54 protein-coding genes, 2 tRNA genes and 1 pseudogene (1 of these 57 running past the window's edge) are annotated in these 56357 nt (G+C 63.0%); 15 read left to right on the top strand and 42 right to left on the bottom strand.

The features are described 5' to 3' along the window. On the top strand, positions 1-69 hold the final stretch of the coding sequence (locus tag OP497_RS07480) for a hypothetical protein (protein ID WP_280547580.1). The gene continues 546 nt to the left of window position 1, outside the view; 69 of the gene's 615 nt are visible here — the last part of the coding sequence; the start codon falls outside the window, past its left edge; the stop codon is at positions 67-69. Positions 70-87: 18 nt separating this feature from the next. Here OP497_RS07480 and OP497_RS07475 read toward each other — a convergent pair whose 3' ends face one another. The 3 genes from OP497_RS07475 to OP497_RS07465 form a co-directional block, all read right to left on the bottom strand. Continuing rightward, positions 88-1152, bottom strand: coding sequence for a potassium channel family protein (locus OP497_RS07475; RefSeq protein ID WP_280547579.1), 1065 nt, complete (start codon positions 1150-1152; stop codon positions 88-90). A gap of 108 nt (positions 1153-1260) precedes the next feature. After that, positions 1261-1503 (bottom strand): GlsB/YeaQ/YmgE family stress response membrane protein, encoded by a 243-nt coding sequence (locus tag OP497_RS07470; protein ID WP_106230171.1) that lies wholly within the window; start codon positions 1501-1503, stop codon positions 1261-1263. A gap of 87 nt (positions 1504-1590) precedes the next feature. After that, positions 1591-2139: a DUF924 family protein gene (locus OP497_RS07465; RefSeq protein ID WP_280547578.1), complete on the bottom strand. Its 549-nt coding sequence runs from the start codon at positions 2137-2139 to the stop codon at positions 1591-1593. Between the two features lie 85 nt (positions 2140-2224). On the opposite strand from OP497_RS07465, the gene OP497_RS07460 reads away from it, so the two are divergent. From OP497_RS07460 to OP497_RS07440, 5 genes are all read left to right on the top strand, one after another. Beyond that, the gene (locus OP497_RS07460; RefSeq protein WP_280547577.1) at positions 2225-2443 is read left to right on the top strand and encodes a hypothetical protein; all 219 of its coding nucleotides are present in this window, start codon (positions 2225-2227) and stop codon (positions 2441-2443) included. Between the two features lie 164 nt (positions 2444-2607). Then, positions 2608-4203, top strand: coding sequence for a solute:sodium symporter family transporter (locus OP497_RS07455; RefSeq protein ID WP_280547576.1), 1596 nt, complete (start codon positions 2608-2610; stop codon positions 4201-4203). Between the two features lie 126 nt (positions 4204-4329). After that, a complete protein-coding gene (locus OP497_RS07450; protein WP_280547575.1) occupies positions 4330-5724 on the top strand; it encodes a YcjX family protein in 1395 nt (464 codons plus the stop codon). Beyond that, a complete protein-coding gene (locus OP497_RS07445) occupies positions 5721-6791 on the top strand; it encodes a YcjF family protein (RefSeq protein WP_280547574.1) in 1071 nt (356 codons plus the stop codon). Before OP497_RS07450 ends, OP497_RS07445 begins: the two co-directional genes overlap by 4 nt. Before the next feature lie 77 nt (positions 6792-6868). Beyond that, a complete protein-coding gene (locus tag OP497_RS07440; protein WP_280547573.1) occupies positions 6869-7309 on the top strand; it encodes a universal stress protein in 441 nt (146 codons plus the stop codon). A gap of 15 nt (positions 7310-7324) precedes the next feature. On the opposite strand, the gene OP497_RS07435 is transcribed toward OP497_RS07440, so the two are convergent. The 7 genes from OP497_RS07435 to OP497_RS07405 all read right to left on the bottom strand — a co-directional run bounded on the left by OP497_RS07435 (position 7325) and on the right by OP497_RS07405 (position 14906). Then, positions 7325-8446 (bottom strand): ABC transporter ATP-binding protein, encoded by a 1122-nt coding sequence (locus OP497_RS07435; protein WP_280547572.1) that lies wholly within the window; start codon positions 8444-8446, stop codon positions 7325-7327. Positions 8447-8633: 187 nt separating this feature from the next. After that, positions 8634-9512: a carbohydrate ABC transporter permease gene (locus tag OP497_RS07430; RefSeq protein WP_280547571.1), complete on the bottom strand. Its 879-nt coding sequence runs from the start codon at positions 9510-9512 to the stop codon at positions 8634-8636. Further along, positions 9505-10434 carry a sugar ABC transporter permease gene (locus OP497_RS07425; protein WP_280547570.1) on the bottom strand — a complete coding sequence of 310 codons (930 nt, stop codon included), beginning with the start codon at positions 10432-10434 and terminating at the stop codon, positions 9505-9507. Before OP497_RS07425 ends, OP497_RS07430 begins: the two co-directional genes overlap by 8 nt. A gap of 61 nt (positions 10435-10495) precedes the next feature. Further along, positions 10496-11776 (bottom strand): ABC transporter substrate-binding protein, encoded by a 1281-nt coding sequence (locus OP497_RS07420; protein ID WP_280547569.1) that lies wholly within the window; start codon positions 11774-11776, stop codon positions 10496-10498. A 114-nt stretch (positions 11777-11890) separates the two neighbouring features. Next, positions 11891-13297 (bottom strand): ATP-binding protein, encoded by a 1407-nt coding sequence (locus OP497_RS07415; protein ID WP_280547663.1) that lies wholly within the window; start codon positions 13295-13297, stop codon positions 11891-11893. Between the two features lie 83 nt (positions 13298-13380). Beyond that, positions 13381-14106 (bottom strand): response regulator, encoded by a 726-nt coding sequence (locus tag OP497_RS07410; protein ID WP_280547568.1) that lies wholly within the window; start codon positions 14104-14106, stop codon positions 13381-13383. Beyond that, positions 14103-14906, bottom strand: a complete 804-nt coding sequence (locus OP497_RS07405; protein ID WP_280547567.1) for a Cof-type HAD-IIB family hydrolase — start codon at positions 14904-14906, stop codon at positions 14103-14105. The genes OP497_RS07410 and OP497_RS07405 overlap by 4 nt, the downstream gene beginning before the upstream one ends. Before the next feature lie 234 nt (positions 14907-15140). On the opposite strand from OP497_RS07405, the gene OP497_RS07400 reads away from it, so the two are divergent. The 3 genes from OP497_RS07400 to OP497_RS07390 all read left to right on the top strand — a co-directional run bounded on the left by OP497_RS07400 (position 15141) and on the right by OP497_RS07390 (position 19340). Then, complete coding sequence (locus OP497_RS07400) at positions 15141-17081, top strand: exoribonuclease II (RefSeq protein ID WP_280547566.1); 1941 nt, start codon at positions 15141-15143, stop codon at positions 17079-17081. A gap of 125 nt (positions 17082-17206) precedes the next feature. Beyond that, the gene (locus tag OP497_RS07395; protein ID WP_280547565.1) at positions 17207-18325 is read left to right on the top strand and encodes a glycosyltransferase family 1 protein; all 1119 of its coding nucleotides are present in this window, start codon (positions 17207-17209) and stop codon (positions 18323-18325) included. Next, a complete protein-coding gene (locus OP497_RS07390) occupies positions 18303-19340 on the top strand; it encodes a lysylphosphatidylglycerol synthase transmembrane domain-containing protein (protein WP_280547564.1) in 1038 nt (345 codons plus the stop codon). The genes OP497_RS07395 and OP497_RS07390 overlap by 23 nt, the downstream gene beginning before the upstream one ends. 111 nt (positions 19341-19451) lie before the next feature. Here OP497_RS07390 and sucD read toward each other — a convergent pair whose 3' ends face one another. The 9 genes from sucD to sdhC form a co-directional block, all read right to left on the bottom strand. Further along, positions 19452-20324 (bottom strand): succinate--CoA ligase subunit alpha, encoded by an 873-nt coding sequence (gene sucD / locus OP497_RS07385; protein ID WP_280547562.1) that lies wholly within the window; start codon positions 20322-20324, stop codon positions 19452-19454. After that, positions 20324-21490 (bottom strand): ADP-forming succinate--CoA ligase subunit beta, encoded by a 1167-nt coding sequence (sucC, locus tag OP497_RS07380; protein WP_280547560.1) that lies wholly within the window; start codon positions 21488-21490, stop codon positions 20324-20326. Before sucC ends, sucD begins: the two co-directional genes overlap by 1 nt. A 139-nt stretch (positions 21491-21629) precedes the next feature. Then, complete coding sequence (gene lpdA / locus OP497_RS07375; RefSeq protein ID WP_280547558.1) at positions 21630-23069, bottom strand: dihydrolipoyl dehydrogenase; 1440 nt, start codon at positions 23067-23069, stop codon at positions 21630-21632. Positions 23070-23118: 49 nt separating this feature from the next. After that, positions 23119-24702, bottom strand: coding sequence for a 2-oxoglutarate dehydrogenase complex dihydrolipoyllysine-residue succinyltransferase (odhB, locus tag OP497_RS07370; protein ID WP_280547557.1), 1584 nt, complete (start codon positions 24700-24702; stop codon positions 23119-23121). 41 nt (positions 24703-24743) lie between these two features. Next, on the bottom strand, positions 24744-27572 hold the full coding sequence (locus tag OP497_RS07365) for a 2-oxoglutarate dehydrogenase E1 component (protein WP_280547556.1): 2829 nt from the start codon (positions 27570-27572) through the stop codon (positions 24744-24746). A 222-nt stretch (positions 27573-27794) separates the two neighbouring features. Continuing rightward, positions 27795-28505: a succinate dehydrogenase iron-sulfur subunit gene (locus OP497_RS07360; protein ID WP_280547555.1), complete on the bottom strand. Its 711-nt coding sequence runs from the start codon at positions 28503-28505 to the stop codon at positions 27795-27797. 28 nt (positions 28506-28533) lie between these two features. Next, complete coding sequence (sdhA, locus tag OP497_RS07355) at positions 28534-30306, bottom strand: succinate dehydrogenase flavoprotein subunit (protein ID WP_280547554.1); 1773 nt, start codon at positions 30304-30306, stop codon at positions 28534-28536. Between the two features lie 3 nt (positions 30307-30309). Next, the gene (sdhD, locus tag OP497_RS07350; RefSeq protein ID WP_280547553.1) at positions 30310-30657 is read right to left on the bottom strand and encodes a succinate dehydrogenase, hydrophobic membrane anchor protein; all 348 of its coding nucleotides are present in this window, start codon (positions 30655-30657) and stop codon (positions 30310-30312) included. Then, entirely contained in the window at positions 30651-31028 is a 378-nt protein-coding gene (sdhC, locus tag OP497_RS07345) for a succinate dehydrogenase, cytochrome b556 subunit (RefSeq protein WP_280547552.1), read from the bottom strand. Before sdhC ends, sdhD begins: the two co-directional genes overlap by 7 nt. 445 nt (positions 31029-31473) lie before the next feature. Between sdhC and gltA the strand changes: the two genes are divergently transcribed. Continuing rightward, entirely contained in the window at positions 31474-32760 is a 1287-nt protein-coding gene (gene gltA, locus OP497_RS07340) for a citrate synthase (protein ID WP_280547550.1), read from the top strand. 516 nt (positions 32761-33276) lie between these two features. On the opposite strand, the gene OP497_RS07335 is transcribed toward gltA, so the two are convergent. The 3 genes from OP497_RS07335 to gltX all read right to left on the bottom strand — a co-directional run bounded on the left by OP497_RS07335 (position 33277) and on the right by gltX (position 35124). Next, positions 33277-33352: transfer RNA gene (locus OP497_RS07335), tRNA-Glu, on the bottom strand. Positions 33353-33376: 24 nt separating this feature from the next. Further along, positions 33377-33452: transfer RNA gene (locus tag OP497_RS07330), tRNA-Ala, on the bottom strand. 193 nt (positions 33453-33645) lie between these two features. After that, positions 33646-35124 carry a glutamate--tRNA ligase gene (gene gltX / locus OP497_RS07325; protein ID WP_280547547.1) on the bottom strand — a complete coding sequence of 493 codons (1479 nt, stop codon included), beginning with the start codon at positions 35122-35124 and terminating at the stop codon, positions 33646-33648. Positions 35125-35314: 190 nt separating this feature from the next. Between gltX and OP497_RS07320 the strand changes: the two genes are divergently transcribed. Next, positions 35315-35902, top strand: coding sequence for a helix-turn-helix transcriptional regulator (locus tag OP497_RS07320; RefSeq protein WP_280547543.1), 588 nt, complete (start codon positions 35315-35317; stop codon positions 35900-35902). 4 nt (positions 35903-35906) lie between these two features. Here OP497_RS07320 and OP497_RS07315 read toward each other — a convergent pair whose 3' ends face one another. From OP497_RS07315 to OP497_RS07305, 3 genes are all read right to left on the bottom strand, one after another. Next, positions 35907-36500 carry a hypothetical protein gene (locus OP497_RS07315; RefSeq protein WP_280547542.1) on the bottom strand — a complete coding sequence of 198 codons (594 nt, stop codon included), beginning with the start codon at positions 36498-36500 and terminating at the stop codon, positions 35907-35909. Between the two features lie 64 nt (positions 36501-36564). Beyond that, a complete protein-coding gene (locus tag OP497_RS07310) occupies positions 36565-36888 on the bottom strand; it encodes a TraR/DksA C4-type zinc finger protein (protein ID WP_280547541.1) in 324 nt (107 codons plus the stop codon). A 57-nt stretch (positions 36889-36945) separates the two neighbouring features. After that, the gene (locus tag OP497_RS07305; RefSeq protein WP_280547538.1) at positions 36946-37185 is read right to left on the bottom strand and encodes a hypothetical protein; all 240 of its coding nucleotides are present in this window, start codon (positions 37183-37185) and stop codon (positions 36946-36948) included. 290 nt (positions 37186-37475) lie between these two features. On the opposite strand from OP497_RS07305, the gene OP497_RS07300 reads away from it, so the two are divergent. The 3 genes from OP497_RS07300 (at position 37476) to OP497_RS07290 (ending at position 38683) form a co-directional block, all read left to right on the top strand. Further along, complete coding sequence (locus OP497_RS07300) at positions 37476-37679, top strand: cold-shock protein (protein WP_089714596.1); 204 nt, start codon at positions 37476-37478, stop codon at positions 37677-37679. 393 nt (positions 37680-38072) lie between these two features. Then, positions 38073-38330, top strand: a complete 258-nt coding sequence (locus OP497_RS07295) for a type II toxin-antitoxin system HicA family toxin (RefSeq protein ID WP_280547534.1) — start codon at positions 38073-38075, stop codon at positions 38328-38330. Next, positions 38327-38683 carry a type II toxin-antitoxin system HicB family antitoxin gene (locus OP497_RS07290; protein WP_280547532.1) on the top strand — a complete coding sequence of 119 codons (357 nt, stop codon included), beginning with the start codon at positions 38327-38329 and terminating at the stop codon, positions 38681-38683. Before OP497_RS07295 ends, OP497_RS07290 begins: the two co-directional genes overlap by 4 nt. A gap of 534 nt (positions 38684-39217) precedes the next feature. On the opposite strand, the gene OP497_RS07285 is transcribed toward OP497_RS07290, so the two are convergent. The 17 genes from OP497_RS07285 to OP497_RS07205 form a co-directional block, all read right to left on the bottom strand. After that, complete coding sequence (locus OP497_RS07285) at positions 39218-39745, bottom strand: hypothetical protein (RefSeq protein ID WP_280547530.1); 528 nt, start codon at positions 39743-39745, stop codon at positions 39218-39220. A 274-nt stretch (positions 39746-40019) separates the two neighbouring features. Beyond that, positions 40020-41522 (bottom strand): lipopolysaccharide kinase InaA family protein, encoded by a 1503-nt coding sequence (locus tag OP497_RS07280; protein WP_280547528.1) that lies wholly within the window; start codon positions 41520-41522, stop codon positions 40020-40022. Beyond that, on the bottom strand, positions 41515-43116 hold the full coding sequence (locus OP497_RS07275) for a protein phosphatase 2C domain-containing protein (RefSeq protein WP_280547526.1): 1602 nt from the start codon (positions 43114-43116) through the stop codon (positions 41515-41517). The genes OP497_RS07280 and OP497_RS07275 overlap by 8 nt, the downstream gene beginning before the upstream one ends. 77 nt (positions 43117-43193) lie before the next feature. Continuing rightward, a complete protein-coding gene (locus OP497_RS07270; protein ID WP_280547525.1) occupies positions 43194-44240 on the bottom strand; it encodes a TerY-C metal binding domain-containing protein in 1047 nt (348 codons plus the stop codon). A 12-nt stretch (positions 44241-44252) separates the two neighbouring features. After that, positions 44253-44897 carry a VWA domain-containing protein gene (locus OP497_RS07265; protein WP_280547524.1) on the bottom strand — a complete coding sequence of 215 codons (645 nt, stop codon included), beginning with the start codon at positions 44895-44897 and terminating at the stop codon, positions 44253-44255. A 13-nt stretch (positions 44898-44910) separates the two neighbouring features. Then, positions 44911-45555, bottom strand: a complete 645-nt coding sequence (locus OP497_RS07260) for a VWA domain-containing protein (protein WP_280547523.1) — start codon at positions 45553-45555, stop codon at positions 44911-44913. Between the two features lie 143 nt (positions 45556-45698). Next, positions 45699-46877, bottom strand: coding sequence for a TerD family protein (locus tag OP497_RS07255; protein WP_280547521.1), 1179 nt, complete (start codon positions 46875-46877; stop codon positions 45699-45701). A gap of 472 nt (positions 46878-47349) precedes the next feature. Next, on the bottom strand, positions 47350-47928 hold the full coding sequence (locus tag OP497_RS07250; protein ID WP_280547519.1) for a TerD family protein: 579 nt from the start codon (positions 47926-47928) through the stop codon (positions 47350-47352). 73 nt (positions 47929-48001) lie between these two features. Then, positions 48002-48583, bottom strand: a complete 582-nt coding sequence (locus OP497_RS07245) for a TerD family protein (RefSeq protein ID WP_280547517.1) — start codon at positions 48581-48583, stop codon at positions 48002-48004. Between the two features lie 37 nt (positions 48584-48620). Beyond that, positions 48621-49598 (bottom strand): calcium/sodium antiporter, encoded by a 978-nt coding sequence (locus OP497_RS07240; protein WP_280547514.1) that lies wholly within the window; start codon positions 49596-49598, stop codon positions 48621-48623. 73 nt (positions 49599-49671) lie between these two features. Further along, positions 49672-50124, bottom strand: a complete 453-nt coding sequence (locus tag OP497_RS07235; protein WP_280547513.1) for a tellurite resistance TerB family protein — start codon at positions 50122-50124, stop codon at positions 49672-49674. A gap of 50 nt (positions 50125-50174) precedes the next feature. Then, positions 50175-50771, bottom strand: coding sequence for a TerD family protein (locus OP497_RS07230; RefSeq protein WP_280547511.1), 597 nt, complete (start codon positions 50769-50771; stop codon positions 50175-50177). Between the two features lie 125 nt (positions 50772-50896). Then, entirely contained in the window at positions 50897-51823 is a 927-nt protein-coding gene (locus tag OP497_RS07225) for an HpcH/HpaI aldolase/citrate lyase family protein (RefSeq protein ID WP_280547509.1), read from the bottom strand. Position 51824: 1 nt separating this feature from the next. Beyond that, positions 51825-52925, bottom strand: a complete 1101-nt coding sequence (locus OP497_RS07220) for a cysteine protease StiP domain-containing protein (protein WP_280547507.1) — start codon at positions 52923-52925, stop codon at positions 51825-51827. A gap of 2 nt (positions 52926-52927) precedes the next feature. Then, positions 52928-53698 (bottom strand): hypothetical protein, encoded by a 771-nt coding sequence (locus tag OP497_RS07215; protein WP_280547505.1) that lies wholly within the window; start codon positions 53696-53698, stop codon positions 52928-52930. Next, the gene (locus tag OP497_RS07210; RefSeq protein WP_280547503.1) at positions 53695-54981 is read right to left on the bottom strand and encodes a phosphoribosyltransferase domain-containing protein; all 1287 of its coding nucleotides are present in this window, start codon (positions 54979-54981) and stop codon (positions 53695-53697) included. Before OP497_RS07210 ends, OP497_RS07215 begins: the two co-directional genes overlap by 4 nt. After that, on the bottom strand, positions 54978-55664 hold the full coding sequence (locus OP497_RS07205; protein ID WP_280547501.1) for a DUF1523 family protein: 687 nt from the start codon (positions 55662-55664) through the stop codon (positions 54978-54980). The genes OP497_RS07210 and OP497_RS07205 overlap by 4 nt, the downstream gene beginning before the upstream one ends. A gap of 371 nt (positions 55665-56035) precedes the next feature. Between OP497_RS07205 and OP497_RS07200 the strand changes: the two are divergent. Further along, positions 56036-56311 (top strand): annotated as a pseudogene (locus OP497_RS07200) (IS3 family transposase); the annotation flags it as partial. Positions 56312-56357: the final 46 nt, after the last annotated feature.

Genomic DNA, 56357 nt, shown 5'->3' with positions numbered 1-56357 from the left:
CCGAACGGCGCCTGGCTGGACGGCTGCCTGGATCGCTACCGGCGCATCCTGCCGACCCCGGCCGGCTGAACCGCCAATGGCCGGACGCTAGTCGCCCTCCGCGGCCAGGTGGCGGACCATCTCGTCGGGCGGGATCCGACGCCCGGCGATGTAGAAGACCTCGTCACCCGCCGCCAGCAGCAGCTCGTCGTCAGGGTTGAGCACCGGGTGCGGTTGTGCGGCCTGCCGGATCGCGATCAGCGAGGCCCGGCACTGGCGGCGCAGGCGCCTCGACACCCGTTCGACGGTGAGCGGAAGCGACGGCCCCGCGAGGCGGGTCGAGTACTGGGTCTGCACCTGGTCGGCATCGACGAGCAGGCGCATGACCTCCTCGCTGCCGGGGTCGAGGGCGGCCTTGACCAGCATCTTCTGGTGCAGGGAGGGAATCACGTTCACCTTGGGACAGTGAGTCTCGAGCAGACGCCCCACCATCTGGTTCTTCACGTAGGCGGTGATCCGGCAGCGCTGATCGACGAGAGCGGAGAGGTGCATGCAAACCAGGTTGGTCTCGCTGTCGTCCTCGACGTCGACCACCACCAGGGAGGCGTACCTTGCCGAGGCGCGCTCGTAGAGCGTCTCGTCCGACAGGGAGGCGGCCCGGAAGTACTCCACCCCCTGTTCGAGGAAGGGGTTGCGCGTCGGGGCGTTCGCATCCACGCAGAGCGCCACCACTTGCCCGGGCCGCGCCTCCTCGCGGACCTGCCCGACCAGGGACTCGGTGTAGGCATTGAAGCCGACGATGACGATATGGTCCTTCTGCACGATCGATTGCTCCCCGTTGAGGCGCCGGGTGAACTGCGAGATCACCAGGGCGGAGGCCTTGCCCAGCAGGGTGGCGAACAGGCCGATGCCCACCGGAACGATAAAGAACACGACCATCAGCTGCCCGCCCCGCGTCACCGGGGAGTAATCCCCATAGCCGACGGTGGAGATGGTGACGATCATGTAGTAGAGAAAGGTGGTGGGCGAGTCGACCAGAGCCGTCTCGCCGGTCAGCGTCAGGCCGAGCCAGGCGAGCAGCAGGTAGGCGACCAGCAGCAGGCCAAGCACCCCCCAGCCCATGTCGGCCACACCGCGGACCAGCACCGCGCCGAGTCGTTTCAGTACATACATGGGTTTCCCTTGGTACGGCCTTGCCATTCCCGATGGCGAGGCGACAGGAAAATCGCCCTCGCCCCGGCCGCATGCCGGAGCGAGGGCGCTTCGCATCGTCGCGGCGCGTCAGGCCTTCTTGACCTTGGCGATCACCCACAGCAGCACCACGGCGCCGACGATGGCGGTGACCAGCGAGCCGATGAAGCCACCGGCCTGCAGGCCCAGCAGGCTGAACAGGCCCCCGCCGATCACGGCCCCCACCACGCCGACCCCGATGTTACCGAGGATGCCGAAGCCGCCGCCGCGCATGATATGGCCGGCGATCCAGCCGGCCAGGCCACCGATAATCAACCAGGCAATGATTCCCATGACAGACACTCCTTATATGTGCTTGGTGAAGAACGCAACTGATCAAGAGGGCTCGATGGTGCCTTGCCGGGCGCCGGGAGAAAAGCCTCAGAACGCGGAACCGGGCTGCTCGAGGAAGGCCAGCTCCTCGCGGGTGGAGTCCCTTCCCAGCACGGCATTGCGATGGGGGTAGCGACCGAAGCGCTCGATCACCTCGCGGTGGCGGTGCTCGTGACGCAGGTTCTCCTCCAGCCCCGGCTGGGCGAACAGGCGCATGGCCTCGTCATGGATCGTCAGCGACTCGCTGTGCATGTAGGGCATGAAGAGAAAGGCCCGCCAGGGCACGTCCAGCAGCCGGTCCGCGCGCTGGGCGACCGCCTCCTGGGACAGCACCAGGGCCACCGGATCCCAGGCGAAGGCACGAGACGCCCCCCGATGGATGTTGCGCGGGAACTGGTCAAGCACGATCACCTCGGCCAGACGGCCGCGGGCGGACGCCCGCCACTGCCAGAACTCGCCACGCCCCGCGGCCGCGAGCCAGTCACCGAAGCGCCGTGCGATCTCGGCATCCAGGGCCGAGTCCTTGCGAAACCACTGGGCGGGCGCGAGTTCCCTGAACCAGAAGTCGATCACCGCCTCGGGGCGACGCTCTTCCATGACGGCCTCCTCTTCGCCCCGGGGTGGAGCTGGTACCATCACAGGGTAGCCGCCCCACCCCCTGCCCACCACCGAAGGGAGCCCCATGACCACCTACGACCTGCTGCAGATGCTGGGTTACGTCTTCAACATCCTCGGCCTGCTGGTCTGCATCGGCGGCCTGACCCTGGCCCGCCGTCCCGACCACCGCGTGCTCGGCCGCAGCCTGGCGGTGTTGGGGTTCGTGATCGCCGCGGCCCCGGTGCTGGTGCAGCTCCTCGGCCTGGTCGAGCCCGTGCCGGTGAGTGCCCTGCCACCCCGCTAGGCGGGATGACAGCGCCCCCTAATGTCGGACAATTAGACGAAAGATGAATGGCGGTGCCGTGTCACGGGATTAGACTCGTCCACCAACGTAGTAAATTTACTGACATTCATGCCGCTGACCGCCCGGAAGCGGCCGAACTCACCCCTCACAAGGATGTTTCCGACATGCACGTCCTGACCCTGGCGTCCTTCCTCTTCTTCACGGGGCTGGTCGCCTTCATCACCTGGCGCATCACGCGCCGCGACGACCACTCGACCTCGAGCGGCTTCTTCCTGGCCGGGCGCAGCCTGACCTTCCCGTTGATCGCCGGCTCGCTGCTGATGACCAACCTCTCCACCGAGCAGATGGTGGGGCTCAACGGCGCAGCCTTCAGCGACGGCCTCTCCGTGATGGCCTGGGAGGTGGTGGCGGTCATCGCCCTGGTGGCGCTGGCGCTGTTCTTCCTGCCGCGCTTCCTGAAGAGCGGCATCGCCACCCTGCCCCAGCTGCTGGAGCTGCGTTTCGACAAGACCACCCAGCTGATCACCAACATCATCTTCCTGATCGCCTATGCGGTGATTCTGCTGCCGATCATCCTCTACTCCGGCGCCATGGGCCTGCAGGGCATGCTCGACCTGCAGGGGCTCACCGGCATCGAATCGCCCACCGTGCTGCTGTGGCTGACGGTCTGGCTGGTGGGGCTGATCGGCTCCGTCTACGCCCTGTTCGGCGGCCTGCGCACCGTCGCCGTCTCCGACACCCTTAATGGCGTGGGCCTGCTGATCGGCGGCTTCGTGATCGTCTACTTCGGCCTGCAGGCGGTGAGCAGCGACGGCGGCCTGCTGGAGGGCTGGGCGATCCTCAAGGAGAGCAATCCCGAGATGCTCAACTCGATCGGCTCCAGCGAGCAGCAGGTGCCCTTCGCGACCCTGTTCACCGGGGTCTTCCTGATCAACCTCTTCTACTGGACCACCAACCAGCAGATCATCCAGCGGACCTTTGCCGCCAAGACCCTCGCCGAGGGCCAGAAAGGCGTGTTGCTGACGGGTTTCTTCAAGCTGCTCGGCCCCCTCTATCTGGTGCTGCCCGGCATCATTGCCTACCACCTCTATGCCGACCAGGGCGTCGTCGCCGATGAGGCCTATGGCCACCTGGTGTTCAACGTGCTGCCCGCACCGCTTACGGGTTTCTTCGCCGCGGTGATGGTCGGCGCTATCCTGTCGTCGTTCAACTCGGCGCTCAACAGCACCACCACCCTGTTCAGCCTGGGCTTCTACAAGGTCGTGCTCAACAAGAATGCCAGCGAGGCGCAGGTGGTGCGCTCGAGCAAGGTCTTCGGCTGGGTCATGGCCGTCGCCGCCATGACCATCGCCCCGCTGCTGGCCGGTCAGGAGAGCCTGTTCGGTTACCTGCAGAAGATGAACGCCATCTACTTCATTCCTATCCTGGCCGTGGTGCTGGTAGGCCTGCTGACCCGTCGCGTGCCGCCACTGGCGGCCAAGGTGGCCCTGGTGGGCGGCTGCCTGCTGATCTTCGCCGGCTACTTCATCCCGCCCTTCGACAGGCTGCCGATGGTGATGCACGAGTTCCACTTCGTGGCCGGCGTCTTCGTGCTGCTGGTGGCGGTGATGCTGCTGATCGGCCGGCTGATGCCCCGCGAGACCCCCTGGGTCCACGAGGACAGCGGTGCCGTCGACCTGACCCCCTGGCGGGGCGCCATCCCTGCCGGCATCATGCTGGTGATCCTGGTGATGGCCATCTACGCGGCCTTCGCCGGCTGACGCCGCCCGGCCTGCCCGATGCTGCCCCGCCCCGCGCGGGGCAGTGTCGTTTCATGGCCCTACGCCTTGTCAGGCACGCGTCCGACCCGCACATTAGGTCAGCATACGACCCTGCCAGGATGCCCCATGCGCACCCCGCTTACCCGTGAACTCCATGACCTGCTCGAGCGCGGCCGCGACCGCCAGCTGCGCCTGGCGGTGACCGGCCTGTCGCGCTCGGGCAAGACGGCCTTCCTCACCTCGCTGGTCAACCAGCTGCGCCATGCCGGCCTCGAGGCGCGACTCGACCTGCTGCCGGCCGCCCGCGAGGGACGATTGCTCGGTGCCCGGCGGGTGCCACAGCAGGACCTCGCCGTGCCGCGCTTCCCCTACGACCAGGCGATGCAGGCGCTGGACGACCAGCCCCCACGCTGGCCCGAGCCGACCCGCGGCATCAGCGAGCTGCGCCTGGTGATCCGCTACCGGCCGGCCCGGCGCGGCCTGCTCGGCAGCGAGACACGCCAGCTGACCCTGGACCTCTTCGACTACCCCGGCGAGTGGCTGCTCGACCTGCCGCTGCTGGACCACGACTACCTGAGCTGGAGCCGGGCCCAGCGGCATGACGGCGGCAGCGAGCGCGCCGCCCTGTTCGCCGACTGGCACCGGGCGGTGGCCGGCCTCGACCCGGCCGAGGAGGTCGACGAGGCGCGCCTGGCCGAGATCGCCGAGCTGTATGCGCGGGGACTGCGGGCCGCGCGAGAGGCCGGCTTCGCCGACCTGCAGCCGGGGCGCTTCCTGCTGCCCGGGGAACTCGAGGGCGCCCCGGTGCTGCAGTTCTTCCCCCTGCCGGGCATCGCCGAGGCCGACCGCGACGCGCTCGCCGCGCTGCCGGCCGAGAGCCTCTACACCACCCTCGCCCGGCGCTTTCGCCACTACCAGCAGCATATCGTCAAGCCCTTCTATCGCGAGCATTTTCGCCGCTTCGATCGCCAGATCGTGCTGGTCGACGTGCTCGGGGCCCTGAACGCCGGGCCGGAGCGCTTCGAGGACCTTTCCCGCGCCCTGTCGAACCTGATGCAGAGCTTCGACTACGGCCGACGCAGCCTGATGACGCGGCTGTTCGCCCCGCGCATCGACCGCCTGGCCATCGCCGCCACCAAGGCCGACCATGTCACCCCCGAGCAGCACGGCCGCCTGGTCGCGCTGCTCGAGGCGCTGCTCGCCGACCCGCTGAAGGACCTGCGCTTCGCCGACGTACCGGTCCGGGCCCTGTCGCTGGCGGCGATCCGCGCCACCCAGGGCCGCGAAGTGAACCAGCAGGGGCGACGCACCCCGGTCCTGCGCGGCACCACGCTGGCCGGCGAGTCGCTGCTGGTGTTTCCCGGCGAGGTCCCCGACCGGCTGCCGGCGGCGGATTTCTGGGCCCGCCAGGGCTTCGATTTCACGGCCTTTCGCCCCCTGCCCCGCGACAAGGGCGCACCGCTGCCGCACATTCGCATGGACGCCGCCCTGGACTGGCTGATCGGAGACAAGTTGACATGACCCCTTCCCGCGATCAGGACCCACGCCCGGGCGTGCGCTTCACCCCCAATGACGCCCCCGACCGGGACACCGACGCTCTGGATCCCCGGCCCGGGCGGCACTTCGATGCCGGGCTGCCGAGCCAGCCCCTGGCCGCCCCCCAGGCCGATGCGGCCCCCGGCGAACGGGCGCTGGGCGATGGTCTGATGCGCCCGCGCAAGCGGCGCTGGGGGCTGCTCGCGCTGCTCGGCGGCAGCCTGGGCCTGGGCGCGGTGGAGGCCGGCCGGACCCTGCAGGCCGCCAGCCTCGGCGGCGACTGGCTGGCCGGCGGCTGGAGCCTGCTGCTGCTGCTGGCCCTGGGGCTCGGTGGCTCGGCGCTGCTGCGTGAACTGTGGCGCCTGCGCCGCCTGTCCCGCCACGCCCGGCTGCGCGAGCGCCTCGCCGCCCTGCCCGAGGCCACCCCGGCCCAAGCGCAGTCGCTGGCTGGCCAGCTGCGCCGCGACCTCGACCTGGACGACGACCACCCCCACTGGCAGGCCTTCCTGGCCGCCCGCGAGCCCCACCATGACGGGCGCGACACCCGGGCACTGCTCACCCATCACCTGCTCGCCCCCCGCGACCGGGAGGCCCGCCGGCTGATCTCGCGGATGTCCGGCGAGACGGCGGTAATGGTGGCGGTGAGCCCATTGACCCTGGTCGACATGGCGCTGGTCGCCTGGCGCCACCTGGCGATGGTCGACCGCCTGTGCCGCCTCTACGGGCTGGAGCTGGGCTATGCGGCACGCCTGCGGCTGCTGCGCAGCGTGCTCTACCAGATGGCCTTCGCCGGGGCCAGCGAGATCGCCAGCGAGGCGAGCATGCAGATGCTGTCGATGGACCTGGCCGGCAAGCTCTCGACGCGTGCCGCCCAGGGCCTCGGCGTCGGGCTGCTGGGCGCACGCCTGGGACTGCGCACCCAGCGCCTGGCCCGGCCGCTGGATTTCGCCGCGGACGAGGCACCGCGCATGGCCGACCTGCGCCGCGACCTCTGGCAGCAGCTACGCCGCCTGGAAGCCGGCGAGGAAAAGGCCAAGGCACGCCATCCTTGATCCGGATCATGACAGTGCCCGTCCGGGTGACTAGGCTCGATAGATATCAACGCCCACCAACGAGAAGGACGTCCATCATGTTCCATTCCATCCTGGTGCCCGTCGATGGCTCCGAGCACGCCAAGAAGGCGCTGTCCGTGGCCTGCCAGCTGGCCCGACAGGACGGCGCCGCCCTGCACCTGCTGCACATTCCCGAGGAACTCGCCCACGAGACCACCCTGGTCTGGGGCATCGGCGCCATCGCCATCGAGGCCTCGCGGGAGGAACGCGAGGCCGTCGGCAAGCAGGTGGTGGACAGGGCCGCCGAGGCAGCCCGTGAACTCGGCGCCACCAACCTCGAGACGGTCATCGGCCAGGGCGACCCGGCCCGCACCATCATCAGCGAGGCGCGCCACCGCGACGTCGATGCCATCGTGATGGGCAGCCGGGGCCTGAGCGACCTCAAGGGGCTGGTGGTCGGCAGCGTCTCCCACAAGGTCAGCCACGCCGCCGATTGCACCGTGATCACGGTCCGCTGACCGCCCACTCGCGGGTCAGGCGAGCCGCCGCTGGCTCTCGCTGTCGAAGAGTACGGCGCGCCCCATGTCGACTCGCAGGGAAAGGCGCTCGCCCGGCGTCACCCGGCACTTGGGCCCCACTCGCGCGGTGACCTCGCCATCCCCCAGCGGCATATTCAGCAGGATATCCGCCCCGGTCGGTTCGACAACGCTGACCCGCGCCTCCAGCAGTGTGCCCTCCGCCTGCTCGGTCAGGCGCCGGTCTTCCTCGCTGAAATGCTCCGGTCGCAACCCGAGGATCACCGGCCGACCGACCTGCTCGGCCAGGGCCGGCGTCTCCCGCGATGCCGGCCAGGGCAGCACCAGCTCCTCCTCCCCCGCGGTGGCAATCCGCAACCGATAGTCGCCCGCCTGCCCCTCCAGGGTGGTGGTGATGAAATTCATGGAGGGCGAGCCCATGAAACCGGCGACGAAGATATCCACGGGGTCGTTGTAGACCTCGTCCGGCGTGCCCAGCTGCAGGATATGGCCATCACGCATCACCGCGATGCGATCGGCCAGGGTCATGGCCTCGATCTGGTCGTGGGTGACATAGACGATGGTGGTGCCGAGGCGCTGGTGGAGCTTCTTGATCTCGGTGCGCATGTCCACACGCAGCTTGGCGTCCAGGTTCGAGAGCGGCTCATCGAACAAATACACTGCAGGCTCGCGAGCCAGGGCGCGGCCCATGGCCACCCGCTGGCGCTGCCCCCCGGAGAGCTGCGCGGGCTTGCGATCCAGCAGGGCGGTGATCTGCAGCAGGTCCGCCACCCGATCCACCGCCGCCTCGCGCTCGGCCTTGGGGACCTTGCGCATTTCGAGGCCAAAGCTGATGTTCTGGCGCACCGTCATGCTCGGATAGAGCGCATAGGACTGGAAGACCATGGCGATGTCGCGCTCCGCCGGGGTCAGCCAGGTGACGTCGCGGTCGGCGATCCGAATCTCCCCGGCGGTGACCGGCTCCAGGCCGGCGATGGCGTTCATCAGGGTCGACTTGCCGCACCCCGAGGGGCCGACCAGGATCAGGAATTCGCCGGACTCGATGGCCAGGCTGACGTCCTTGAGGACGCGTTCGTTGCCGAAGTCCTTGCGGACCTCGTGGATCTCGAGAGCTGACATGGCGATTTATCTCTTCATGATTTTATTCATAGGGAACGCTGATTTATGTCGCGAGCGACGAGAGGCTGGCCGCCGCCGGAGCGCAGTAACCGGAGTTGACTGGCTGCTCAATGAGGATTGCGACGGCCCGACGCCTCGGCACCGCCGACGGCCAGGATATCGAGCGCAGCAATAAAGCAGTGTTTCCCTAGCCCTTGACGGACCCCGCGGTGAGCCCGCGCACGAAATACTTGCCGGCCAGCACGTAGACCACCAGGGTCGGCAGCGCCGCGATCATGGCGGCGGCCATGTCGACGTTGTACTCGCGCACCCCCGTCGAGGTGTTGACCAGGTTGTTCAGGGCCACCGTCACCGGCTGGGTGTCGTGTGCCGAGAAGGCCACCCCGAACAGGAAGTCGTTCCAGATCTGGGTGAACTGCCAGATCACCGAGACCACGATGATCGGCGCCGAGACCGGCAGCAGGATGCGCCAGAAGATGCGGAAGAAGCCCGCCCCATCCAGCTTGGCCGCCGACACCAGCTCGGTGGGGATCGCCACGTAGAAGTTGCGGAAGAACAGGGTGGTGAAGGCGATGCCGAAGATCACGTGGACCAGGATCAGCCCCGCCCGGGAGCTGGAGAGCCCCAGCCAGCCCAGGGTCTGGGCCATGGGCAGTAGCACCACCTGGAAGGGGATGAAGCAGCCGAACAGCATCAGCGCGAAGAGCAGCTCCGAGCCCTTGAAGCGCCACTTGGTCAGCGCATAGCCGTTGAGCGCCCCGACCACTGTGGAAATCGCCACCGCGGGGATGACGATGGCGAAGGAGTTCCAGAAGTAGCCGCCCACGCCCTCGCAGCGCATCCCGGTACAGGCCTCGCCCCAGGCCTTGACCCAGGGCGCCAGGGTCGGCGACTGGGGCAGTGCCAGCAGGCTACCGGCGCTGATCTCGTCCAGGGGCTTCACCGAGGTGATCAGCATCACCGCCAGCGGCAGCAGGTAGAAGAGCGCGGCCAGCAGCAGCGCGGCGTAGAGCGCCAGACGCGCCAGGCGTGCCCCGGGGGTCCGGCGTCGAATCACGTTATCCATGCTTGCGGCTCCTCAGCTCCGAGTAGAGGTAGGGAATCAGGATCGCCAGCACGCCGCCCAGCATCAGCATGGCACTGGCCGAGCCGAGGCCGACCTGCGCCCGGGTGAAGGCGTGGGTGTACATGAAGGTGGCCGGCAGGTCGGTGGCATAGCCCGGGCCGCCGCCGGTCAGGGCCACCACCAGGTCGAAGCTCTTGATGGCGATGTGGGCGAGGATCATCACCGCGCTGAACACCACCGGCCGCAGGCAGGGGATCACCACCCGCCAGTAGATGCGCGGCAGGCTGCCGCCGTCGAGCTGGGCGGCCTTGATGATGCTGTCGTCGATGCCGCGCAGTCCGGCCAGGAACAGCGCCATCACGAACCCCGAGGCCTGCCACACGGCAGCGATCACCAGGGTGTAGACCGCCATGTCGGGGTCGACCAGCCAGTCGAAGGTGAACGACTCGAAGCCCCAGCCACGCACCATGGCCTGGAGGCCGAGCCCGGGGTTGAGTAGCCACTTCCACACCACCCCGGTGACGATGAACGACAGCGCCATGGGGTAGAGGTAGACCGTGCGCAGGGCACCTTCGCGGCGGATGCGCTGGTCGAGCAGGATGGCCAGGAAGGCGCCGAGCACCAGGCAGATCCCCACGAAGAGGCCGCCGAAGATCACCAGGTTGGTGGAGGCGACCCACCAGCGCTCGTTGGCCATCAGCCGGCCGTACTGGGCGAAGCCGATGAAGTCGTAGCTCGGCAGCATGCGCGAGCTGGTCAGCGAAAGCACGAAGGTCCACAGCATGAAGCCGTAGACGAAGAACAGCGAGACGGCGACGGAGGGCGCCAGCACCAGTCGCGGCAGCCAGGCCTGTAGGTGTCCGGACGACGAGCGTCGGCCCAGCGCACGTCCGGCGTGGGAGAGAGAAGTCGAGCGTGTCATGGGAGGAGTCCTCGTGAATGAACACGGGCGCCGCCGTAACGGCGCCCCCGGCCAGCGCTAGCTAGAGTGCAGCCTGGGCCGTGTTGACCATGCGCCGGGCGGCCTCCTCGGCCTCCATGTCAGTGTCGTTGAAGTAGTTGGTCACGACATCGAAGATGGCGCCCTGGACGGCGGCACGAACCGCCATGCCGTGCGCCATGCTGGGCACCAGGCCGCCCTCCTCGGCGGTGCGCTGGAAGTCGGCCAGCGACTGCTGCGCGCAGCGGTCGAACTCGCTCATGTCCAGGTCGGGGCGGGCGGGAATCGAGCCCTTGGCGAGGTTGAAGGCCTCCTGGAAGGTGGGCTCCAGCACCAGCCGCGCCAGGTCCTGCTGGGCCTCGCGGTCGGCCTCGTCGCTGACCCGGAACATCGCCAGGCTGTCGATGTTGAAGGTGAAGGCCGAGGCCGTACCCGGCGCCGGGGCACACAGGTAGTCCTCGCCGGCGGTGAGGCCCGCGGCGGTGAACTCGCCCTTGGCCCAGTCGCCCATCAGCTGCATGGCGGCATCGCCTTCGATGACCATGGAGGTGGCGATGTTCCAGTCGCGCCCCGACATGTCGTCATCCATCAGCTCGCGCAGGCGCTTGAAGGTCGCGAGCGCCTCGACCATCTGCTCGCCGCCCAGGGCCTCGGGATCCAGCTCCACCAGGGCACGACGATAGAAGGCGCTGCCCCCCTCCGCCAGCACGATATCCTCGAAGAGGGTGGCGTCCTGCCAGGCCTGGCCGCCGTGGGCCAGCGGGATATAGCCCGCCGCGCGCAGCGGTTCCGCCGCGGCGAACAGCTCATCGAGGCTGGTAGGCATCTCGACACCCGCATCCTCGAGTACCTCGGGATTGGCCCACAGCCAGTTGACGCGATGGACATTGACCGGCACCGCCACGTAGTGGCCGTCATGGCGCATCACCTCGGCCACCGTCTCGGGCAGCAGTGCCTGCCAGTCCTGGGATTCGGCCACGGCGTCGAGATTGCCCAGCAGGCCGAGCTCGCCCCACTCCTGGATCTCGGGCCCCTTGATCTGGGCCGCGGAGGGCGGATTGCCGGACATGGCGCGGGACTTGAGCACCGTCATGGCGGTCTCGCCACCGCCGCCGGCCACCGCGAAGTCTTCCCAGTTGTGCCCCTCGGCCTCCATCAGCTCCTTGAGCACATTGGCCGCCCGGGCCTCGCCGCCGGAGGTCCACCAGTGCAGGACCTCGACATCGCCGGCCTGGGCAGCGGTCAGGGTCAGGGAGGCTGCCAGGCCGGTGGCCAGGGCGAGCGCGGTCTTGCGGGGTGAGTGACAGCGTGTTGAAACGTGCATGGCGTGGAGTCCTCGTATTGTCTTGTTATGGCCTCCCGGATCACCGGGATGCTGACACGCTACGCCAGTCGGCCGGCGAAGGGGCGTTACCGAGTCCTGCAAAGTGTTGGGACATTATTGCAGGTCGGTAACATTGGCCTGGCGGGGCAAGGTCAGGGTGACGACCAGCCCCCCCTCGGGGTGGTTGGCAAGCCCGATCTCCCCGCCATGGGCCCGCACGATGTGTCGCGCGATCCCCAGCCCCAGGCCGCTGCCGCCGGTATGCCGGCTGCGCGAAGGCTCGAGCCGCACGAAGGGAGAGAAGACCCGTTCGCGCTGGGCCTCGGCGATGCCGGGGCCCCGGTCGTGGATGGTGATGATCAGCCGGTCCGGGGCATCCTCGAGCCGCACCTCGGCGCGTCGCCCGTAGAACAGCGCATTCTCCAGCAGGTTGGCCAGGCAGCGCTTGAGGGCCAGCGGCTTGGCGGCGATGGGCGACGCGCTGCCTTCGATGACCACCTCGCCACCATGCAGGCGCAGCTCGGCCGCCAGGCCCTCCAGCAGGGCGGCGGGGGCGACCTCGACGATCCTTTCATGCAGGTCCAGCCCCTTCACCGAGGCCAACGCGCCCCGCACCAGGGCATCCAGCTCGTCGAGGGAGGCACAGAACCGCTCACGCTGCAGCGGGTCATCGAGCATTTCGGCGCGCAAGCGCAGCCGGGTGATCGGCGTCTTGAGGTCGTGGGAGATGGCCGAGAACAGCCGCTCGCGCTCCTCGACCTGCTCACGGATGCGCCCCTGCATGCGGTTGAAGGCCACGGCCGTCGCCACCACCTCACGCGGCCCGGTCTCGCGCAGCGGCGAGGCATCGAGATCATCACCCAGCTGGCGGGCGGCCCGCGAGAGCCGCGACAACGGCCGCGTCATGCTGCGGATCCCCAGCAGCGAGAGCCCCAGCACCGTCAGCAGCACCATCAGCCCGGCCAGCAGGCGCTCCCCCGACAGCCAGGCACGCGGCTCGAACAGCTCGGCGATGGGCAGCAGGGTGGCCACATAGAGCCAGGTCCCAGGTTCGAGCTGAAGCTGGACGACCAGGATCGGCGGCGATAGAGGCTCCATCAGCAGGCTGTGCTGCCCCCAGCGCGGGGGCAGGTCAGTCAACAGCACCTCGTTGTTGAAGACACGCAGGGTCTCGGGCCGCGAGAACTCCACCAGCACCTCGTCGATGTTGAGCTCATTGGTGAGAATGCGCTGGAAGTTGTCGACCACCAGGGTCTTCTCCGGCCCCTCGCCGATGTCCGCCACGCCGATGCGATGCTCGTTGACGCTGACGAAGAAACGGGTGCCGCCCATGTTGCGCAGCTGGTCGAGCACGATATGGCGGTACTCCCTCGGCAACGAGCGGAAGAACTGCATCGTGGAGGCCACGCTGTAGGCGACATTGCTCGACAGCTCATCGAGCTGGGCCATCCGGCTGGAGCGCACCTGGGAGGTCCAGATCGCATAGCTGGCCAGCTGGGCGGCCAGCACCCCCATTACCATGATCAGCACGAAGCGCCCCCGCAGCGTACCCGGCAGGCCACGGGAGAGCCGCCGGCGCAGCCGCCGCCAGCGGCTCTGCGTGGTCACGGCAGGGCCTCGACCCGGGCGGTGAGCACATAGCCCGCGCCGCGCACCGTGCGGATCAGCTGGGAGTGCTGGGCATCCTCGCCGAGGCGCTGGCGCAGGCGACACACATGCACATCGATGGAACGGTCCAGGGGAGGCGACGGACGCCCGCGGGTCAGCACGTAGAGGTCCTCCCGCGACAGCACCCGTTCGGGATGCGCGAGGAACACCTGCAACAGTTGGAAGTCCGCACCGGAGAGCGGGATCTGCTGGCCGTGGGTATCGATCAGCGCGCGGGTCAGGCGATCCAGCCGCCAGTCGCCGAACGCCACCACGCGGGCCTCGGCCGGGGCGGGCGGCCCCTGGCCGGCCCGGGCGCGACGCAGTACCGCCTTGATCCTCGCCAGCAGCTCGCGAGGGTTGAAGGGCTTGCCCAGGTAGTCGTCGGCACCCAGTTCGAGGCCCAGGATGCGGTCCGTCTCGTCGGCGCTGGCGGTCAGCATGATGATCGGCACGTCGCTGTCGCGACGCAGCTCCCGACAGAGGGTGAAGCCGTCGTCACCGGGCAGCATCAGGTCCACCACCAGCAGGTCCGGCGTCTCGTCAACCAGCAGCGCGCGCAGCGCCGGGGCGTCCTGGGCGGTCAGCGCGCGATAGCCGTGGCGCCCCAGGTAATCGGCCAGCAGCTCGCGGATCTCGGGGTCGTCGTCGACCACGATCAGGGTCACGGGCGTCGTGGTCATCCCCGGCCCCCGAAGCGCTCGAGCAGCCGCGCGGCCACGGCCTGGTCATCGTGATGGCCGATGCACTCGGCCCCGGGAACCCGGCCAGCCAGCTCGGGATGGGCGTTGGCCATGATATGGGCCTCGCCGGCCAGGGCGAGCATCTCGGTATCGTTGAGGTTGTCGCCGAAGGCCAGGCACGCCTCGGAGCCGAGTCCCAGGCGCTCGAGCAGCGCGGCGAGGGCGGTGCCCTTGTTCACGCCCTCGGCCATGATCTCCAGCGACGTGGCCATCGACCAGGTCAGGTGCAGCCGCTCGCCATGGCGGGCGCGGATCGTCGCCGCAAGCCGCCTGACCTCGCCCGGGTCGCCGATATACAGCACCTTGCCGACCCCCTCGCCGTCGAGCTCAGCGGGGTCGGCGACCCGGTAGCCGAAGCCGGTATGGGCATGCAGCGCCAGCAAGCCAGGCGCCTCGGCATCGATCAGCCACTCGTGCTCGTGGTAGAGGTTGAGGCGCACCTCGGGGGGGCGCGGCAAGGCAATCAGCGCCCGGGCCAGCGAGGCCTCCAGGTGGCGGGCACTGACTAGGCGATCCTCGCTGTCGTGGAGATAGGCGCCGTTGGTGCTGATCACATGCACCGGCACGCCCAGGCGCTCGCGGAAGCGCTGCATGTCCCGGAAGTGGCGGCCCGAGGCAAACGCCAGGTGGTGGCCCTGCCCGGCCAGGGCCCGCAGGGTGTCGACGGTCGTCGGGTGCAGGTCATGGTCGGCCCCGAGCAGGGTGCCGTCGAGGTCGGAGACGATCAGTCGTGGGGTCATGGAGCCTTCCGCATGTCGTGAAGCCTTCAAGGCTACCGAAGGCGCCCCCGCCTGTCTTCTCTGCCCGGTGCCGAGCGTACCTGCCCCGGGGTGCGTGCGGCGGGCGCCACCACCGCGCATCTGGCCGGGGCGCCATCGCAAGCGACTGATTCCGTTTGGTGCCCCGGTACGCCGTTTGGCGCTGGGGTCGCGAATCCGTATAGTAATCCCCCTACTCGCCAACCGATCGTGACCATGCTGCAGAACAACTCGGCTCTTGCCCAGCTCAAGCAAAAGATCCGCTCCAACACCCCTCGCGTCGAGGGCGTGATCAAGGCCTCCGACAGGGGCTTCGGTTTCCTCGAGACCGACGACGGCAACTCCTACTTCGTGCCGCCCCCCGCCATGAAGCTGGTGCTGCATGGCGACCGCGTCGGGGCCATCCTCCACGAGGAGGGTGACAAGACCTCGGTCGAGCCCGACACCCTGATCGAGACCGGCATGCAACGCTTCATCGCCCGGGTGCAGAAGCGCGACGGGCGCCTGGCGGTGATTCCCGATCACCCCTCGATGAAGACCGCCCTCAAGGCCCGCATCAAGCGCAGCCTCGATGAGGCGAGCATCGCCGACGGCGATTGGGTGGTGGCCCGCCTGGTGCGCCACCCCCTCAAGCCCGACGACCGCGCCTTCTTCACCCAGATCGACGAGCTGGTGGCCAAGACCGACGACCCGGCCGTGCCGTGGCGCGTGACCCTGGCCCGCCATGCCCTGGAGCAGGAGTGCCCGGACGCCGGCGATGACTGGCCGCTGCGCGACGAGGGCCTGGCGCGCGAGGACCTGACCGCCGAGCCCTTCTTCACCATCGACGGCGAGAAGACCCGCGACATGGATGATGCCCTGCGCATCCGCTCCCGCGAGGATGGCGGCTGGTCGCTGACGGTGGCCATCGCCGACCCCACCGCCTACGTGGAGGAAGGGCATGCCGCCGACCTGGAGGCTCGCATCCGGGCCTTCACCGTCTACCTGCCGGGCCAGAACGTCACCATGCTGCCCGAGCAGCTGGCCGATGACCTCTGCTCGCTGTGGGAGGACAAGGATCGCCCGGTGCTGGCCTGCACCCTGGAGATCGGCGCCGACGGCAGCCTCGGCGACTATCGCTTCTTCGCCGCCACCGCGCGCTCCCATGCCAAGCTCGCCTACGACTGGATCTCCGACTGGCTCGAGGGCCAGGGCGACTGGGCGCCGGTTGATGCGATCGGCGAACAGCTCAAGGCCCTGGCGGCCATGACCGAGGCGCGCAGTGCCTGGCGGGCGGCCCACGCCCTGGTGTTCAAGGACCGCCCCGACTTCGTCTTCGACCTGGACGAGGCCGGCAACGTGCTGGACATCCGCACCGAGCATCGGCGCATCGCCAACCGCATGATCGAGGAGTCGATGATCGCCGCCAACGCCTGCTGCGCGCACCTGCTCGCCGAGCATGTCGGCCACGGCATCTTCAACGTCCACCGCGCCTTCGAGCCGGAGAAGGCCGAGGCCGCCCAGGAGTTCCTGGCCAGCCAGGACATCCAGGTGGAGCGCGAGCAGCTCACCGAGCTGCCCCGCTACACCGAGCTCAAGCGCGAGCTCGAGGGCCGCGACGACGCCTGGCTGGATGCCCGCCTGCGCCGTTTCCAGGGCTTCACCAGCATGTCCGCTCAGCCCGGCCCGCACTTCGGCCTGGGGCTGGCCGCCTATGCCACCTGGACCTCGCCGATCCGCAAGTACGGCGACATGGTCAACCATCGCCTGATCAAGCGGGTCCTCAAGGGCGAGCAGGCCCCGGCCGAAGCCAGCCAGCAGCTCACCGAGCAGCTCACCGAGCGTCGCCGGCTGAACCGCATGGCCGAGCGCGACGTCAAGGACTGGCTCTACGTGCGCTACCTGACCCCCGCCGCCGAGGCCCAGCAGACCTTCGAGGCCGAAGTCATCGCCGTCAACCGCGGCGGCATGCGAGTACGCCTGACCGCCAACGGGGCCACCGCCTTCATCCCGGCCCCGCTGATGCATAGCGATCGCAACAAGGTGGCGATCGACGACAAGGAGGGGCGTATCCAGATCGAGGACGAAGAGCGCTTCAAGCTCGGCGACGTCATCCGCGTGATGCTGACCGAGGCCCGCGAGGAGACCCGCTCGCTGGTGGGTCGCCCCGCGGACTGACCGCTCGGCAACGACAGGCAGCACTGGACGGCGACCCTCGGGTCGCCGTCTCGCGTTGCGGCTGTCGCACAACTGTCGCATGGCCCCCCTAGGCTGGCAGGGCATATCCACGCCAGGAGGGCTCCTTGCATATCGTCGACGTCACCATGTTCCACGCGCCTGCCAGCGGCGGGGTACGGACCTACCTCGAGGCCAAGCATCGCGTGCTGGCCGCCCGGCCGGGCCTGCGCACCAGCCTGCTGGTGCCGGGCGCCGAGCGCGGCTCGCTCGGCGGGGTGCATACCCTCCCCGCCCCGCAGATTCCCCTTGGCCAGGGCTACCGCTTCCCGCTGCGCCGCCGCCCCTGGCGCGATGCCCTGATGACGATGGCCCCCGACCTGATCGAGGCCGGCGACCCCTATGTCACCGCCTGGGCCGCCGTGGACGCCGGCCAGGCCCTGGGGGTGCCCACGGTAGGCTTCTTCCACTCCGACCTGCCGAGGCTGATGGGCGATCGTTTCGGGGCCGGTGTCCGCCAGCGCCTGCAGCGCTACGTGGGCGACCTCTATGGCCACTTCGACAGCGTGCTGGCGCCCTGCACCGCCATGGCCGAGCGACTGGCCGACTGGGGCGTGGAACAGGTGCGAGTGCAGCCGCTGGGCGTCGACCTCGAGGCCTTCCACCCGCGGCACCGTGACCCGGGCCTGCGCCTGAAGCTCGGGCTGGGCGACCACCAGCGGCTGCTGGTCTTCGCCGGTCGTCGCTCGCCGGAGAAGCACATCGAGGTGCTGCTCGACGTGATGCAACGGCTGGGTGCCGATTACCACCTGCTGCTGATGGGGCCGGGGATGCCCAGTCGCGTCCCCGACAACGTCAGCGTCGTGTCCCGCTACTGCCCACCCAGCGAAGTCGCCACCGCCCTGGCCAGCGCCGATGCCATGCTGCATGCCGGCACCCGCGAGACCTTCGGCCTGGTGGCCCAGGAGGCCATGGCCTGCGGGCTACCGGTGGTAGCCGCGAGGGCTGGCGCCCTGAAGGAGTATGTGCCGCTGGGTGCCGGGGTCCTCTGCCGCCCACGTGATCCCGACGACATGGCCCGCGCCGTGCACGAACTCTTCCTCAATGACCCTGTCGCCATGGGCCGGCATGCCCGCCGACACGTCGAGCGCCACTTCGACTGGGAGCGGGTCATCGATGACCTGCTGGGACACTATCGGCAACTGCATCACGGCAGCGAGCGCCATGCCCTCCACCGAAACGGCTGATTCTCGCCGCTCCTTGCCGCGCTGGCGGCCACTGCATGGCCTGCTGATCGTATTGGCACTGATGGCGCCGCTCCTGGTTACCTCCGGGCTGGGTGGGCCCGGCACCCTGGAAGCAGTCGAGCGCTTCCCGCTGGGCGTACTCGCCCTGATGCTGCTGATGGCATTCGCCTGCTGGAACCTCAACGCCGCCCGGCTGCGCTTGATGCTGGCTGGCCGAGCCGGCCGGCTTGGGCAGCGTGGTGCGCTGGGCATCGAACTGGCGTCCAAGTTCGCACTGTGTGCCACGCCCGGGGGCAGCGGAGGCCCGGCCACCCTGCTGGTCCTGCTGGCCCAGCGCGGCCTACCGGCCTCCAAGGGGGCCGCCGTCTTCCTGCTCGACCAAGGCTGCGACCTGCTGTTCTTCCTCGGCATGCTGTCGGGGCTGGTGGCCTACTCCCTGCTGGGCGACACCCAGTGGCCCCATCAAACACTGATCCAGATAGCCCTGGCCGCATTGGCCCTGGTGGCCGTGGGCGTGGCGCTGGCGATGGGCTACTTGCCAGGACTACTACGCTATACCGCAGCACCGGGTGCACGCTGGCTGAGCAGCTCTCGGCGCCGCTGGCTGGTCCGCCGCCTACTGACATGTCGGCAGGCACTGCGGGCCACATTGCGACTCCCCGTCACGACGCTGCTGGCGATGCTGGTGCTCACCACGGCACATTGGCTGCTGCGTTACAGCCTGCTCTACCTGGCGGTGCTGGGCGCCGGAGGGCATGCCGACTGGTTATGGACCTTCCTGACCCAGATGCTGGCCATGGCCGCGAGCCAGTTCAGCTTTCTGCCCGGTGGCGCCGGGGCCGCCGAGCTAGGGGTCGGCGGGCTGCTGCTGCCGCTGATGGCGCGCGAACAGGCCGCCGCCGCGGTACTGGTCTGGCGCCTGGTCTCCTACCACCTTTATCTGGCTGCAGGGGCCCCGGCGTTTCTGTTCTGGGCCTATCGGCTGACGCGACGCACCTCGTCCGGACGAGCATGAGGGTCGTCTCAGTTGTTGATGGTCGGCTGAGCCGAGCTGTTGGCCAGCCACATACGCGAAAGGGCACCCGAAGGTGCCCTCTCGCATTGCCGCCTGCTGCCGGTGAACGGCTTACCAGCCGGTCGCTCCCTTCAGCGCGTCGCCAATCTCGGCCAGCGAGCGCACGGTCTTCACGCCTGCGGCTTCCAGGGCGGCGAACTTCTCGTCCGCGGTGCCCTTGCCACCGGCGATAATGGCGCCGGCGTGGCCCATCCGCTTGCCGGGAGGCGCGGTGACGCCGGCGATGTAGGAGACCACCGGCTTGGAGACGTTGGCCTTGATGTAGGCCGCCGCCTCTTCCTCGGCGGTGCCGCCGATCTCGCCGATCATCACGATCGCCTCGGTTGCCGGATCCTTCTCGAACTGCTCGAGGATGTCGATGAAGTTGGAGCCCGGGATCGGGTCGCCGCCGATGCCCACGCAGGTGGACTGGCCGAAGCCGTGGTCGGTGGTCTGCTTGACGGCTTCATAGGTCAGGGTGCCGGAACGCGACACGATGCCGACCTTGCCCGGCTGGTGGATGTGCCCCGGCATGATGCCGATCTTGCACTCGCCCGGGGTGATCACGCCGGGGCAGTTGGGGCCGATCAGGCGCACGCCCAGCTCGTCGCACTTCACCTTGACGCCGAGCATATCCAGGGTCGGGATGCCCTCGGTGATGCAGACGATCAGCTTGATGCCGGCATTGGCGGCCTCGAGGATGGAGTCCTTGCAGAACGGGGCCGGCACGTAGATCACGCTGGCCTCGGCACCGGTGGCAGCCACGGCTTCCTTGACGGTGTTGAACACCGGCAGGCCCAGGTGCTCCTGGCCACCCTTGCCCGGGGTCACGCCGCCGACCATCTGGGTGCCGTAGGCGATCGCCTGCTCGGAATGGAAGGTCCCCTGTCCGCCGGTGAAGCCCTGGCAGATGACCTTGGTGTTCTTGTCGATCAGGATGCTCATTACTTGCCCTCCGCTGCCTTGACGACCTGCTGAGCCGCATCGGTCAGGCTGGTAGCAGCGATGATGTTCAGACCGCTGGAAGCCAGTTTCTCGGCACCCAGCTCGGCGTTGTTACCTTCCAGACGCACCACCACCGGCACGTTGACACCGACCTGCTCGACGGCACCGATGATGCCCTCGGCGATCATGTCGCAACGCACGATGCCGCCGAAGATGTTGACCAGCACGGCCTTCACGGAATCGTCGGAGAGGATAAGCTTGAAGGCCTCGGCCACGCGCTCCTTGGTGGCACCGCCGCCCACGTCGAGGAAGTTGGCCGGCTGGCCGCCGTTGAGCTTGATGATGTCCATGGTGCCCATGGCCAGGCCGGCGCCGTTGACCATGCAGCCGATGTTGCCTTCCAGGGCCACGTAGTTCAGTTCCCAGGCGGCCGCTTCGGCTTCGCGCTCGTCTTCCTGAGACGGATCGCGCATCGCCTGCAGGTCCGGGTGGCGATAGAGGGCGTTGCCATCCAGGCCGATCTTGGCGTCGAGGCAGTGGAGGTTACCCTCGTCGGTGACCACCAGCGGGTTGATCTCGAGCAGTGCCAGGTCCTTGTCGTGGAACAGCTTGGACAGGCCCAGGAAGATCTTGGTGAACTGCTTGACCTGGTTGCCGGTGAGGCCCAGGGCGAAGGCCAGTTCACGCGCCTGGTACGGCTGCGCGCCGACCAGCGGGTCGATCTCGGCCTTGAGAATCTTCTCGGGCGTCTCTTCCGCGACCTTCTCGATCTCCACGCCGCCTTCGGTGGAGGCCATGAAGACCACGCGACGGGTGCCACGATCGACCACCGCGCCCAGGTAGAGCTCGTTGGCGATGTCGGTGCAGGTCTCGACCAGGATCTTGGCGACCGGCTGACCATGCTCGTCGGTCTGGAAGGTCACCAGGTTCTTGCCCAGCCAGGACTCGGCAAAGGCCTGGGCCTCCTCCGGACTCTTGATCAGCTTGACGCCACCGGCCTTGCCGCGGCCACCGGCGTGGACCTGGGCCTTGACCACCCACTTGTCGCCACCGATCTTCTTGCAGGCCTCCGCAGCCTCCTCGGGGGTGTCGACGGCGAAGCCTTTGGAGACCGGCAGGCCATAGTCAGCAAACAGCTGCTTGCTCTGATACTCGTGAAGGTTCATCGATTCATGCCATTGGTTGCATGTGACTCGAACGATGACGCGGCTCGCGGCCTCTGGGCAGCGGTCGCCGTGTCACCACCGTTCGCCTCCGATACTTGGCCGGAAGCGATGCGCCACCTGCCGGTGGCGCTTGTTGTCCTTACTTCTTCTTCTTGCGGTTGGCCATGTGGATGGCATGGCCCTCCACCGCCAGGGCGGCCTCGTGCACCGCCTCCGACATGGTCGGGTGGGCGTAGCAGGTCAACGCCAGGTCCTCGGCGCTGGCGCCGAACTCCAGGGCGATCACGCCCTGGGCGATCATCTCGCCGGCGTGCTGGCCGACGATATGCATGCCCAGCACGCGGTCGGTTTCGGCATCGGCGATGATCTTGGCCTGCCCCTCGGTGGCGTTGTTGGCCATCGCCCGGCCGCTGGCGGCGAACGGGAAGGCGCCCGTCTTGACCTCGATGCCCTTGGCCTTGGCCTCCTGCTCGGTGAGGCCCACCCAGGCCACTTCCGGAAAGGTGTAGATGACGTTGGGGATGGCGTCGTAGTTCATCTCGGCCTTGTGCCCGGCGATGATGTCGGCAACCATGATGCCTTCCTCGGAGGCCTTGTGGGCCAGCATCGGGCCGCGCACGCAGTCGCCGATGGCGTAGACGCTCGGCACGCTGGTGCGGCACTGGTCATCGACGTGGAGGAAGCCGCGCTCGTCGGTCTCGATGCCCACGCCGTCGGCGATCACGCCCTTGGTATAGGGCTTGCGGCCGACACAGACGATCAGCTTGTCGAAAGTCATCTCCTGCTCGCCTTCGGCGTCGGCGTACTTGACGACCACCTCCTCGCCCTTGACCTCGGAGCCGGTGACCCGCGCGCCCAGCTTGATGTCCAGGCCCTGCTTCTTGAGCAGCTTCTGGGTCTCCTTGGCGATGGCCCCATCGACCATCGGCAGGAAGTCATCCATGGCCTCGAGCACGGTGACTTCGCTGCCCAGGCGGTTCCACACGCTGCCGAGCTCCAGGCCGATGATGCCGGCGCCGATCACACCCAGGCGCTTGGGCGTCTCCTGGAATTCCAGGGCGCCGGTGGAATCGACCACCAGGCCTTCCTTCAGCGGGGTCGGCGGAATCTCCACCGGCACGGAGCCGGCCGCGACGACGATGTTGTCGGCGTCATAGGTGGTGGCCTTGCCATCCTGGTCGGTCACCTCGACCTGCTTGGAGGAGACCACCTTGCCAGTGCCCTCGATGGCCGTGACGCCGTTGGCCTTGAACAGACCGGAGATGCCGCCGGTCAGGTTCTTCACGATCTTGTCCTTGCGGGCCATCATCTTCTTGACGTCCATGTTGACGTCACCCGCCTCGATGCCCATGTCGGCGAAGTCGTGCTTGGCCTCGACGAACTTGTGGGAGGTCTCGAGCAGCGCCTTGGACGGGATGCAGCCCACGTTCAGGCAGGTGCCGCCGTGGACGACCTTGCCTTCCTTGCCGATCCACTTCTCGACACAGGCGACCTTCAGCCCCATCTGGGCGGCGCGGATGGCGGAGACGTAGCCGCCGGGGCCAGCACCGATCACGATCACATCAAACTTGTCAGCCATGTTGGCTCCTTCGTTGCTTGTCGCTGAAGAACGTAGTGGGTCCCGCGGCTCAGATGTCCAGCAGCAGGCGTGCCGGATCCTCGAGCAGCTCCTTGATGGTGACCAGGAACTGTACCGCATCCTTGCCGTCGATCATGCGGTGATCGTAGGACACGGCCAGGTACATCATCGGGCGGATCTCGACCTTGCCGTTTACCGCCATGGGACGCTCCTGGATCTTGTGCATGCCCAGGATCGCGGTCTGCGGCGGGTTGATGATCGGCGTGGACATCAGCGAGCCGAAGATGCCGCCGTTGGTGATGGTGAAGGTACCGCCCTGCATCTCGTCGATACCGAGCTTGCCGTCACGGGCCCGCTTGCCGAAGTCGACGATGCCCTTCTCGACGTCGGCGATCTTCATGCTGTCGGTGTCGCGCAGCACCGGAACCACCAGGCCACGCTCGGTGGAGACGGCGACGCCGATGTCCTGGTAGCCGTGGTAGACGATGTCGGTGCCGTCGATGGAGGCGTTGACGTCCGGGAAGCGCTTGAGGGCCTCACTGGCGGCCTTGACGAAGAAGCCCATGAAGCCGAGCTTGACGTCGTGGGACTTGAGGAAGGTGTCCTTGTACTGGGCCCGCAGGTCCATCACCGCGCCCATGTCCACCTCGTTGTAGGTGGTCAGCATGGCGGCGGTCTGCTGGGCCTGGACCAGGCGCTTGGCGATGGTCTGGCGCAGGCGGCTCATCGGCACGCGTTTCTCGGGGCGCTCGCCTTCCACTGCCGGAGCGGCCGCGGCGGCCGCAGCCTGGCCACCGCCGGCCGGCTTGGCCCCTTTCTTCGCGGCCCCTTTCTTCGCGGCGCCTGCCTTCACCGCCCGCTGCACGTCTTCCTTGAGGATGCGGCCGCCCTTGCCGGTGCCCTCGATGGCATTGACGTCGAGGTCATGCTCGGCGACCAGCTTGCGCGCCGCCGGGGCGAGGATCTTGTCGCCCACCTGCTCGTCGCTCGCGCCGTCGTCGGCGGAGGCCGCAGCCTTGCCTTCACCGGTCTCCGGGGCGGCATCACCGCCGGCGCCTTCGCTGAAGGTCGCCAGCACCTGCTCGGAGGTGACCTGGCTACCCTCCTCGGCCTTGATCTCGGTGAGCGCACCGTCGGCCGGGGCGACGACCTCGAGCACGACTTTGTCGGTCTCGATCTCGGCCAGCACCTCGTCGCGCTTGACCGCCTCACCGACCTGCTTGTTCCAGCTGGCCACGGTGCCTTCCTGGATCGACTCGGGGAAGGTCGGCGCCTTGACCTCGTGGGTCTTGCCGCCGGGGGCCGGCTTGGCCTCGGCGTCGTCCTTCTTCTCGGTCTTGACGTCGGCTTTGGCATCGGCCTTCTTGGCCTCAGGCTTGTCTCCGCCCTCGGCCTTGCCCTCGCCGATCCTGCCCAGCACCTGCTCGGACTCCACAGTGTCGCCCTCTTCCACCAGCGCCTCGCTGAGGGTACCGGCCTCAGGGGCCACGACCTCGAGCACTACCTTGTCGGTCTCGATCTCGACGATCAGCTCGTCACGCTCGACGCTGTCGCCGGGCTTCTTGTGCCAGGCCGCCACACTGCCCTCGGCGACGGATTCCGGAAAGGTGGGTGCCTTGATATCGGTAGCCATGTCGTATCCCTTGTCTGTTCTCTCTCGTCCCGGTGGGCGCCTCAGAGGTTGAAGGCGTCTTCCACCAGCTGGCGCTGCTGTTCGGTATGCACGGACATGTAGCCCGCCGCGGGTGCCGCGGATGCCGGGCGACCGGCGAACTTGAGCTTGCCGCCCAGGCCGTCACGCAGCATGTCGGCCACGGCCCGCATGTGGTGCTGGCTCGAATACCAGGCGCCCTGGTTGAGCGGCTCCTCCTGACACCACACCACGTCGGTCACATTGGTGTAGCCCTTGATGGCCTCCAGCAACTCCTCCTTGGGGAAGGGGTAGAGCTGCTCGATGCGCAGGATCGCCACATCGTCGCGGGCGTTCTCCTCGCGCCAGTTGGCCAGGTCGTAGTAGACCTTGCCGGCGCAGAGGATGATGCGCTCTACCTTCCCGGCCTCGAGGTTGCCCTGGTCGGGGAGCACCATCTGGAAGCTGCCATGGGCCAGCTCGTCGAGGGTCGAAGTCGCCGACTTGTGGCGCAGCAGGCTCTTGGGTGTCATCACCACCAGCGGCTTGCGCAGCGGGCGGATCACCTGGCGGCGCAGCAGGTGATAGATCTGCGCCGGGGTGGTCGGCACGCAGACCTGCATGTTGTGCTCGGCACACATCTGCAGGAAGCGCTCGAGACGCGCCGAGGAGTGCTCCGGGCCCTGCCCCTCGTAGCCGTGGGGCAGCAGCATGGTCAGGCCGCACAGCCGTTCCCACTTGGTCTCGCCGGAGGAGATGAACTGGTCGACCACCACTTGGGCGCCGTTGAAGAAGTCGCCGAACTGGGCTTCCCAGATCACCAGGTGATTGGGAGCGGTCGTCGCGTATCCGTACTCGAAAGCCAGCACCGCCTCTTCCGAGAGGAAGGAGTCGTGGATGGTGAAGCGCGGCTGGCCGTCGGCCATGTACTGCAGCGGCACATAGGCCTTGCCGTCCTTCTGGTTATGCACCACCGCATGGCGGTGGGAGAAGGTGCCGCGACCGACGTCCTGGCCGGTGAGGCGCACCGGGTGGCCATCGTCGAGCAGCGTGGCGTAGGCCAGGGTCTCGGCAAAGCCCCAATTGACCGCCAGGCCACCGGCCTGCATCTTGCGCCGGTCGTCGTAGATCTTGGCCACCTGGCGCTGCACCTCGACCCCGTCGGGGATCTCGCACATCTTGCCGGCGAGACGCTGCAGACGCTTCATGTCCACGGTGGTATCGGCATGGCCGGTCCACTCGTGGCCGAGATACGGCGTCCAGTCGACGAACAGCGACTTGTTGGGCTCCTGCACCAGGGCGTTGGCCACGTGGTTGCCGGCCATCAGGTCGTCGCGGTACTTCTCCATCATCGCCTTGGCGTCGTCGTCGCTGAGCAGCCCCTGGCTGACCAGCCGCTCGATGTAACGGGCCCGCGAGGACGGGTGATTCTTGATCTTGCTGTACATCATCGGCTGGGTGCCGGAGGGCTCGTCGGCCTCGTTGTGGCCGCGGCGGCGATAGCACACCAGATCAATGACCACGTCGTGATGGAACTGCTGGCGATAGTCCAGCGCCACCTGGGTGGCATGCAGCACGGCATCGGGGTCATCGCCGTTGACGTGGAAGATCGGCGCCTGGACCATCTTGGCGATGTCGGTGCAGTACTCGGTGGAGCGCGAGTCCAGGGGATGCGAGGTGGTGAAGCCCACCTGGTTGTTGATGACGATGTGCACCGTGCCGCCGGTCTTGAAGGCACGGGTCTGGGACATCTGGAAGGTCTCCATGACCACGCCCTGGCCGGCGAAGGCCGCGTCGCCATGGACGTTGATCGGCAGCACCTTGTTGCCGACCGGGTCGTCGCGACGGTCCTGCCGGGCGCGCACCGAGCCCTCGACCACCGGGGCAACGATCTCCAGGTGGGACGGATTGAACGACAGCGCCAGGTGCACCTCGCCGCCCGGCGTCATGACGTTGGAGCTGAAGCCCTGGTGGTACTTGACGTCACCCGAGCCGCGCTCGATGACCTTCTTGCCGTCGAACTCGTCGATCAGGTCCGAAGGGTTCTTGCCGAGAATGTTGACCAGCAGGTTGAGGCGGCCGCGGTGGGCCATGCCGATCACCACTTCCTTGGTGCCGTAGCCGCCGGCGCGCTGGATCAGCTCGTCCATCATCGGGATGAAGGCTTCGCCGCCCTCGAGGCCGAAGCGCTTGGTCCCCGGGAACTTGGAGGCCAGGTAGCTCTCCAGGCCCTCGGCGGCGGTCAGCCGCTCCAGCATGTGCTTGCGCACGTCCGGGCTGAACTTGGGTGCCGAGCGCACCGACTCGAAGCGCTGCTGCAGCCAACGCTTCTCCTCGGTGTCGACGATATGCATGATCTCGCAGCCGATGGAGCGGCAGTAGGTCAGCTCCAGGGCATTGACGATCTCCTTGAGCGGCGCCTTGTCCATGCCCAGGAAGAAGGAGCCGGTCTGGAACTCGGTATCCAGGTCGGCCTTCGAGAGCTGGTGGAAGGAGAGGTCGAGATCGGGAACAGGAGTGGGGCTGCGCAGGCCGAGCGGGTCGATGTCGGCTTTCTGGTGCCCACGGAAGCGATAGGCGTTGATCAGCTGGAGAACCTTGACCTGCTTCTTGTTCTCGCCACTGTCGGCAACGGCCTGGGTAGTACGCCGATGACGGCCCAGCTGGTAGAACTGCTCGCGGATCGGAGCAAGCGGGACATCGTGGCTGGCCCCGCCCTCGGGTCGCGGCAATTGGTCGAAGTACTGGCGCCATTCGTCGGGAACGGCGGAGGGATCATCGAGGTACTGTTCGTAGAGCGCTTCCACATAGTGGGCATTGCCACCACTCACGTGGGAGGAGCGCCACATCAACTCCATTATGCCTTGTTGCATCTCTTGGTCACCCTGCACTGATGGGGTGGTATCGGCGCCGACACGACTCGACCGCATCGACATCGGTGGTGCCCTACCGGAGGGAGGGCATCCTGAATTCCATGGTCAAGAGCCGGTGCCCAGGGCACCGGCTCCATGCATCACGCTCCGCACCGGGCTCGGCTGCGACTTCTCGCCGCAGCCCGAGAGCGGTGGACATGATAACAATCTGGACGCCACGATTTAAGTGGCATCGGCCAGCAGCATCTCACGGATCTTGCCGATCGCCCGCGTCGGGTTGAGCCCCTTGGGGCAGACCGCGACGCAGTTCATGATCCCACGGCAGCGGAACACGGAGAACGGGTCCTCGAGCTCTGCCAGGCGGTCATGGGTGGCGGTGTCACGGGAGTCGGCGAGGAACCGATAGGCCTGCAACAGGCCGGCCGGGCCAACGAACTTGTCCGGGTTCCACCAGAACGACGGGCAGGCGGTCGAGCAGCAGGCACACAGGATGCACTCGTAGAGGCCGTCGAGCTTGTCGCGCTCCTCCGGCGACTGCAGGCGCTCGATGGCCGGCGCCGGCTGGTCGTTCTGCAGGTACGGCTGGATGCGCTCGTACTGCTGGTAGAACAGCCCCATGTCGACCACCAGGTCACGGATGACCGGCAGGCCCGGCAGCGGACGCAGGGTCAGCTTGTTGCCCTTGACCACCTCGGAGAGCGGGGTGATGCAGGCCAGGCCGTTCTTGCCATTCATGTTCATGCCGTCGGAACCGCATACGCCCTCGCGGCAGCTGCGGCGAAAAGCCAGGCCATTGTCCTGCTCCTTGGTCAGGTGCAGGACGTCGAGCACCATCAGGTCGCGGCCCTGGGTGTCGACCTGAAACTCCTGCATGTAGGGTGCAGAGTCGGTTTCCGGGTTGTAGCGGTACAGGGATACCTGAAGCTTGGACATCGTGACTACCCCTTCAGTAGGTGCGGACTCAGTAGGTGCGGATTTTCGGCTCGAACATGTCGACGGTCTTGGGTGCGAAGTTCACATCGCGCTTGCCCAGTCGCTTCTCGGCCGGGAAGTAGAGCGAATGCTTCAGCCAGTTGACGTCGTCGCGGTCCGGGTAGTCGTAGCGGGAGTGGGCGCCGCGGCTCTCCTTGCGTTCCAGGGCCGCGATGGCGGTGGCCTCGGCCACTTCCATCAGGTTGTCCAGCTCCAGCGCCTCGACGCGCGCGGTGTTGAAGGTGGTGGACTTGTCCGGCAGGTAGGCGTTGGCGATGCGGCCGCGCAGCGCCTCAAGGCGCTTGACGCCCTCGACCATGTTCTTCTCCTCGCGGAACACGCCGAAGGAGGTCTGCATGATGTCCTGCAGCTCGCGCTTGAGCTCGGGGACGGTCTCGCCGCCCTCGGATGCGTTCCAGCGCGTGATGCGCTTCATGGCGGATTCGACATCGGACTCGGAGGCGTCGAGGTACTCGATGCCCTCGTTGAGGGCGCCCTCGATGAACATGCCGGCCGCACGGCCGAACACCACCAGGTCGAGCAGCGAGTTGCCGCCCAGACGGTTGGCGCCGTGGACCGACACACAGGCCGCCTCACCGCAGGCGAACAGGCCGCCCACGATCTGATCGTTGCCGTCGGCGTCCTGCATGATCGCCTGGCCGTGCACGTTGGTCGGGATCCCGCCCATCATGTAGTGGCAGGTGGGGACGACCGGGATCGGCTCCTTGGCCGGGTCCGCGTGGGCAAAGGTCTTGGAGAGCTCGACGATGCCGGGCAGGCGCTTGCCGAGGACGTCCTCGCCCAGGTGATCCAGCTTGAGGAAGACGTGGTCGCCCTTCTCGCCGCAGCCACGGCCCTCGAGGATCTCCATGACCATGGAGCGCGCAACCACGTCGCGACCGGCCAGGTCCTTGGCGTTCGGGGCGTAGCGCTCCATGAAGCGCTCGCCGTCCTTGTTGATCAGGTAGCCACCCTCGCCGCGGCAGCCCTCGGTCACCAGGGTGCCCGCACCGTAGATGCCGGTCGGATGGAACTGCCACATCTCCATGTCCTGCATCGGGAAGCCAGCGCGCAGCGCCATGCCGATGCCGTCACCGGTGTTGATCAGGGCATTGGTGGTGGAGGCGAAGATGCGCCCCGCCCCGCCGGTGGCCATGACGGTGGCCTTGGACTTCACGTGCACCACTTCGCCGCTCTCGATGTCCATGGCGATGCAGCCCACCACGTCGCCGTTGGCGTTCTTGACCAGGTCGACGGCGTACCACTCGTTGAGGAAGGTGGTGTTGTTCTTCAGGTTGTTCTGATAAAGCGTGTGCAGCAGGGCGTGGCCGGTACGATCGGCGGCGGCACAGGTCCGCGCCGCCTGGCCGCCCTTGCCGAAGTCCTTGGACTGGCCACCGAACGGGCGCTGGTAGATGCGGCCGTTGTCGAAGCGGGAGAACGGCAGGCCCATGTGCTCGAGCTCGAACACCGCCTTGGGGCCCTCGGAGCACATGTACTCGGAGGCGTCCTGGTCGGCGATGTAGTCACCGCCCTTGACGGTGTCGTACATGTGCCAGCGCCAGTCGTCGTCGGGATCCGCGGAGGCGATGGCACAGGTGATGCCGCCCTGGGCTGAGACGGTGTGCGAGCGGGTCGGGAAGACCTTGGAGAGTACCGCGGTCTTCTTGCCGGACTTGGCCAGCTCGAGGGCGGCGCGCAAGCCGGCGCCGCCCCCGCCGATGATGATGGCGTCGAAAGACAGGCTACGCATGGTGGACATGAATCAGGCTCCCCACAGAACGGTGATGCCCCAGACCAGGAACACGAAGATGGCCAGGATGATGATGAGCTGGACGGCGATACGCACGCCGGTCGACTTGAGATAGTCAGTGGTCACGGTCCACAGGCCGACCCAGGCGTGGGCACCCAGCGAGATGAAGGCCAGCAGCGAGAAGATGCGCATCCAGGTCTGGGTGAAGAGACCGCTCCAGGCCGCGTAGTCCAGGCCGGGGCTGAGCAGCAGGAAGCCGACGATAAAGAGGGTATAGAGCGCCAGGATGACGGCAGAAACGCGCTGGAGCAGCCAGTCGGAGAGACCGCTGCGCCCGAGATTCGTGATGTTGGTTACCATACCCAGACTCCAGCCAGAATGATCAGGACCACGCTTACCACCACGGTGATCTGCGCTTTCTTGACGCCCCCCTCGAGGGTCACGCCGATATCCATGTCCATCAGCAGGTGCTTGATGCCGGCCACGAAATGGATGGCCAGAGCGGACAGCAGTCCCCAGGCGATCAGCTTGGCCAGGAAGTTGTGGGCCAGGGTGTCACTCACGGCCGCGAAACCGGCCGGCGAGGAGAGCGACGTGTCGAGCGCCCAGAAGGCGAAGATCAGGCCGATGAAGAGGATGACGCCGGTGATGCGATGAGCGATCGACGTCAGGGCGGGAAGGGGAAACTGTATCGTGGACAGATCCAGATTTACGGGTCGTTTGCTATTCACGGCTCTACACACTCTCTTGGCCCGCTGTTCGGTCGTCGGACAAGGCCCGAGCGGGCGGTGGTTTCGGGAAGGGACACGATCGTGGCCGAGTTGGACACGATCACCGGTTCCTGCCAGTCGCGCGCTAAGATTATAGGGACATCCCCCTGCCATGACAAATGGACACAGAACGTACTCGACCATGGTGGAAGGCCGATTTCTCGGCGCTGGCGGCGTTTACCCAGGCACCTGGAGGCGTTGACCGGGGCCATGACGCGCCGCCATGGTGCAGAGCACCATTTTCTCTACAACAACCATCCATTTAACAGGCTAATGTACAACACTGACCGCACAATGGTGGAATTGACAATCGCTGGCACGCTTCTATAGTGGGCAAACCTTTTCGCCGGTACCATCAGCGAAATAACGACTTATCGTCCCACCATGAACTCGAGAGGAGGCCAGCATGGCTGACAGGAAAGCGACATTGACGGTAGACGGTCTAGAAACGCCGATCGATCTGCCGATCTACTCTGGCACCCTCGGCCCCGACGTCATCGACGTTCGTGGCCTCAGTGCCGAAGGCCTCTTCACCTATGACCCCGGCTTCATGGCAACCTCCTCCTGCCAGTCGGCGATCACCTTTATCGATGGCGGCAAGGGGGTGCTGCTGCACCGCGGCTACCCGATCGATCAGCTGGCCAAGGAATCCAACTTCGTCGAGCTGTGCTACCTGCTGATGTTCGGCGAGCTGCCCGACGACACTCAGTACGCCGACTTCAAGTCCCGCATCACCAACCACACCATGGTCCACGACCAGATCAACAACTTCTTCAAGGGCTTCCGCCGCGACGCCCACCCGATGTCGATCCTGTGCGGCGTGGTCGGTGGCCTGGCCGCCTTCTACCACGACCACCTCGACATCAACGTGCAGGAGGACCGCGAGATCAGCGCCATCCGCCTGATCGCCAAGATGCCGACCATCGCCGCGATGTCCTACAAGTACAACATCGGCCAGCCGTTCAACTACCCGCGCAATGACCTGAGCTATGCAGAGAATTTCCTCTACATGATGTTCAGCAATCCTTGTGAGCCGTACAAGATCAACCCGGTCTACGCCAAGGCCATGGACCGCATCTTCATGTTGCATGCGGACCACGAGCAGAACGCCTCCACCTCCACGGTGCGCCTGGCAGGCTCCACTGGCGCCAATCCCTTCGCCTGCATCAGCGCCGGTATCGCGGCCCTCTGGGGCCCAGCACACGGCGGCGCCAACGAGGCGGTGCTGAACATGCTCGACGAGATCGGCGACGACTCCGAGGAGAACATCCAGCGCTTCGTCGACAAGGCCAAGGACAAGGAAGACCCGTTCAAGCTGATGGGCTTCGGCCACCGCGTCTACCGCAACTTCGACCCGCGCGCCAAGGTGATGAAGGAGACCTGCGACGAGGTGCTGGCCGAGCTGGGCCTGGCCGACGACCCGCAGCTGAAGATCGCCAAGCGCCTGGAACAGATCGCCCTGGAAGACGAATACTTCATCGAGCGCAAGCTCTACCCGAACGTCGACTTCTACTCCGGCATCATCCTCAAGGCCATGGGCATCCCCAAGAACATGTTCACGGTGATCTTCGCCGTGTCCCGCACCATCGGCTGGATCTCCCACTGGCACGAGATGATCAGTGAGCCGTACAAGATCGGCCGCCCGCGTCAGCTCTACACCGGCCATGCCCAGCGCGACTACCCCACCCGCTAAGCGCCGACAGCAGCGCTCACGCCTGCTCCACCAGGAAGGCCGCCCGAGGGCGGCCTTCCGCGTTTTCGGGCCACGGCGGCCGCTCTTTGGCTTAGTACCGAAACACCAGAACCTTCATTTATTCAGGTTGACTTTATTACGGAATCGCCCTCTCCTCCGGCGCCGCCCGTTTTCCACACATTCTGTGGATAAGCCTGTTAAAAACCTCTCGAAAAGGTCGCAGAATCGCCATGAGAGGCGGGGCCGGCTTAGATTGATCAATTTTTGATCTATTGTAAACTATTGAAATAAAAGAATTAAATCGGGAGGCCAGTAACCATGCGGGTTCGCGGCGAGACTGTGCACAGGTCGACCCGAGGGGTACGGAAAAGTGGACAAGTCAAGGGGCATGTCAAGCCGATATCGACCTGATTGCCAAGGCCGCAGCGACGGGCCATCCGGACACGTCGAAACGCCAGGCGAACACGCAGGCCTGCTGATCAGGAAAAAGCATGAGAAAGGGTAACGCGGAGAAGGTGGCGTCCCATAGGGGGTTCGAACCCCTGTTACCGCCGTGAAAGGGCGGTGTCCTGGACCACTAGACGAATGGGACGCAGCATCCTCGATGGCGAGATAATGGTGGAGCCTAGCGGGATCGAACCGCTGACCTCGACACTGCCAGTGTCGCGCTCTCCCAGCTGAGCTAAGGCCCCGTATCTCTCGAAGACGGGGCGTAGGTTACTGATAAGCCCCGCCTTCGTCAACCCCCTCGTGCTTCGCACGAGAGTTTTAAGCTATAAGCCTGAAGCTGGAAGAAGGTCATCACCTATGTCGGTGCTCCTGCCAGGCCTCGGCAACGTCGCTACTGTCCTTGCCGAGGTTTTCTTAAAGCTTACAGCTTACGGCTTACAGCTCTCTGTATTCCTTCTCGAAGCGCTTCGCCTGCTTCTTCGAGACGCCGCCCAGCACCTCGATGGCATGGCGCAGGCGCGCCCGCGTCATGTCGGACCCCAGTATTGCCATGGCGTCCATCACCGAGGTGCTCGACGAGGAGCCGGTGATGGCGATGAACACCGGGGCCAGGAAGGCCTTCATCTTCAGCTCGAAGTGGCCGGCCAGCGCCTTGACCTCCTCCAGCAGCACCTCCTTGTGCCAGGCCGGGACGCCCTCGAAACGCCACACCAGGAACTGCAGCAGTTTGAGCAGTTCCTCGCGGGAGAGCTTGACCTCGTCGAAGCTCTCCTCCTCGATGGCCGGCAGGCCAGAAAAGAAGTGACCCGCCAACGGCACCACCTGGGAGAGCGTCTCAACCCGCGGGCGCACCTGGGGCAGGATCCGGCTGACGTACTCCTCGTTGAAGGCCCACTCCATCAGCGCCGCGAGGAAGGCCTTGTCGTCGAGCTCCTCGCGGATGTAGACGCCGTTGAGCCAAGTCAGCTTCTCCAGGTCGAACACCGGCCCGCCCAGTGACACGCGCTGGATATCGAAGTGGCTCATCATCTCGTCGAGGCTGAACTTCTCGCGCTCGTCGGGCATCGACCAACCCATGCGGCCCAGGTAGTTGATCACCGCCTGGGGCAGGAAGCCCATGCGCCGGTAGTAGTTGATGGAAGTCGGGTTCTTGCGCTTGGAGAGCTTGGACTTGTCGGGATTGCGCAGCAGCGGCATGTGGCAGAGCTGCGGCATCTCCCAGCCGAAGTACTCGTAGAGCAGCTGGTGCTTGGGCGCCGAGTTGATCCACTCCTCGCCGCGCAGCACGTGGGTGATGCCCATCAGGTGGTCATCTACCACGTTGGCCAGGTGGTAGGTGGGCATGCCGTCAGACTTGAGCAGGATCTGGGCATCCACCTGGGCCCAGTCGACCTCGATCACGCCACGCAGCATGTCATCGATCACGCAGCTGCCGGTGGCGGGCACCTTCATGCGCACCACGTAGGGCCAGCCCTCCTTCTCCCGGCGCCCCTGCTCCTCAGCGGGCAGGGCGAGATCGGAAGGCTTGAGGGCCAGGTGCATGCCGGCGGCCTTGCGGGTCTCGCGCAACTCGTCGAGTTCCTCGCTGGTGCGGTAGCACTTGAAGGCATGGCCGGCCTCGACCAGCTGACGAGCATATTCCCCATAGATGTCGCCGCGCTCGCTCTGGCGGTACGGGCCATGGGGGCCACCCACGTCGGGGCCCTCGTCCCACTCCAGCCCCAGCCAGCGCAGCGAGTCGAGGATCATCTGCTCGGATTCGGCGGTCGAGCGCACCCGGTCGGTGTCCTCGATGCGCAGGATGAACTGGCCGCCATGCTGGCGGGCGAAACAGAGGTTGAACAGGGCGATATAGGCGGTGCCCACATGGGGGTCGCCGGTGGGTGACGGCGCGATACGAGTTCGTACGGTCATGTCGTCCTTGGTCCTGTCGATGGTGTGGGGCTTGCCCTGCCGGGCGGGCGAATGCCCGCATTATACGCACCTGGCCGGCGCCGGGCAGCCGTGGCCGGGAATAGGGCAGAATTAACGTTGATGCGTGCCCTTGCACGCCAAGAACCGATCACAGATGATCAGCCAACTCATTTACCCACAGGATGCTGCAATGGATACACTCGGCCCGCGGATCAAGGAACTTCGGCTGGAGGCCAAGCTCAACAAGGCGGCCCTGGCACGCAGGGTCGGAGTGTCCGATGTGACCATCTCCTATTGGGAATCCGGCGCCATCCGGCAGATCGGCCACGAGCGGCTGGTGGCCCTGGCCCAGGCACTGAACTGCCCGCTGTCGCGGCTGCTCGAGGAAACGGGCGCTCAGGCCTCGCCGCTCTACCTGCGCAGCCGCCCGCCGCTGCCCTGGCAGGATGGCCGGCAAAAGGGCATCGACCTGCCGATCGAGATGGTGCCCGGCCAACGCTGGGACGGCGACTGCCACCTGGTCACCCCCGCCCCGGGCGAGCACTTCGACTTCCTCGCCGCGGGAGATCTGGTCGCCATCGCCCCCAGCGACATCTTCCGCCAGCCCGGTCTCTATCTCATCGACGATGACGGCACCCTGGCCATCCGCCGGGTCGACCAGGCCGCCACCGGCGAGCTGATGTTCCATCGCGAGAACAGTGACGAAGCCATGCCCTGGACCCCGGCCTGCCGCCTGGTCGGCAAGCTGGTGGCCCACTGGCGCGTCCAGCCGCTGTGAGGGATCACTCCACTTCCATCACTTCGACGTGATCGAGGGTGCGGCGCGTCTCGCTGCCTACCAGGAAGCGCTGGCTGTAGCTGGCCACCCGCCCCAGGCCATGACGTGACTGCTGCACCAGGGGCCCGCTGAGATGCTCATTCTGCGCGCCCAGGCGCTCACGCACCGACCGCGGCTGCACGCTTCCCTCCTGCACATCGACCGTGACGCGATAGCCGCCATCCGGTAACCCGCTGCCGGGCCCGAAGGGGCCGGCCACGAAGCCACCCTCCTCCACCGACACGCGTTCGCGCCAGCGCACCCCGCTGAGCTCGCGCTCCACGATGACCTGCAAGCGGGTCGTCTCGGGCAGATTGGTCTCACCCTCCACCGTCAGGCGCCGGTCGCTGCCCAGGCGAGACGAGATATCGATCATTACCGTCTGGTCGAAGGGCGGCACCTCGGGTGCCTCGGGCGTTGCCTCCGGCGGCGGCTCGCGGCTCTCGGCCGCGGTGCTCGTCTCGGCCGGCTCGGACGCGGCCTCCTCCTCGCCACCATTGCAACCGGCCAGCCACACCAGCAGCAGGCCTGCCCCCATTGCTCGATACCACGCTGTCATGCACGCCTCCCGCCCAGTCGATGAGAGGCCAGACTACCATCATTTTCGGCCACGACGCGTGCGCTCAGGGCCGCTCGGCACAGTCGTGACAGAGCGTGGTATAGGGCACCGCCGCCAGCCGGCGAGCATCGATGGGCTCGCCGCACTGCTCGCAGAGATCGCCCTCGCCGTCGTCGATGCGCTTGAGCGCATGCACTACCTGGCGCAGTTCGTCCTCGGCCTCCTGCTGCAGAGCCTCGATCACGTCATCGTTCTGCAGCTCGATGGACTGGTCCTCCATGTCCTTGTCCAGCGGACCGCCCCGCTGCTCCTTGTGGGCCTTGTAGCGGTCGAACCGATCGATCAGCTCGTCGCGCAACGTCTCCAGTTCCTGCTTCCGTTCTGCCATGACGTCGTCTCCTGTCATTGCCGGCAGTGCCGAAGGGGCACCGCCCTGCTCCCTCTCTCAAGCCATGCCCAAGGCGTCATAACCCTCCTGGGTAAGGCTGACGGACTCGGGTGCGTCGCTGCCCCGCGTCCGATCGACCGTGATCAGTCCCCTGGCTTCCAGGTCGTCGATGTCCTCCATTACCTCCTCCAGCAGGCTGTCCTCGCCCGGGTGACCGAAGGGGGCGGCCAGCGCCCCGCCGTGCTGCAGCACGCGGGCCAGCAGCTCCATCTGATGCTCGGTGAGATCGCCGCTCATGCTCTGCTCCTCCTGATGGTGATGTGAATATCGATCAGTATGGACGAAGGACGCCAGGTGCGGCCTCTGCCTCCTCCCCTGCCATGTCGGGATGGAGGAAACATCACACAAGGCATTGACGGCGGGCGCCAACCGTGACACTGTAGCGCCAGTTGGTTAGCAAGATGCATATTGTCAGTAGTAGTCGAATCCTTTCGGTTGTCTGGTTATATCCCCTTGTTTGACCCACTAGCACTCGGGGCATTACCCGGTAATTCGTAACAAGCGCATAGCGCGAAAGGAGACAGAATATGTCTACTGGCACAGTCAAGTGGTTCAACGACGCAAAAGGCTTCGGCTTCATCACCCCGACCGACGGTGGCGATGACCTCTTTGCCCACTTCTCCGAGATCAAGGCAGACGGCTTCAAGTCCCTCCAGGACGGCCAGCAGGTCTCCTTCGATGTGGTTCAGGGCAAGAAAGGCCTGCAGGCTTCGAACATCGAAGTCATCTGATCGGCCGATCAGACAGACCTATCGCGTCGCAAGACGCCGAGCACCAAGGCCCGCTGATGCGGGCCTTGGTGTTTCTGCATGTCGGGTTTCGTGCACCAGGCAAGGACCGCCAGGCTTGCGGGCATATCACCCTGCCAGCATTGGCCAGAAATTGACCAGTGCTGATAGAATACCCGCCTTCCCGACCGACACTCCCGTGATGCCGATGCTCCAGCTCGACCGCACCTTCTCCGTGGCCCCCATGATGGATTGGAACCCACGCCAGAAATAACGGGCATTACAGCCATCCTGTAGCAAATTCGCAGCAACGCGAAACAGTTTTCCCCTCTCTGAGCCATCGGCCGCGACGCCTGAGCGTTGCGCGCTGATATCATCCGGCGCTATCATTGTCGAATGAAAACCAAGCACCGGAAGACCCTGGCGGCCGTCTATCGTCATCCCACAGCCAGCGGGATCGTGTTCGCCGACATCGAGGCGCTTGTCGTTGCCCTGGGCGGCGAGGTGCGGGAAGGCGACGGGTCGCGCGCCGCCTTCGAGCTGGGCGACGGTGGCCGGCTCTACCTGCACCGCCCCCACCCCGGCAAGGAGGCCAAGAAGTATCAGGTCGAGGACGTGCGCGCCTGGCTGGACGAGAGAGGAATCAGACCATGACCAACGTGATCAAGTATCAGGGCTACACCGCCCGTATCGAGTTCGACGCCGAGGACGAGGTGTTCGTCGGCCACGTGCTCGGGATCGCCGACCGCATCAGCTTCCACGGCGAGAGCGTCGCCGAGCTGACCGACGCCTTCCATGTGGCCGTCGACCACTACCTTGAGGACTGCCGCGCCACCGGCCGCAAGCCGCTCAAGCCGGCATCCGGCCGGGTGCTGCTGCGCATCCCTCCCGAGGTGCACGCCGCTGCCAGCATCGCCGCGCAGGCCTCCGGCAAGAGCCTGAACCAGTGGGCCGCCGACGCCATCGCCCGTGCCGCCGGTGAAAACGGTTCGCACCCAGGACATTGAGCCCGGGATACCACCATGACCGCCGAAGATGGTCAGAAATGACCCCGTCTTGCTAGAATGCCGGTCCTTCCCCGCACATACCCCGTGATATCGAATGCCCCAGCTCGACCGTACCTTTTCCGTGGCACCCATGATGGATTGGACAACAAAGCCCACATGGCGCGGGTTTCAGGCGTGGGTGGTACAGCAGCGGTACACTAAAGCGGAATTAGGGCATTTGCCACGACGTGCATCTCTGCGGCGGTCCCTGCTAAACGAACGCCCTTTTTGGCCTTTTGGTGTATACGAAACTCTAGGCAACTCATCCCTTGGAAATCGCCCAGCCTTGAGCTTAAACCAGTGTCTTGATTTGAGGGTCCACTATACACTTAACCAAGTCGATATCCGCGTTAATAATAACATTTTAGTAGAGAGCGAAGGAGGTAAGTCCTTTGCAGTGCTGGGGTGTCTCTGAACGGTAACCACGACATAAAGGGCGGCTCACCCCCTTTAGGACGGCACCGTGGGACTCACATCTAATTTTACTCACCAGAGTTAGAACGCCGAGTTACTCATGCTCGATGGCTGAAAGTTGCCATTGGAGACACGCTTTAGAGTGTAGGTCATGTCGCTTGTGTAAACGTAATTACCCTGACGGGTGGTCTCATAAACTTCGTAATCAGGGTCCTTACTCGCTTGCATGTCTTGCAGAAAGCGTCCGCAGTCGTTGCTATAATTGCGACCGGTAGCATATTGGAACTGCAAGCTGCCGCTTGGCACCGAGGCACTCGCGGTAGCGCCGGCCCTCACGTACATAGCCAGTACCGTTTCCTGATTACGGTCCTTGAGCTTGACCACGGCATCGGTCCCGGGGGCGTTATGAATGGTTAACTTATGCTCACCACCACCGGTCGAGACGAGCATCTCGCCGTTCATTGGAACTGGCGAGGCCACAGTGCAACCTGTGTTGGCCAAGGCTTCCTGAGCCTCTACGGCTTCCGTCACGCGTCGATCCTGATCAACCATGTACCAGGCAAAGCCACCCAAGACAAAAACGAGGAGAAGTCGGAGTAGAATTGGCATCAGTCGTTACCATCAATTGTCTGTTGTGATGTCGTTAAGCATATAGGATAGCGCAGTTTTGGAGCTTGTCCTTAGCGACAGCCTGACAATTTTACCATGCGGCTGCTTTCGGTACTTGTCAACCTGATTCAGACAGATCGTTTGAAAATTAACGTCGGTATTGCTCGCCACCGAGCGTTGCAATCTGCCGGCTGACCGGAAGCCAAAACCATGAGCTTCGAGTTCCCGACGGCTAGGGCTACCTGGGCACCTGGGTGGCTAATCCGGCTTAGAGCTAGCCATGTCCTTCCACAATCTGTAAGTACAACAGTCGACTGCCCTGTTCCGAGCCGGTGAGCAGCTTCAAGCCATCGACAAGCTCCACTTTTGATAGGAGAGAAACAGCCTCTCCTGTCTCAGCGTTCTTGAGCTCGGGCATACGCTCGTTGACCAGGAACCAACGCCGCTGGTGCTGTACGAAGTATCCGACACGACTTCTATGCTCGGCCGGCAGACGCTCGTTGGGCGTGATCGTCCGATTGATGTGCCAAGGGAACAAACTTTGGTTGGAGTAAACCATCAGGCGATGGTTATCCGGCCGGTAGCGATCTCCACGCTTCGAGTATAGATTCATTACCGGCAGCTGACCCCGATAGGGGGTGCCACAGAAAGGACAGCGTGGCATCGTAGTATTGTCGAAGATGAACCAGCCTTGTTGGCAGTCGCTGTTCTGGCACGGCTGGACCAAGTCGACCGTCTTCACCAACGCTACCTCCCACTCATCGGCACTGGGCCGGCGGCGAGGATCATGCAGACCCTCAATGAAGGCACGGTCGAACATCTCCTTGAGATAAGGCCCGGTCACCGTGTAGGGAAGCTTGCTCGTATCCTTCCACGGCATTTCGGTCGGCTTGGCCTCAGCGAGATTGATCCGATTGCTGGTATCGCTCGGATGCTCGACGAAAAGCGCCTTCTCGCCCATAGTCAGGCGCTCGTCCTCTCCCGGCTCCTCGGCATGCACCTTTCGGCCCCGCAGTGGGTGCCGTAGCAACAGCAAGGTGTACACCATTACGGCGAGAGCGTGCCGATCGGTCAAGATGCTGGGTAAAGCCCGGTTCGGGTCAGTCTTCGACAAATGGCTAGTAACCACGCACTCCGGGGCAATGAAATCGGGAGTGCCCACTACCTCAGGCGGAAAGCGATCAGGCACCACGAGCCCGTCGACATCGATGATGCAAACGTGCCCTTTGGTCGGCGCCAGAAGGACATTCTTGTAGCTCAAGTCGCTATGCGCCAAGCCGGCCGCATGCAATCGCCGGATCGCGCGTGCCAGGCGGAGGCACAGCTGCAGATAGTTGAGCCAGTTGCCCCGCTCTCGCTCATCCAGGAACTTGAACTGGTTGTTGGGCGAAGCAAACCACTTGCCTTCCTTGTCCTTACCCTGGATCTTGAGCATGTCGTTGTTGAATGAACCATGCTCAAAAAAGAAGTGGTCCTGATAGAACGGCGCCACAACCCCGACCCGACCGTTATGTTCCACTGTGGAGGTGGGCCAGCAGAAAAGCTGGTCCCAGTAGGCACCCTGGGAATCATCGAAGATTCGCTGCCGATAAGTGCCCGTGATCATTTCCAAGCGCTGCCGCGCCGCATTATCAAGCTTGTTGCGGTAGAACGCCACTACATAGCGCTTATCGGGGCTGGCATAGACGTCCTTCATGCCCCCGGTGGCGATGATCCTGTCGCGAAACTGGACCTGCTCCCCGTTCGAGTCGATCAGAGTGACGATCGGTTCACTCATCTTTTTCACCTTTCTGCTCGAGCTTCGAAGTAGTGGAAGGCTCAGCGCTCTGCGTTGGCAGCTCAGAGGTTGCCTCAGGAGTGGCTGCGTCCACATCTGCGCTCGTCAAGACCAGCGAGGCAACGTCTGAGGCCGATTCCTGGCTTTCCCGATACAGCACCGCCACCGTGCGATCATCGTGGTGGCGCTCGATAAAGAAGTTGAGGTACTCGAGCAATGGATCCCGGGACTCCTCAGTGACCGGGGCACTGAGGGCTGGCGCCAATTCGTCGTAGAGCGCCCACCAACTAGCAGATTCCCGCATGTCATTTTCGGATTCGAACTTGGGATCTGTCACCCCATCAGTTGCCAAAATCAAGGCATCCAGCGAATCGAACACTCGGACCTTGACCCGTTGGTAGAGGCTCTGCCCTTCCTGGAACAGGGGCGCATCGAGAAAACGTGTCTGACCGACGTGCTGGCCCGAATCAGCATTGTTCATAAGCGTTGCCTGGCTACCATCCGTCAGCGCCGCGATTCCACCGTCGCCAATACCAAAGGTAATTACTACATGCCCCTGGAGGGTCTCCTTGTGCAGCGCCAGCAGTAGCGTTGTCGAAAAGGCCTTTAATGGGTGGCCGGAGGCCTTTGACTCGTTCCTGATCGCCAAATGTCCCTGATGCACGGACGTAATGACGGTGCTTTGGATAGTCATGACGAGCTCTTGAGGCATCAGGGAATGGTCACCACCTGTCCACCAGGCCAATACGGTTTCCTCGAGCTTGATCCCTGAATCGCCCTCAACGGCCTCAACCAAGGCGTCGCGTGCTTTCGTCGTCGCCAGCAGGCTGCCCTGTCGGGAGAAATCACAGGACCCAGCGCCATCCCCAACCAGTAACAGGTTCCAGCCAGATGCGGTGCGAGCGATCACTCCATGGTCATCGCGTTGCCCGCCACGATGGGCATGTGAGCGACCACGCTGCGACCCCATGGCCATGTGCCAACCCTCGCCGATGGCCAGCCGGTCGACCTCCACGTCAGGCTTGGCGTAGGGTGCATCGGGATCGGAGGAGAGATCTTTCCAGAGATCCCGAGAACTTGGAATCAGCGCCAGCTTAAGGGTGAGGTCCAAGACAGGCTCGCCCTGGCTATCGAGGCCGGACAACTGAATTTGTACCGATCCTGCCGCCGTTGGTGTGCCCTGCAATTGCCGCTCCTCAGACAACGTCATACCCGTACCACCATCGTCCTCAAGCACTAACTGAGGCGGCAGATCACCTATCACCTCACCGAGACTGATTTTATAGGCTTGCCCGGAGCGGCCGTTGGGTAAGTTCTCGGTGCGTCTCTGCACCGGGCACGGTGGCGGCTCTGTCAGCGGCGTTTGTGGAATTTCTCCCGGCTTTAGAGACGTAGAGTCCTGGTGATGGCCGTCGGAGTCATCGCTATTATGTTGATTCACTAATGTTTCCTCGCTAATAGCAATCCCCGGTGTAAAAGCCTCTTTGCTTTTTCCTGCAGTTGTGGCGTCATGCTCAGCCAGCTTTAAGTGAAGGTTTTCTCGCAAATCGTCGATCAACTCTGGCACGTCGGTTTCGTTCATCACGAGTGCCATATATTGATCCTTGAAGCGACCAAGCTCTCCGTGTAGCAGGCTGCATAAGACACGTGCGTAGTATTCTTGCGATCGTCTCACCCTTGCCCCCTGCCGATATCAAAGCTACTGCCGCCGCCCTTGCCAAACTCGATGGTGTCGGCACACCAGGGGCAGGTCTGTTCCCCGGGTCCGTTACAGCACATCAGCTTGCCGCAGCTACACATTGCAAACGAGGTGACCGCACCGCAATGCGGACACGGTGGTGCCCCCTCGAGCTGATCGCTGCTCACTGTGGAAGCGGCGCCGCCCTCGGAGGACCACTCGAAGTACTCTTCGCTCAACGGGTAGGCTCCCTCGAGCCCGTAGACCCCCTGGCCGGCCGGGGCGCCAAAATTACCCGGTACCGAAACTGCATTGTACTTGAGCAAGTACGGCTTCTTGTTGCGGTGGCAGCGACCTGTGAAAACTACGACTTGTTCATCGACCGGCGCAGAATCGCTGTCCTTGACCAAGCTAATGCCCGCTTCTCCGGCCTTTGCCAACGAGATGCCCGGAGCGCTTTTGCCCATATCGAGTGCCTGGCTCTGCGCGGCGACCGACGCCGAAACCCATTGGGCGAAACGACTCAGGTCATCACCACCGCCGGAATCCAAGGCCACAACATCATCGGTGAGTTGCTTGAGCACCCGTGTATCAGCACCACCTCCCAGAGTCACCGCAATCAGGTGAGCACGGCTGGCATACTGCTTGCGCCAGCGGCTTATTGCGGCATCAGTGCGATCAGTAGGACGGCCGTCGGTCAATAGGTAGATTACTGGCTCCCAGTCGCCACGCTGATCGGAGGTGGTCTTCTTGACCTCCACTTCGATGCGTGTCATAAGCTCATCTAGTGCCTCGCCAAGCGCCGTGCCGCCGCCCAGCGGTAAGCGCGGCGGGTAGAAGCTCATCAGCTCGACCAGCGGCACTACCATGCCAGCCTTCCCAGCGAAGGCGATCACTGAGATGTGCACGGTCTCCAAGGCATTGGGATCCTGGCGTAGCTGTTCGACAATCGACTCCATGGCTGATTGCAGCTGAGCTATCGGCTCGCCAGCCATGGATTCCGATACATCGAGCACGAAGAATATTGGTAGACGTCTCATCACAACCTCGCGTTAAAGGACGACCTGAACTTCGTCGGGTGGGGGCGGCAAGGTGATGTCTTCGCCGACGCCGTTCTGCTGGCCGCTGGCGTTGGCAGCGATAGAAGCCGATACCCATTGGAAATACGTGGCGAAGCTGGAGCTGTCCATGGTCTCGAGGCTCACCATCTTAGTCGCGAACTTTTGGAGATGGTCCTGCTTAGCCTTGGGGCCGGCGGCACAGGCGATTATTTCGGAGAATTTCATGCCCTTGATGCGCTGTACCGCCGCCTCGAATTCCATGAGATCCGACGGTGCGCCATCAGTCATGACGAATAGCATCGGCCGGAAATCACCCTTCTGATCGGCGGTCGAGGTAATAACGTCTCGCTCGACACAATCGCACACCTTGTTGAGGCCTTCACCCATGTGAGTCGCTCCTGAGCGGGGCAACTCGATGTCATTGACCTGAGCGCTTTCCAAGGACTGCAGGGGCAACAACTCCTTAACCTCGTTATCGAAGGTGATGAACGACAGGTACACGGTCTCAAGCGCGTAGGGGTCTTGACGCAGCGCGGTCAGCATTGCTGCTATGCCAACGTTGACCGACTGGATGGGTTCGCCGCGCATGGAGCCTGATGAGTCGATGAGTAGATAGATGGGTAGACGGCGATCCATGGTATCTCCTGATTCAGTCTTTGCTCAGATCGATGACGTTGATTTCCTTGGGCGGCGGTGGCAGCTCCGCATTACTATCGCCACCACCAGATTCAACCGACTGGCTCGTCATGCTGACACTCGATGAGACCCAGGCGAAGAAAGCGCGAATTGACTCAGCATCGTTGTTGTCCAGACGCATCACATCTGTCGCGAACCGCTTCAGGTCTGCGACTTCAGCCTCGGCGCCAGCGGCGCAGCCAACCAGTTTGGCCACGCTCACTCCCCTGATGGCCTGGATGCCGGCATCCAAGTCATCGTTGGCAACGCCGTCAGTGAACACGAAGACCAGCGGCCGCCAGTCACCCTTAGCATCGCTTGTCGAAGCCTGAACCTCCTGCTGAATCCGTTCGGCGGTGAGAGTCAGCGCAGCACCCAACGATGTCATGCCATCCGGCCTGAGGGTGGGCGGCTGGAACGTCATCAGATCGGAAAGCGGCACGGTGTGCTCAGCCTTCGAACTGAACTCGATGACCGATAGATACACCGTCTCCAGGGCGAAAGGGTCCTGGCGCAGCATGTCGACCAAGGCTTGCAGGCCCTGATTGACGGCCTCGATAGGCTCACCGGCCATTGAGTAGGACTTGTCGAGGACAAGGTATACGGGCAGTCTTCTCATGGTTTCCTCGTAGCTGTTTTTAGCTGCAAAACTGTGCTCGTGGTTCAGCGTAGTCACGTTACCAATCAGTCAAACTGTAGAAGCCGTCAGACCATTCACTGGAATTCTGGGCAAGTGAATTTGCCTTTTTAAATCAACTCACATTATTTTCGACCAACCTTCCACTTAAAACCGAAGCCATATTGTTCGTCAGCTACTTGATGCCCAGCGAAGTAGTTAACCTCTTTGGCGATGTTCAGCGATCCGTTACGGTTCTCCAACATCGCGATAACGCAGAAATTCTGATCACTCCCAGTGGCGTCCATACGAATCTCGATTTCCGGTTGTTCGGGCGTGCTGATCACGACTCTTCCATCCGTCTGCGCCCAGTTGGGCACCCCTTCGTAGATGAAAGCGAAGATCATTACACGCTTGATATCGTTCCAGTGTTTGCCATTAATATAGAGACTCTCGCCAGTATTCACCGCGCCGGTGCGATCGTCACCATCGAGGAACATGTAAGGGGCGCTATCGAGGCTACCGAAGTTATTCCCCAAAGCTTGAACGATGCCCTTGGAACCGTCCCGAAACTCATACATGCAGCCCAGATCGAGATCGATGCCGCCCTTGTTGCCACTCATGAGCGAGCCGAGCAGTCCTTTTTTGACAGCGCCGCTGCCCTGATTCCAGTTCAGGTTGACATGGATCTTACCGAACGAGTTCGACTTTTTTTCGAGTGAGACCGTGTCCCCTTTCTTCTCCAAGGTAATCTTGCTGAGGCTGATCGGTCTCTTCTCCACGGGCTTGGGCGGAGGTGATGGTGTCCGCGCGCCCTGGCCAGCACTAGCGTCGACCTCAACGCCGAAATGCTCAGCGAGTGGCGCCATGCCACCGGTAAAGCCTTGATCGACCACTTTCACTTTCCAGTCACCATTGCGACGATAAATTTCGCTGACGATCAGCGACTTCTCGGAGCGTCCTGAGCCTTGCCCGGTGAACTCGAAGTCATCGCTATCGCCAAAAATCCGGAAGTGGTAGCCGCTCGCCAGCGCCGATAGGCTCTGTTCAACCGTTAGCACAAAGACGATTTTTTCCAAATGCGGCGGCACTTTGCTCAGATCGACACTAAAAGTTGACCCGTCCTTCTGTATCAACGCGCCAGAGGTATGCTGGGGCTGGTTGAAAAAAATGAAATCGTCGTCGGACGAAACTTTACCATTAGTTGCAAGTAAAATAGCCGACGCGTCCAGATTGGCTGACGGCGCATTAATAACGTTTAGCTTGAAGGTCAGGTGTGTGTTGGAGAGCTTGGCATTCTGCCCAGCGACAAGAGTGGTACCCATTGTGAAGCGCATCCTATGTTATGATGATATTAGCTGGCTTTTCAGCTGATGTGCTGCGTATCACGTATTAAGTAATATACCGAATGCTTTGTTATTTTGTATAATCTCGTACATCACGTATAAACAAGTTCTTATGCACTATCATGTTTTTAATAATTTTATCTTTTAGTCGTACCGCTACGTCTAGTAATTTTTTCGATACATCGCGCCTTTTTGTTACGGTACTAGACCGGCATTAAGTAGTTCATTTATAACTTTTCAGGTCACGCATCCTGGTCCAGGTTATCATTCTGTTGGGATAGATCATTAATGCGGTAACATTGATACCTGCCTCCGGCGGCAGCACGATCGTCGCGTCCTGTCTGAAATTAGGAGAGAGGTATTCGTCTCTATTGTCAGATCCATGATGATAGAGTCCCGTCACGCTGATGTTGAAAAAGGGGCCCGCATTGCGGGCCCCTGAGCTATGCCTTCAGCCGACGTTCACTCCAAAAGAGCTTGCAAGCGGGTGGAGGCCACCACCGAAACCTTGGCCGATAGCCTTGAATTTCCACTCGTTACCGTGGCGGTATACCTCGCCAAAGATCATTGCGGTTTCCACGCTGTAATCCTCACTGAGGTCATAGCGCGCAAGTTCCTTATCGTCTTCGGCATTCACGATACGCATGAATGCGTTGGAAACCATGCCGAAATTCTGCTGGCGGCTTTCAGCGTCATGGATCGTAACCGCGAAGGCAAGCTTCTTCACATCGGCGGGTATCTTCGAGAGATCGATTTTGACCTGCTCATCGTCACCTTCGCCTTCGCCCGTCTTGTTGTCACCCTGGTGTTCGACCGAGCCATCGGCGCCGGTCTTATTGTTGTAGAACACGAAGTCTACGTCACTTCGGACCTTGCCATCTTCGCCGCAAATGAAAACAGAAGCATCAAGGTCGAATTCTTTGCCATCCGTCACGCGCGGGTCCCAACCGAGTCCCACGATCACGTTTTTGAGGCCGGGGGCCTCCTTGCTAAGTGAGACATTGCCTCCTTTGGAAAGAGAAACTGCCATGTCTAGCTCCTTTTCTTGAGTTGAGTCGGTGAGAAGAAATACCCAACCCGGATGATCCGGGTCAAGCGATGTATCACGCCGTAGCGTTGATGCCGTAACGCTGGCACATGGCCATCAATCCACCGGCATAACCCTGACCGATGGCGCGGAATTTCCATTCACCACTGTGACGGTAGACCTCGCCGAACTCCAACGCGGTCTCGGTAGAATAGTCCTCCGTCAGATCGTAGCGGACGATCTCATTGCCAATCTCATTGTTTACAACGCGGATAAAGGCGTTTTGAACCATGCCGAAATTCTGCTTACGATTTTCAGCCTCATGAATGGTCACCGTCACCACAAGCCTCTGGATGTCGGAAGGAACATTTTCGAGGTCGACCTCGATCGCCTCATCGTCGCCCTCACCCTCACCAGTACGGTTGTCCCCGGTATGAACCACCGAACCATCGGCAGATTTGAGCTGCCCGTAAAAAATGAAATCGGCTTCTCCACGCACCTTGCCCTCGGCTGTCACCATAAAGACAGATGCATCGAGGTCGAAATCATTGCCGGACGTGGCTCGCTCATCCCATCCAAGTCCGATCAGGATTTTCTTGAGTCCGGGATCAGTCTTAGACAAGGAAATATTTCCACCCTTGGAAAGAGATAGTGCCATTGAAGTGTCTCCTTTCATGAAATATTGAAGCGATGCTTCAGGGGACGACGGCGACGAGGCTCTCTGCCACCGTGTATTGCGCGATGATGAAGGCAAGGTAGCAAGCCGCCATCACCCCGCCTGCAATGGGGCCAATCTTGCCCACAAAGAGTAAGAAGGCAGCAAAAACAAGTGTAACCACTACGACAGCGAGCATGTCAAAAGACGCAAAACGCGGATCTATCAACAATGGCCTTGCCACAGCAGAGATCGCCATTACCGAGAGGATGTTGAATACGTTGCTGCCGATGATGCCGCCAACGATCATATCGTTCTGTCCTTTCCGGGCGGCGGCGACACACGCGGTAAGCTCGGGCAAAGATGTCCCGAAAGCAATTAGAGTCATGCCTATCACGGCTTCCGGAACTCCTAGCGCCACGCCACCGGCGACCGCCCCCTGAACCAGTATCTCGGATCCGACGAGCAAGGTCAGGATTCCGACAAGTAGCATCAGCCCGGGAAAACGGCCACCGGCATCGTGCTCTTCGACCTCATCGATATCGAGCTTGCTGGCCTTGTATTGGTAGAACACATAGCCAGCAAGAGCGATCACCATGACAATACCACCCCAAGTCGGCAATATTCCTGCAAGGATCGCCGCAACCATCGCTGCAGTGGCAACAAGCATCACTATCGTGTCCAGACGCACTTCAGACCGATTGAATACTACCGGCGCAATCATGGCAGATACCGCAACCACCATGAAGACATTGGCAATATTGGAGCCAATAACGTTGCCGACGGAAATACCTGGGAAGCCGGACAGGTTAGCATTGACTGAAGTGAAGAGCTCCGGCGCCGAAGTTCCAAAAGCGACCACCGTGGCGGCGATAAAGAGCTTTGACAGGCCTGATCGCCGTGCGACCGTTACCGCATTGTCGACGGTCCAATCGCCACCCTTAATGAGCATCCAGACGCCAAAAGCAATTGCGCCAAGAGCAATAAGTGTGAGTTGGTAAGTCGTGAGTTCATGCATGTTTTTTCCTGGTATTAAAAAAATACAAGCGGACTTTATTAGCTAGCAAAAACAATCCAGTCGAGGTCAGAGGTCAGAGGTCAAATTCTTCGGCATTTAGGCCGAGTTCTTGTGCGATTTCGCGTACCACCGACTTTTCATCTTTATCGAAATCTCCATCAGCAGCACCAATGGCACAGACGACACGTACCAAGACCCTAGCCTGATCATCCTTGCCACGAATCTTGCTGATTGTCTTAAGAGCGTTTGCTTTGCCAATTGCATGATCAAATTCAAAATCTCCAACTGCCTTGTTGAAAACCTCGATGACCTGTCGGATATCGAAATGTTTCAGTTCGTCGGAACGCTCCAGGAACGCCGCCATCTTCTGCTTTTCGGAAGCATCGACCGTCCCGTCGGCCGCGGCAACCAAGGCACACCCGGAGACCACGGCCTCCATGAAGTCTCGGTTCTTGAACTTCGACACTTCAGCGGCAAGGTTTGCCCGTGCCTTCGTGACGTTTTCTTTCAGCCAGTTCATAGGCATACTATTTTCTCCTGCTTGATGAAAAGCCCTTCGGTTGAAGCGCCGTCTTGTTAAATCACTGATACTGCGTCCTGGACGAGATCCTTGACGGTGCGACCCGTGCAGGGCTTGCCGTGGGCGGTCATCGTCCAGCCGTCAGCGGTCTTTGTCATCGATGCCATGATGACGCCGGTATGTGTACCCTGATCTGTCAGGGTATAGCGGCACAATTCTTCATTATTTGCCTCATCCACGAGACGACAGAAGGCATTCTCAACCTCGTTGAAGGTCTGGCCACGGAAACTGTTGACTGTGAAAACTAGATGAGAAACATTCGTAGGTAGTTTCGTCAGCTCTGCATAGATGACTTCGTCATCACCCTCACCTTCACCGGTCAGGTTGTCGCCGCCGTGGCGGATCGCGCCGTCCTTCGACTTAAGCTGATTGAAGCTGACCGTGTCGACAGCCGACTTGTTTGCATCAAGCAGAATCACGCTGGCATCGAGATCGATATTGTCTCCGCCGCCACCACCGAGCAGCTTCCCAAGAAAGCCACCGCTTTTCTTCTTAACCGGATCCCATCCAAGACCCATAAAGACTTTGCTCAGACCTGAGCTGCCAGTTTTGGCCAGGGAAATGGTCTGACCCTTGCTGAGTGAAATTGCCATCGTCGTGTTTCTCCTTTTAAACTATGATAAGTATACTTGTTAAATGCAAATTAAGCGGGTTGAGTGAAACGTACCTAGACCGAAGGTCTACAGTCCTTATAAAGTTTTTCACGAAGAGCGCTTGGTTATCCGAATGCAATTTTACTTTCCCGTGGCGATTCTTCCTCGGAAACACCGAATATCTCTTCGCGCGCCATCGTTCGCTCCGCCCAGGCGCGATGCGTCGCCGGCTCGCACATGACACCGCCAAATTGGAAAACCGCACGTGCCTGGGAATCAAGAGCCGCGCGGGCCTGTTCGATATCTTCGCTAGATACTCGGAAAGCTTCATTTATGACAGGTGTCTGAGCAGGATGAATCACGGTTTTTGATATAAAGCCCGCTGCCACGTCCCGATCGACTTCTCGCCGCAATGTCTCGAGATCATCGATTACATCATAGACCGGGGCGGCGACCGGGTAGCCTGCGGAAATCAAAATACTGGAGGCCATTGACAGAATCCAGCCGAGAGGTCCCTCCCAAGAAGTGACGCCGCGTGCACGCCGCAACGCAAGAGCCGAAAGCAGATCGTTTCCACCCAAACGAATTGCTGCGATCCGGGAAGCGTCATTCGGGTGATCATCGAGAATATCCCGGATGGCGCAGATCCGGCCGGGATCGAAGAAAGATGCGCTCTCCAAAGTGGGCATGACGGAGAGGTTTGCATCCCGTGTCATTTCGAGCCAATCAGGTAAGGTTTCCGGCATTACCTTCGGGGCGACGATCCCCTCGATCGCGGTCCCAGCCGCCCGAGCGCACAGATCGCGTCCCATGTTCATGTCGCGAGGCCGCAGAAATGCGCGCACCGGAAGACGGTTGGGGAGATCACTGATGAGCCGGACGAGCCGACTGAGACCGTCCGGAACGTCCCTTTCTGCGAGTGCGTCTTCGAGACAGAGCACGATGGAAGAGGCCGGTGCAGGTACGCAACCGTTCAGAATGTTCGCAACCTTCGGATGTAGGACGGGCATGTAAAGCGTTGCCCCGAGGGAGTAGGCGTCGAAACGATGCATCTCAGGATATCTTCTCGATAAGTGTGATCGCTCTGTAGGGACCGGTGACCTCTGCGTCCACTTCCGTCTCGACCCCGTCCTGCTGACAAAGGTGCAGCAGAGCTGCAAGATCGGGATCCTCCGCGTCACGCAGGAAAACCTTACGCGGCCGGCGGCGCAGGACCGCTCGGGTGGCCTCGGCGATCCCGGGCTTGATTCGATTGAGGTTATCAACCTCGTGATGATAAGCGATTGCACCCACGCACTTCGCGGCCTGCGCACGCAGATGCACGCAACACTCAGTGGTCCGCTCCACCGGACTCGCCCTCTCGAGGACCGCATCAAACGTGGCCATGACCCGTTCGATAAAATCGCGCGAACGGTCCAGATCAGCGAGATGATCTACCGTCATCGCACCATGGAAATCGCCCGGACCCAAAATATCTGATCTCAGGATCGAGCGACTTATGAGACCGGAGACGTTGGCACCGAGGATCCCGCTCGGGATGAGCCAATCTTCGTGCGACCCTGCAAGCCAAGCGTGGCCGGACGGGTCGGCTAGCACCACGAGGCGGGGAGGTTGCCCGGACATCGACTTCCAGGCCTTCGTGAGTTCGCCGGCAATTGCACCTTTGCCGGTCCAGCCATCCACGAAGAGGATGTCCGCATTAGGCCGTGCACCACAGACATATTCCATCGCGACCGGGTCGAGTCCGCGGTCGCGGATGATCGATACCCCGTAATGGGTGACATCGACGTCGAGCTTTACCAGCGCGCGGCGTAGGAGAACACCGTATGGTACGCCAGCGCGCACGAGAGAGCAGAGCGAGATCTGCTGAGCGAGATCGCCGCAAGCGATCTCATTCCTGATCCTTAGCGCGATCCGGGCGATGTCGAAGGCGATGCGTACGAGGTGACGGCCGAGCGCGTTCTCGTAGATCTGCATGTAGCGCGCATCGGGGCGCCGCTCTTCAGAGATCATCTCTGAGTAATGCGCCTGTCCGGACTGGATCAGGCGTTCTTTCTCGGCCACGTCCGTGGGGGCGATCTTGATAGGCGTCAGCAGGAACGTAACGTCCTCAGGGTCGTAGCTGTACCGGATGGTCTTAGACACATCGAGCATGTTTAACCCCTTCTGATGGCGGTATCGAGCTGAGATCCTGGCGGGATCATCATCATATCGGCCAGTCCCATGAAGGGCAGGTCCGTAAGACTGTCGCCCATCGCAATGATTACCCCGTCCCGGATCTCCGGATTCCTGTCGATAAGGTGAGCCACAGCCGCCATCTTCGAGATGCCCCGAGGGGTAAAGCTCATATTGTTACCATTGCGATGGTATAGAAATTCTTCCCCAGTAATCGAGCAGAGTGGCTCACGCAGGTCATCGAGCCAAGCCTCCTCGCCGTTGGACTTTACGCAGAAATAGACCGGCCGCCCTTCTTCCCGGACAATCCAGTGCCGGAAACGGCCATCCGTATTATGTGAGCAGGTTAATGCATCTAGAGTTTCCAAGGTTGTATGAGATGCCTTCGAAATTTGTGTGATATGCCTCGACCACTCGGAGTCAGCATGATCCTCGGGATTGAGAATAACAGCACCGTTTGCCGCAACCTTCCAGTTCTTGAACGGAATTCGGCAACGGGAGAGCGCGTCTGTCGAACGGGCCGTTACCGGAACCATGCGAGTGGACTCCAGAAGCCATTGTGTCATTGATGCCTGTGATTCGGTCATATAGGAGTGATGGCCGTTGGTCGCCTCTGCGGCGAGGTGGGACTCACAAACGGGCTCGGTTATCTTTCGCGCAGTTTGGAACAGCGTATCGTCAAGATCTGTAAAAAGAACAGGGCGACGGGCCGAGTTGCACAGGCCGGGTGCCTCGCTGTCGGATCTAATCATGGCGCGACGTCTTTACTCATGAGGGTGATTTGCTGGAGTCCGTCGACGATCCAGCCCCGACCCAATGCGGATCTCAATTCTGCAGGGACACCAGAAAGACCGGTTTCCGTGAACAGGATGACCTCATCCCACTCGGAGGGATCGACGTTGTTGAGATACATGTTGATCCCGAGCCCATAGTGATCCGGAAAGCTGATCTGATTTTTGATGACCGGGCCTAGCAGAACCGGAGACCTGGTCGTTGAAATTAAACTGGCTTCGTGACCATTTTGTGAAATTCGCTCTGCCGCAAGAAAAGGGTGCCAGACATGCTCGCCGGTACCGACCACGAGTACCCGAGCCGCGGGTTTAAGCAGAGGCAGAAGTCGAAGGTCGACATGTTCAGCCCATGCCTTGTTGTCGCGCGCCATGTCGTGAGAGCTAAGTCCAAATCGCGGCACACCAAAGGACTCGGCAGATTCAGGAACCCAAAACGGGCAGCCCGGAGGACACCTCGGAGGGAGAGGGTGCGGCTGTATGCCGGGGGATGGTGACCAGGTGTAGCTTCCTGAAAGAAGCGAAACAGCATTCACTGAGGCGTCAGGGAGAGCATCCCGTACAGCCGTGATACAGTGCTTATCTGACCAGTCGGTCAAGGTGACGAGAACGACCCGCGCCACCGTTACGCCAGCCCGGAAAAGCTCTAGGGCAAGTCCCTTGAACGTGTTGCCTGTTGTGGTTTCGTCATCCACGAGAACCAGTGTGGCATCATTACCAACCGGAAGGACGCCCGCCCTGGGTGGTAGAATAACATGATCAGCTGCGTGTGAATGATCCTCGCGGGTCTTCATCCAGGGTATGACCCCTTCAGGGCACAACCGAGTTGTGGGAAGGTACCCCATCGACCGGCCCGGACATTTTTGACGCAGACCTTCAAAGACGCCAAGGCCAAGTCCTACTGCGGTTTCAGCATAACTCATCACCAAAATCGGCCCCGAACCCAGGTGAGGAAGCACGATATCAGCAAGTTGGTCCAAAGCCGCACGGTGCGTGAACGTAGTCACGGGGATATGCCGACCGAGAATTGTAGAGACAAAAAGAAAGGCCCGCTTGGGGTTCTGTCGCTCCGCGATCCGAAAAAAATCACTTAATGGCCGGGTATTCCGGCCTTCAATCTCGAGCGTCAAGGTCCCCGTGCTTAAAGTATGACGAGTCACGTCTGGCTGCCAAGATTCAGCCTTCTCACCCTCGGCATCTCCTATATCACTTAAATGAAGACTGTGCTGCGCGGAAGGCACGGTCATTTCGCCGATCTTCCGTCATCGTGAGATGATCCGTCGTTACGACCCTTGCCCGAGCCATTGCCTGACAGGAATTCATCGCGCACACGCCGACCTTCATCATCACTTCGGCGCGCCGAGCGATCTTGCTCAGCCAGTGACTCCTGTTCCGCGCGCTCCTCCTCAATCGCCACGCGGCGAGCGGAAAGACGCTGGCGAAAGCCGCGAACCCGCCAGGCAATATAAGTAGCTCCGCCAGCCAGCAAACTCAGTACGATAATGTTGAAGAGCGGGAAGTGCCGGTAACCCGGATCGTCAACCTTCCAGACATGCACTGCGTTAGGAAACATCGAGAAGATCGGCACACGCCAACCGTAGTGTCGGACCGCCGCAAGGCTCTGCTCGTTTTGGGCGATAGAGCGGGCGCGGGTATGCAAATCAGAGCTGTCGAACTTACCGTAGACAAGCGCATCCTCGTTGCGGTAGTTGCGTGGATCTCCATCTTTGCTTTCAGCAAGTATGAAATACACGTCAGTCGTGCGTACAGACCCATCGTTAACGGTATCCTGCGTGCCCTCTTGCGTATCGACGCGCTTAACGTCCGTTCCTATAAGCCGCACGACGTCAACCTGGGGCAGGGCATAATGCAGGGCTGCGCCGATTACGACCATCATCACGCCAAACAGCGTGTATCTAAGGCGCTTCATTGACAATTTCCTTTTCGTGGTGGTCTAGGGATATTCACCAGGTAGGCCTGCAAACGGGGATGGCGAGATTTTTCTTGTGTAATCAAAAAATTCAAGCCATAGAACATTCCAGGAAACCTCTCACCATGTGCAAAACACTAACGCCTTGGTCGCCCGCCTGCAACGACTCGATCAAGGTCCAATTGAGCGGTGATGGCACCAACAGCGACAACGGTGACTTTCTGCTGCGTAAGCCCTCTGCAGTAGTGCCGCCATAAACTAGCTCAATGTCAACCGGGTCGATCGGCCCCACCCGTTACGTATCTATAGTGGACCCTGAAATCCAGACACTGGTTTAAGCTATCGCCTGGCCGATTTCGAAGGGATCGATGATGTCGAATCAGAAACGCAACACCCACTCCCCGGAGCTCAAGGCCAAGGTGGCCCTGGAAGCGATTCGCGGGCTGAAAACAGCCAACGAGATCGGGCAGGACTACGGCGTTCATCCGGTACAGGTCAGCCAATGGAAGAAGGCCCTGCTCGAGGATTCCTCGACGCTGTTCGACAAGAAGCGGGGGGCCAAGCCGAAGGCCGAATTCCAGTCGGATGAGAAGCTCTACAGCGAGATCGGCCGGCTGAAGATGGAGCTTGACTGGCTCAAAAAAAAGTCCGGGATCAACCTGCCATGACGCGTCACAGTTGGATCGATCCTTC

It is taken from the genome of Halomonas sp. 11-S5 (genome assembly GCF_029889825.1).
Taxonomy (GTDB): domain Bacteria; phylum Pseudomonadota; class Gammaproteobacteria; order Pseudomonadales; family Halomonadaceae; genus Halomonas.
This window is presented reverse-complemented; position numbering and strand designations above follow the sequence as displayed.

Bases quoted from the DNA above. Each gene is read 5' to 3' on its own strand.
- OP497_RS07290 (WP_280547532.1), top strand. From the start codon at position 38,327: ATGACCAACGTGATCAAGTATCAGGGCTACACCGCCCGTATCGAGTTC.
- OP497_RS07295 (WP_280547534.1), top strand. From the start codon at position 38,073: ATGAAAACCAAGCACCGGAAGACCCTGGCGGCCGTCTATCGTCATCCC.
- OP497_RS07440 (WP_280547573.1), top strand. From the start codon at position 6,869: ATGTTCCATTCCATCCTGGTGCCCGTCGATGGCTCCGAGCACGCCAAG.
- gltX (WP_280547547.1), bottom strand. From the start codon at position 35,124: ATGACCGTACGAACTCGTATCGCGCCGTCACCCACCGGCGACCCCCAT.
- gltA (WP_280547550.1), top strand. From the start codon at position 31,474: ATGGCTGACAGGAAAGCGACATTGACGGTAGACGGTCTAGAAACGCCG.
- OP497_RS07360 (WP_280547555.1), bottom strand. From the start codon at position 28,505: ATGTCCAAGCTTCAGGTATCCCTGTACCGCTACAACCCGGAAACCGAC.
- OP497_RS07415 (WP_280547663.1), bottom strand. From the start codon at position 13,297: ATGGTAATGGGGGTGCTGGCCGCCCAGCTGGCCAGCTATGCGATCTGG.
- OP497_RS07460 (WP_280547577.1), top strand. From the start codon at position 2,225: ATGACCACCTACGACCTGCTGCAGATGCTGGGTTACGTCTTCAACATC.
- OP497_RS07280 (WP_280547528.1), bottom strand. From the start codon at position 41,522: ATGAGTGAACCGATCGTCACTCTGATCGACTCGAACGGGGAGCAGGTC.
- sucD (WP_280547562.1), bottom strand. From the start codon at position 20,324: ATGAGCATCCTGATCGACAAGAACACCAAGGTCATCTGCCAGGGCTTC.
- OP497_RS07250 (WP_280547519.1), bottom strand. From the start codon at position 47,928: ATGGCAGTTTCTCTTTCCAAAGGAGGCAATGTCTCACTTAGCAAGGAG.
- OP497_RS07255 (WP_280547521.1), bottom strand. From the start codon at position 46,877: ATGGGTACCACTCTTGTCGCTGGGCAGAATGCCAAGCTCTCCAACACA.
- OP497_RS07450 (WP_280547575.1), top strand. From the start codon at position 4,330: ATGCGCACCCCGCTTACCCGTGAACTCCATGACCTGCTCGAGCGCGGC.
- lpdA (WP_280547558.1), bottom strand. From the start codon at position 23,069: ATGGCTGACAAGTTTGATGTGATCGTGATCGGTGCTGGCCCCGGCGGC.
- OP497_RS07220 (WP_280547507.1), bottom strand. From the start codon at position 52,925: ATGCTCGATGTGTCTAAGACCATCCGGTACAGCTACGACCCTGAGGAC.
- OP497_RS07405 (WP_280547567.1), bottom strand. From the start codon at position 14,906: ATGACCCCACGACTGATCGTCTCCGACCTCGACGGCACCCTGCTCGGG.
- OP497_RS07265 (WP_280547524.1), bottom strand. From the start codon at position 44,897: ATGGATCGCCGTCTACCCATCTATCTACTCATCGACTCATCAGGCTCC.
- odhB (WP_280547557.1), bottom strand. From the start codon at position 24,702: ATGGCTACCGATATCAAGGCACCCACCTTTCCGGAATCCGTCGCCGAG.
- OP497_RS07390 (WP_280547564.1), top strand. From the start codon at position 18,303: ATGCCCTCCACCGAAACGGCTGATTCTCGCCGCTCCTTGCCGCGCTGG.
- OP497_RS07445 (WP_280547574.1), top strand. From the start codon at position 5,721: ATGACCCCTTCCCGCGATCAGGACCCACGCCCGGGCGTGCGCTTCACC.
- OP497_RS07215 (WP_280547505.1), bottom strand. From the start codon at position 53,698: ATGATTAGATCCGACAGCGAGGCACCCGGCCTGTGCAACTCGGCCCGT.
- sdhD (WP_280547553.1), bottom strand. From the start codon at position 30,657: ATGGTAACCAACATCACGAATCTCGGGCGCAGCGGTCTCTCCGACTGG.
- OP497_RS07230 (WP_280547511.1), bottom strand. From the start codon at position 50,771: ATGGCAATTTCACTCAGCAAGGGTCAGACCATTTCCCTGGCCAAAACT.
- OP497_RS07400 (WP_280547566.1), top strand. From the start codon at position 15,141: ATGCTGCAGAACAACTCGGCTCTTGCCCAGCTCAAGCAAAAGATCCGC.
- OP497_RS07205 (WP_280547501.1), bottom strand. From the start codon at position 55,664: ATGAAGCGCCTTAGATACACGCTGTTTGGCGTGATGATGGTCGTAATC.
- OP497_RS07470 (WP_106230171.1), bottom strand. From the start codon at position 1,503: ATGGGAATCATTGCCTGGTTGATTATCGGTGGCCTGGCCGGCTGGATC.
- sdhA (WP_280547554.1), bottom strand. From the start codon at position 30,306: ATGTCCACCATGCGTAGCCTGTCTTTCGACGCCATCATCATCGGCGGG.
- OP497_RS07315 (WP_280547542.1), bottom strand. From the start codon at position 36,500: ATGACAGCGTGGTATCGAGCAATGGGGGCAGGCCTGCTGCTGGTGTGG.
- OP497_RS07455 (WP_280547576.1), top strand. From the start codon at position 2,608: ATGCACGTCCTGACCCTGGCGTCCTTCCTCTTCTTCACGGGGCTGGTC.
- OP497_RS07225 (WP_280547509.1), bottom strand. From the start codon at position 51,823: ATGCATCGTTTCGACGCCTACTCCCTCGGGGCAACGCTTTACATGCCC.
- OP497_RS07310 (WP_280547541.1), bottom strand. From the start codon at position 36,888: ATGGCAGAACGGAAGCAGGAACTGGAGACGTTGCGCGACGAGCTGATC.
- OP497_RS07240 (WP_280547514.1), bottom strand. From the start codon at position 49,598: ATGCATGAACTCACGACTTACCAACTCACACTTATTGCTCTTGGCGCA.
- OP497_RS07435 (WP_280547572.1), bottom strand. From the start codon at position 8,446: ATGTCAGCTCTCGAGATCCACGAGGTCCGCAAGGACTTCGGCAACGAA.
- OP497_RS07270 (WP_280547525.1), bottom strand. From the start codon at position 44,240: ATGAGACGTCTACCAATATTCTTCGTGCTCGATGTATCGGAATCCATG.
- OP497_RS07430 (WP_280547571.1), bottom strand. From the start codon at position 9,512: ATGGATAACGTGATTCGACGCCGGACCCCCGGGGCACGCCTGGCGCGT.
- OP497_RS07235 (WP_280547513.1), bottom strand. From the start codon at position 50,124: ATGCCTATGAACTGGCTGAAAGAAAACGTCACGAAGGCACGGGCAAAC.
- sucC (WP_280547560.1), bottom strand. From the start codon at position 21,490: ATGAACCTTCACGAGTATCAGAGCAAGCAGCTGTTTGCTGACTATGGC.
- OP497_RS07420 (WP_280547569.1), bottom strand. From the start codon at position 11,776: ATGCACGTTTCAACACGCTGTCACTCACCCCGCAAGACCGCGCTCGCC.
- OP497_RS07425 (WP_280547570.1), bottom strand. From the start codon at position 10,434: ATGACACGCTCGACTTCTCTCTCCCACGCCGGACGTGCGCTGGGCCGA.
- OP497_RS07260 (WP_280547523.1), bottom strand. From the start codon at position 45,555: ATGAGAAGACTGCCCGTATACCTTGTCCTCGACAAGTCCTACTCAATG.
- OP497_RS07475 (WP_280547579.1), bottom strand. From the start codon at position 1,152: ATGTATGTACTGAAACGACTCGGCGCGGTGCTGGTCCGCGGTGTGGCC.
- OP497_RS07285 (WP_280547530.1), bottom strand. From the start codon at position 39,745: ATGCCAATTCTACTCCGACTTCTCCTCGTTTTTGTCTTGGGTGGCTTT.
- OP497_RS07465 (WP_280547578.1), bottom strand. From the start codon at position 2,139: ATGGAAGAGCGTCGCCCCGAGGCGGTGATCGACTTCTGGTTCAGGGAA.
- OP497_RS07300 (WP_089714596.1), top strand. From the start codon at position 37,476: ATGTCTACTGGCACAGTCAAGTGGTTCAACGACGCAAAAGGCTTCGGC.
- OP497_RS07210 (WP_280547503.1), bottom strand. From the start codon at position 54,981: ATGACCGTGCCTTCCGCGCAGCACAGTCTTCATTTAAGTGATATAGGA.
- OP497_RS07410 (WP_280547568.1), bottom strand. From the start codon at position 14,106: ATGACCACGACGCCCGTGACCCTGATCGTGGTCGACGACGACCCCGAG.
- OP497_RS07365 (WP_280547556.1), bottom strand. From the start codon at position 27,572: ATGCAACAAGGCATAATGGAGTTGATGTGGCGCTCCTCCCACGTGAGT.
- OP497_RS07245 (WP_280547517.1), bottom strand. From the start codon at position 48,583: ATGGCACTATCTCTTTCCAAGGGTGGAAATATTTCCTTGTCTAAGACT.
- OP497_RS07305 (WP_280547538.1), bottom strand. From the start codon at position 37,185: ATGAGCGGCGATCTCACCGAGCATCAGATGGAGCTGCTGGCCCGCGTG.
- OP497_RS07275 (WP_280547526.1), bottom strand. From the start codon at position 43,116: ATGGCACTCGTGATGAACGAAACCGACGTGCCAGAGTTGATCGACGAT.
- OP497_RS07320 (WP_280547543.1), top strand. From the start codon at position 35,315: ATGGATACACTCGGCCCGCGGATCAAGGAACTTCGGCTGGAGGCCAAG.